General features: G+C 63.6%; 53 protein-coding genes and 4 pseudogenes (1 of these 57 only partly in view). 29 read left to right on the top strand and 28 right to left on the bottom strand.

Annotated elements, in window-relative coordinates:
- From PSOLE_RS04095 to PSOLE_RS04075, 5 genes are all read left to right on the top strand, one after another.
- Positions 1–838, top strand: the 3' portion of a protein-coding gene (locus tag PSOLE_RS04095) for a Gfo/Idh/MocA family protein (RefSeq protein ID WP_074856951.1). Its footprint begins 218 nt before the window's first position; 838 of the gene's 1,056 nt are visible here — the last part of the coding sequence; its start codon lies beyond the left edge, outside the window; it ends in the stop codon at positions 836–838.
- 13 nt (positions 839–851) lie between these two features.
- On the top strand, positions 852–1,667 hold the full coding sequence (locus PSOLE_RS04090) for a sugar phosphate isomerase/epimerase family protein (protein ID WP_074856948.1): 816 nt from the start codon (positions 852–854) through the stop codon (positions 1,665–1,667).
- 127 nt (positions 1,668–1,794) lie between these two features.
- Positions 1,795–2,709, top strand: coding sequence for a DMT family transporter (locus tag PSOLE_RS04085; RefSeq protein WP_074856945.1), 915 nt, complete (start codon positions 1,795–1,797; stop codon positions 2,707–2,709).
- 161 nt (positions 2,710–2,870) lie between these two features.
- Positions 2,871–4,778 carry a 3-dehydroshikimate dehydratase QuiC gene (gene quiC / locus PSOLE_RS04080; RefSeq protein WP_074856942.1) on the top strand — a complete coding sequence of 636 codons (1,908 nt, stop codon included), beginning with the start codon at positions 2,871–2,873 and terminating at the stop codon, positions 4,776–4,778.
- Between the two features lie 86 nt (positions 4,779–4,864).
- Positions 4,865–5,536 carry a TetR/AcrR family transcriptional regulator gene (locus tag PSOLE_RS04075; RefSeq protein WP_045736196.1) on the top strand — a complete coding sequence of 224 codons (672 nt, stop codon included), beginning with the start codon at positions 4,865–4,867 and terminating at the stop codon, positions 5,534–5,536.
- 71 nt (positions 5,537–5,607) lie between these two features.
- Here PSOLE_RS04075 and PSOLE_RS04070 read toward each other — a convergent pair whose 3' ends face one another.
- From PSOLE_RS04070 to PSOLE_RS04055, 5 genes and pseudogenes are all read right to left on the bottom strand, one after another.
- Positions 5,608–6,459, bottom strand: a complete 852-nt coding sequence (locus PSOLE_RS04070; RefSeq protein ID WP_074856939.1) for a shikimate dehydrogenase — start codon at positions 6,457–6,459, stop codon at positions 5,608–5,610.
- A gap of 4 nt (positions 6,460–6,463) precedes the next feature.
- Positions 6,464–6,904: a type II 3-dehydroquinate dehydratase gene (gene aroQ / locus PSOLE_RS04065; protein ID WP_074856937.1), complete on the bottom strand. Its 441-nt coding sequence runs from the start codon at positions 6,902–6,904 to the stop codon at positions 6,464–6,466.
- 209 nt (positions 6,905–7,113) lie between these two features.
- Positions 7,114–7,332: pseudogene (locus PSOLE_RS25015) on the bottom strand (hypothetical protein).
- A 163-nt stretch (positions 7,333–7,495) separates the two neighbouring features.
- Positions 7,496–7,747: a helix-turn-helix domain-containing protein gene (locus PSOLE_RS24525; RefSeq protein WP_244597217.1), complete on the bottom strand. Its 252-nt coding sequence runs from the start codon at positions 7,745–7,747 to the stop codon at positions 7,496–7,498.
- A gap of 2 nt (positions 7,748–7,749) precedes the next feature.
- Positions 7,750–8,472 carry a DJ-1/PfpI family protein gene (locus PSOLE_RS04055; RefSeq protein WP_244597216.1) on the bottom strand — a complete coding sequence of 241 codons (723 nt, stop codon included), beginning with the start codon at positions 8,470–8,472 and terminating at the stop codon, positions 7,750–7,752.
- 114 nt (positions 8,473–8,586) lie between these two features.
- On the opposite strand from PSOLE_RS04055, the gene PSOLE_RS04050 reads away from it, so the two are divergent.
- Both PSOLE_RS04050 and PSOLE_RS04045 read left to right on the top strand, forming a co-directional pair.
- A complete protein-coding gene (locus PSOLE_RS04050) occupies positions 8,587–8,973 on the top strand; it encodes a PaaI family thioesterase (RefSeq protein WP_249044920.1) in 387 nt (128 codons plus the stop codon).
- A gap of 14 nt (positions 8,974–8,987) precedes the next feature.
- A pseudogene (locus tag PSOLE_RS04045) lies at positions 8,988–9,813 on the top strand (alpha/beta fold hydrolase).
- Positions 9,814–9,931: 118 nt separating this feature from the next.
- Here the strand turns inward: PSOLE_RS04045 and PSOLE_RS04040 are convergent.
- From PSOLE_RS04040 to PSOLE_RS04025, 4 genes and pseudogenes are all read right to left on the bottom strand, one after another.
- Positions 9,932–10,966 carry a sensor domain-containing diguanylate cyclase gene (locus tag PSOLE_RS04040; protein WP_074856934.1) on the bottom strand — a complete coding sequence of 345 codons (1,035 nt, stop codon included), beginning with the start codon at positions 10,964–10,966 and terminating at the stop codon, positions 9,932–9,934.
- A 219-nt stretch (positions 10,967–11,185) separates the two neighbouring features.
- Positions 11,186–12,005: pseudogene (locus PSOLE_RS04035) on the bottom strand (tyrosine-type recombinase/integrase); the annotation flags it as partial.
- 253 nt (positions 12,006–12,258) lie between these two features.
- Complete coding sequence (gene ppa / locus PSOLE_RS04030) at positions 12,259–12,786, bottom strand: inorganic diphosphatase (protein WP_017675534.1); 528 nt, start codon at positions 12,784–12,786, stop codon at positions 12,259–12,261.
- Between the two features lie 78 nt (positions 12,787–12,864).
- A complete protein-coding gene (locus tag PSOLE_RS04025) occupies positions 12,865–13,692 on the bottom strand; it encodes a M90 family metallopeptidase (RefSeq protein WP_074856931.1) in 828 nt (275 codons plus the stop codon).
- Between the two features lie 114 nt (positions 13,693–13,806).
- Here PSOLE_RS04025 and PSOLE_RS04020 point away from each other — a divergent pair, with 114 nt between their 5' ends.
- Positions 13,807–15,390 carry a serine/threonine-protein kinase gene (locus tag PSOLE_RS04020; protein WP_074856928.1) on the top strand — a complete coding sequence of 528 codons (1,584 nt, stop codon included), beginning with the start codon at positions 13,807–13,809 and terminating at the stop codon, positions 15,388–15,390.
- 27 nt (positions 15,391–15,417) lie between these two features.
- Here the strand turns inward: PSOLE_RS04020 and PSOLE_RS04015 are convergent, their stop codons facing one another.
- Positions 15,418–15,873 (bottom strand): GNAT family N-acetyltransferase, encoded by a 456-nt coding sequence (locus PSOLE_RS04015; protein WP_074856925.1) that lies wholly within the window; start codon positions 15,871–15,873, stop codon positions 15,418–15,420.
- Positions 15,874–16,122: 249 nt separating this feature from the next.
- On the opposite strand from PSOLE_RS04015, the gene mpl reads away from it, so the two are divergent.
- From mpl to PSOLE_RS04000, 3 genes are all read left to right on the top strand, one after another.
- Positions 16,123–17,475 carry a UDP-N-acetylmuramate:L-alanyl-gamma-D-glutamyl-meso-diaminopimelate ligase gene (gene mpl / locus PSOLE_RS04010; RefSeq protein ID WP_074856922.1) on the top strand — a complete coding sequence of 451 codons (1,353 nt, stop codon included), beginning with the start codon at positions 16,123–16,125 and terminating at the stop codon, positions 17,473–17,475.
- Between the two features lie 81 nt (positions 17,476–17,556).
- On the top strand, positions 17,557–18,186 hold the full coding sequence (gene ubiX, locus PSOLE_RS04005) for a flavin prenyltransferase UbiX (protein ID WP_021489517.1): 630 nt from the start codon (positions 17,557–17,559) through the stop codon (positions 18,184–18,186).
- On the top strand, positions 18,179–18,475 hold the full coding sequence (locus tag PSOLE_RS04000) for a YceK/YidQ family lipoprotein (protein ID WP_003463065.1): 297 nt from the start codon (positions 18,179–18,181) through the stop codon (positions 18,473–18,475). Before ubiX ends, PSOLE_RS04000 begins: the two co-directional genes overlap by 8 nt.
- 69 nt (positions 18,476–18,544) lie before the next feature.
- On the opposite strand, the gene PSOLE_RS03995 is transcribed toward PSOLE_RS04000, so the two are convergent.
- The 5 genes from PSOLE_RS03995 to PSOLE_RS03975 all read right to left on the bottom strand — a co-directional run bounded on the left by PSOLE_RS03995 (position 18,545) and on the right by PSOLE_RS03975 (position 25,169).
- Positions 18,545–19,024, bottom strand: a complete 480-nt coding sequence (locus tag PSOLE_RS03995; protein WP_074856919.1) for a YbaK/EbsC family protein — start codon at positions 19,022–19,024, stop codon at positions 18,545–18,547.
- A 164-nt stretch (positions 19,025–19,188) separates the two neighbouring features.
- Positions 19,189–20,055: an MBL fold metallo-hydrolase gene (locus PSOLE_RS03990; protein WP_074856915.1), complete on the bottom strand. Its 867-nt coding sequence runs from the start codon at positions 20,053–20,055 to the stop codon at positions 19,189–19,191.
- 187 nt (positions 20,056–20,242) lie between these two features.
- Positions 20,243–22,015: an acyl-CoA dehydrogenase C-terminal domain-containing protein gene (locus PSOLE_RS03985; protein WP_074856913.1), complete on the bottom strand. Its 1,773-nt coding sequence runs from the start codon at positions 22,013–22,015 to the stop codon at positions 20,243–20,245.
- A gap of 60 nt (positions 22,016–22,075) precedes the next feature.
- On the bottom strand, positions 22,076–23,449 hold the full coding sequence (locus PSOLE_RS03980; RefSeq protein WP_074856911.1) for a solute carrier family 23 protein: 1,374 nt from the start codon (positions 23,447–23,449) through the stop codon (positions 22,076–22,078).
- Positions 23,450–23,549: 100 nt separating this feature from the next.
- Positions 23,550–25,169: an acyl-CoA synthetase gene (locus PSOLE_RS03975; protein ID WP_074856908.1), complete on the bottom strand. Its 1,620-nt coding sequence runs from the start codon at positions 25,167–25,169 to the stop codon at positions 23,550–23,552.
- Between the two features lie 141 nt (positions 25,170–25,310).
- On the opposite strand from PSOLE_RS03975, the gene PSOLE_RS03970 reads away from it, so the two are divergent.
- Both PSOLE_RS03970 and PSOLE_RS03965 read left to right on the top strand, forming a co-directional pair.
- On the top strand, positions 25,311–27,221 hold the full coding sequence (locus PSOLE_RS03970) for a sensor histidine kinase (RefSeq protein WP_083393718.1): 1,911 nt from the start codon (positions 25,311–25,313) through the stop codon (positions 27,219–27,221).
- Positions 27,222–27,357: 136 nt separating this feature from the next.
- A complete protein-coding gene (locus tag PSOLE_RS03965; protein ID WP_074856905.1) occupies positions 27,358–27,999 on the top strand; it encodes a response regulator transcription factor in 642 nt (213 codons plus the stop codon).
- Position 28,000: 1 nt separating this feature from the next.
- Here PSOLE_RS03965 and PSOLE_RS03960 read toward each other — a convergent pair whose 3' ends face one another.
- The 5 genes from PSOLE_RS03960 to PSOLE_RS03940 all read right to left on the bottom strand — a co-directional run bounded on the left by PSOLE_RS03960 (position 28,001) and on the right by PSOLE_RS03940 (position 31,965).
- Positions 28,001–28,612 carry a class I SAM-dependent methyltransferase gene (locus PSOLE_RS03960; RefSeq protein ID WP_074856902.1) on the bottom strand — a complete coding sequence of 204 codons (612 nt, stop codon included), beginning with the start codon at positions 28,610–28,612 and terminating at the stop codon, positions 28,001–28,003.
- 3 nt (positions 28,613–28,615) lie between these two features.
- Positions 28,616–28,960: a DUF5629 family protein gene (locus tag PSOLE_RS03955; RefSeq protein ID WP_074856899.1), complete on the bottom strand. Its 345-nt coding sequence runs from the start codon at positions 28,958–28,960 to the stop codon at positions 28,616–28,618.
- A gap of 16 nt (positions 28,961–28,976) precedes the next feature.
- On the bottom strand, positions 28,977–29,618 hold the full coding sequence (locus tag PSOLE_RS03950) for an oxidoreductase (RefSeq protein WP_074856896.1): 642 nt from the start codon (positions 29,616–29,618) through the stop codon (positions 28,977–28,979).
- Between the two features lie 30 nt (positions 29,619–29,648).
- The gene (locus PSOLE_RS03945; protein WP_074856893.1) at positions 29,649–31,373 is read right to left on the bottom strand and encodes a C13 family peptidase; all 1,725 of its coding nucleotides are present in this window, start codon (positions 31,371–31,373) and stop codon (positions 29,649–29,651) included.
- Between the two features lie 136 nt (positions 31,374–31,509).
- Positions 31,510–31,965, bottom strand: coding sequence for a MaoC family dehydratase (locus tag PSOLE_RS03940; RefSeq protein ID WP_003463040.1), 456 nt, complete (start codon positions 31,963–31,965; stop codon positions 31,510–31,512).
- Between the two features lie 241 nt (positions 31,966–32,206).
- Between PSOLE_RS03940 and PSOLE_RS03935 the strand changes: the two genes are divergently transcribed.
- The 3 genes from PSOLE_RS03935 (at position 32,207) to PSOLE_RS03925 (ending at position 33,930) form a co-directional block, all read left to right on the top strand.
- Positions 32,207–32,566 carry a CidA/LrgA family protein gene (locus PSOLE_RS03935; protein WP_003463039.1) on the top strand — a complete coding sequence of 120 codons (360 nt, stop codon included), beginning with the start codon at positions 32,207–32,209 and terminating at the stop codon, positions 32,564–32,566.
- Positions 32,563–33,279, top strand: coding sequence for an LrgB family protein (locus PSOLE_RS03930; protein ID WP_003463038.1), 717 nt, complete (start codon positions 32,563–32,565; stop codon positions 33,277–33,279). The genes PSOLE_RS03935 and PSOLE_RS03930 overlap by 4 nt, the downstream gene beginning before the upstream one ends.
- A gap of 63 nt (positions 33,280–33,342) precedes the next feature.
- A complete protein-coding gene (locus PSOLE_RS03925; protein ID WP_003463035.1) occupies positions 33,343–33,930 on the top strand; it encodes an LON peptidase substrate-binding domain-containing protein in 588 nt (195 codons plus the stop codon).
- Positions 33,931–33,982: 52 nt separating this feature from the next.
- On the opposite strand, the gene PSOLE_RS03920 is transcribed toward PSOLE_RS03925, so the two are convergent.
- Positions 33,983–35,299, bottom strand: a complete 1,317-nt coding sequence (locus tag PSOLE_RS03920) for a bifunctional DedA family/phosphatase PAP2 family protein (RefSeq protein ID WP_074856890.1) — start codon at positions 35,297–35,299, stop codon at positions 33,983–33,985.
- A complete protein-coding gene (locus PSOLE_RS03915; RefSeq protein WP_074856887.1) occupies positions 35,296–36,012 on the bottom strand; it encodes a DNA-3-methyladenine glycosylase in 717 nt (238 codons plus the stop codon). The genes PSOLE_RS03920 and PSOLE_RS03915 overlap by 4 nt, the downstream gene beginning before the upstream one ends.
- 233 nt (positions 36,013–36,245) lie before the next feature.
- Between PSOLE_RS03915 and PSOLE_RS03910 the strand changes: the two genes are divergently transcribed.
- From PSOLE_RS03910 to lipB, 11 genes are all read left to right on the top strand, one after another.
- Positions 36,246–37,511: a glutamate-5-semialdehyde dehydrogenase gene (locus tag PSOLE_RS03910; RefSeq protein WP_074856884.1), complete on the top strand. Its 1,266-nt coding sequence runs from the start codon at positions 36,246–36,248 to the stop codon at positions 37,509–37,511.
- A complete protein-coding gene (gene nadD, locus PSOLE_RS03905; protein WP_074856881.1) occupies positions 37,512–38,171 on the top strand; it encodes a nicotinate-nucleotide adenylyltransferase in 660 nt (219 codons plus the stop codon).
- Positions 38,172–38,237: 66 nt separating this feature from the next.
- Complete coding sequence (gene rsfS / locus PSOLE_RS03900; RefSeq protein ID WP_026042034.1) at positions 38,238–38,591, top strand: ribosome silencing factor; 354 nt, start codon at positions 38,238–38,240, stop codon at positions 38,589–38,591.
- 9 nt (positions 38,592–38,600) lie between these two features.
- On the top strand, positions 38,601–39,068 hold the full coding sequence (rlmH, locus tag PSOLE_RS03895; protein ID WP_003240195.1) for a 23S rRNA (pseudouridine(1915)-N(3))-methyltransferase RlmH: 468 nt from the start codon (positions 38,601–38,603) through the stop codon (positions 39,066–39,068).
- A gap of 10 nt (positions 39,069–39,078) precedes the next feature.
- Complete coding sequence (mrdA, locus tag PSOLE_RS03890; RefSeq protein ID WP_074856878.1) at positions 39,079–40,971, top strand: penicillin-binding protein 2; 1,893 nt, start codon at positions 39,079–39,081, stop codon at positions 40,969–40,971.
- The gene (gene rodA / locus PSOLE_RS03885; RefSeq protein ID WP_074856873.1) at positions 40,968–42,113 is read left to right on the top strand and encodes a rod shape-determining protein RodA; all 1,146 of its coding nucleotides are present in this window, start codon (positions 40,968–40,970) and stop codon (positions 42,111–42,113) included. The genes mrdA and rodA overlap by 4 nt, the downstream gene beginning before the upstream one ends.
- Before the next feature lie 19 nt (positions 42,114–42,132).
- On the top strand, positions 42,133–43,134 hold the full coding sequence (gene mltB / locus PSOLE_RS03880) for a lytic murein transglycosylase B (RefSeq protein WP_074856870.1): 1,002 nt from the start codon (positions 42,133–42,135) through the stop codon (positions 43,132–43,134).
- Positions 43,131–44,132 carry a septal ring lytic transglycosylase RlpA family protein gene (locus PSOLE_RS03875; RefSeq protein WP_045107763.1) on the top strand — a complete coding sequence of 334 codons (1,002 nt, stop codon included), beginning with the start codon at positions 43,131–43,133 and terminating at the stop codon, positions 44,130–44,132. The genes mltB and PSOLE_RS03875 overlap by 4 nt, the downstream gene beginning before the upstream one ends.
- Before the next feature lie 108 nt (positions 44,133–44,240).
- Positions 44,241–45,416, top strand: a complete 1,176-nt coding sequence (locus tag PSOLE_RS03870; RefSeq protein ID WP_074856868.1) for a D-alanyl-D-alanine carboxypeptidase family protein — start codon at positions 44,241–44,243, stop codon at positions 45,414–45,416.
- 62 nt (positions 45,417–45,478) lie between these two features.
- The gene (locus PSOLE_RS03865; RefSeq protein WP_003463006.1) at positions 45,479–45,757 is read left to right on the top strand and encodes a DUF493 domain-containing protein; all 279 of its coding nucleotides are present in this window, start codon (positions 45,479–45,481) and stop codon (positions 45,755–45,757) included.
- Between the two features lie 5 nt (positions 45,758–45,762).
- Entirely contained in the window at positions 45,763–46,380 is a 618-nt protein-coding gene (lipB, locus tag PSOLE_RS03860; RefSeq protein ID WP_074856865.1) for a lipoyl(octanoyl) transferase LipB, read from the top strand.
- Between the two features lie 314 nt (positions 46,381–46,694).
- Here the strand turns inward: lipB and lipA are convergent, their stop codons facing one another.
- From lipA to leuS, 6 genes and pseudogenes are all read right to left on the bottom strand, one after another.
- Positions 46,695–47,747, bottom strand: a complete 1,053-nt coding sequence (gene lipA, locus PSOLE_RS03855) for a lipoyl synthase (protein ID WP_074856863.1) — start codon at positions 47,745–47,747, stop codon at positions 46,695–46,697.
- 138 nt (positions 47,748–47,885) lie between these two features.
- Positions 47,886–49,142 (bottom strand): lytic murein transglycosylase, encoded by a 1,257-nt coding sequence (locus tag PSOLE_RS03850; RefSeq protein WP_074856858.1) that lies wholly within the window; start codon positions 49,140–49,142, stop codon positions 47,886–47,888.
- Between the two features lie 81 nt (positions 49,143–49,223).
- Positions 49,224–49,370: pseudogene (gene arfA, locus PSOLE_RS03845) on the bottom strand (alternative ribosome rescue factor ArfA); the annotation flags it as partial.
- Positions 49,371–49,501: 131 nt separating this feature from the next.
- Entirely contained in the window at positions 49,502–50,530 is a 1,029-nt protein-coding gene (holA, locus tag PSOLE_RS03840) for a DNA polymerase III subunit delta (RefSeq protein WP_074856853.1), read from the bottom strand.
- A gap of 54 nt (positions 50,531–50,584) precedes the next feature.
- Positions 50,585–51,196, bottom strand: a complete 612-nt coding sequence (locus tag PSOLE_RS03835) for an LPS-assembly lipoprotein LptE (RefSeq protein WP_074856851.1) — start codon at positions 51,194–51,196, stop codon at positions 50,585–50,587.
- Between the two features lie 54 nt (positions 51,197–51,250).
- Entirely contained in the window at positions 51,251–53,863 is a 2,613-nt protein-coding gene (gene leuS, locus PSOLE_RS03830) for a leucine--tRNA ligase (RefSeq protein WP_074856848.1), read from the bottom strand.
- A 178-nt stretch (positions 53,864–54,041) separates the two neighbouring features.
- Here leuS and PSOLE_RS03825 point away from each other — a divergent pair, with 178 nt between their 5' ends.
- The gene (locus PSOLE_RS03825) at positions 54,042–54,470 is read left to right on the top strand and encodes a hypothetical protein (RefSeq protein WP_003462876.1); all 429 of its coding nucleotides are present in this window, start codon (positions 54,042–54,044) and stop codon (positions 54,468–54,470) included.
- Positions 54,471–54,520: 50 nt separating this feature from the next.
- Positions 54,521–55,291 carry a YdcF family protein gene (locus PSOLE_RS03820; protein ID WP_003462873.1) on the top strand — a complete coding sequence of 257 codons (771 nt, stop codon included), beginning with the start codon at positions 54,521–54,523 and terminating at the stop codon, positions 55,289–55,291.
- Positions 55,292–55,509: the final 218 nt, after the last annotated feature.

The following is a 55,509-nucleotide window of genomic DNA, read 5'->3' as shown; positions in this document are numbered from 1 at the left end:
CAACGCACTGCACGTCAGCACGTCGCTCGATTGCATCGCCGCTTGCGTACCGGTCCTCCTGGAGAAACCGGTGGGCGTGCATCTGGACGAGGTGCGTGAGTTGGTCGCTGCCAGCGAGCGTTCAGGTGTGCCGGTACTGGTTGGCCACCATCGTCGACATAATCCATTGATCGCCCGCGCCCGCGCCCGCGAGCTGATCGAGCAGGGCAGTCTCGGTCGACTGACCACGGTGACCGCGTTGTGGCAGGTGCAAAAGCCCGACAGCTACTACGACATTGCCTGGCGCCGCGAAGCCGGGGCCGGCATGTTGCTGACCAACCTGATTCATGACCTCGACCTGCTGCGCCATCTGTGCGGTGAAGTGCGCCAGGTGCAAGCCATCACCAGCAATGGCGTGCGCGGCTTCGCCAACGAGGACAGCGCGGTGGTGCTGCTGCAATTCGAAGGTGGCGCACTGGGCAGCCTGACTGGCTCCGACGCCGTTGCCGCGCCCTGGAGCTGGGAGCTGGATTCCGGCGAGAACCCTGTCTACCCGCGCCAGGCCGACCAGCCCTGCTACCTGCTCGCCGGTACGCGCGGTGCCCTGAGCATTCCGCAGCTCAAGCGCTGGCATTACGCCGAGGACGGCGCCGGCTGGCACCAGCCGTTGTTGCAGGTGCAGGAAGGTTTCGATGCCGGCGAAGCCTTGCGCCGTCAGTTGCTGCATTTCATCGCAGTTGCCCGAGGCCAGGCTCAGCCGCTGATCAGCGCCGCCGATGCCGGTCGTACCCTAGCACTGGTCGAGGCCATCCGCCTGGCGGCGGAGAGTGGACAGACCAGCACCCCCGAAATCATCTGATAAGCGAGTCATCATGAGCGAACGTATTCTGTCCCTGGCTGCCCTCACTGTCCTCGAAGTTTCACCGCCGGAAATGGTCGATATCGCCGCGCGCACTGGCTACAGCCATGTAGGCCTGCGCCTGGTGCCGGCCACGGCCGAGGAGCACCACTTTCCATTGATGGCTGACGCCGGATTACGCGCGCAGACGCTCAAGTGCCTGCGTGATACCGGGATCAAGGTGGCGGATATCGAGATTCTGCGTCTGAAGCCCGATACCCGGGTCAGCGACCTCGAGGCCATCTTCGACGTGGGCGCCGAGTTTGGCGCTACAGACGTATTGATCGCTGGAAACGACCCGGACGAAGCGCGCCTGACCGACAATTTCGCAGCCGTGTGTGACCTGGCCGCGCCATTTGGCTTGTTCCCGCACCTGGAGTTCATGCCCTGGACCAACGCGCGCGACCTGACCCAGGCCAAGCGCATCGTCGATGCGGCCAACCGGCCCAACGGCTGCATCCTGGTCGATGCCTTCCACTTCGATCGCTCGGGTTCGAGCCTGGCGGACCTGGCGCAGGTGCCGGCCGAACGTATGCGTTACGCGCAACTGTGTGATGTCAACGGCCCGCGTCCGGATGACATGGACGAGATCTTGCGCCAGGCGCGTAACGAACGGCGTTTCCCCGGTGATGGCGACAGCGACTTGCTCGGTCTGCTGCGTGCGCTGCCGCCGAGTATTGCCCTGAGCCTGGAAATACCTACACGGCAACTGCTCGAACAGGGCGTTAGCGCGCTGGAGCGAGCGCAGATGGCCATGGACAAGACCCTGCGGCTGCTGGAGCGCTTGTAGCGCCTCGATGCCGCCTGTCACCCGCGGGTCGAATACTGTCACGCGGGTCATAGGCGGCAGGATAGGGCGGTCTGTATAGTTAGCTACCTATCTATGGTTGCGCGGCTTGCCGCATCCCGAGTACCCCATGAGCTCCAAACCGCTATCCGGCGTCAATCATCCACTCAAGGGCATTGCGCTGATGGTGCTGGCGACCTTTCTGTTCGCCAGTCACGATGCGATTTCCAAGTACCTGTCAGGCTTCTATCCGATCATCCTGATCGTCTGGGCACGCTACGTCGTGCATACACTGTTGATGGCCGGCATCTTCCTGCCACAGTCGGGCTTGCGCGTGCTTCGCACCAAGCGTCCCTGTTTACAGGTGTTGCGGGCACTCAGCCTGCTTGGCGTCAGCCTGCTGTTCACCACGGGCCTGATGTTCATGCCGTTGGCTGAAGCAACGTCGGTGATCTTCCTCGCCCCCTTGCTGGTGACTGCCCTGTCGGTGCCGCTGCTGGGCGAGAAGGTCAGCCGCGGGCAGTGGGTAGCGGTGATCGTTGGCTTTGTCGGCGTGATGATCATCGTCCATCCCGGTGGCGATCTGTTCACCCCGGCGGTGCTGTTACCGCTGAGCGCTGCACTGTGCTTCAGTCTCTATCAGATACTGACTCGGCGCCTTAGTACCGTGGACAGCGCCACCACCAGCAACTTCTTCGCCGGGCTGGTCAACACCTTGGTGATGAGCCTGCTGGTGCCGTTCTTCTGGCAGATACCCAGCGTCACGCATGGGCTGATGATGCTGGCGTTGGGGGGCTGTGGCATGGCCGCACACTTGCTGCTGACGCATTCCTTCCGTTACGCGGCGCCGGCGATGCTGGCTCCGTTCGGCTATGGGCAGATCATCTTCGCCGGGCTGCTGGGTTTGTTGGTGTTCCAGCATCAGCCGGACAGCACCGCGCTGGTCGGTATTTTCATCATCTGCCTCAGTGGTTTGGCGGCGGCCTGGCAGAATGGGCGAGGGCGTCAGAAATCATGGGTGTTCGATAATCGAACAGAAAACTAACCAGTTCGTCCATTTTGAATTGCCGATATTCCCGCCTCTGCCAATAATCCAGGCTACGAACAATCCATGAGCGCCGACCAACCGGCCGAGTGAGGGCTCATGAGCGCGTCTTGCCTCCCTCACTTTGCCCGCCACGGCGCCGCCTTAGCCCGGAGCCGTCTATGCAGCGTTCAATTGCCACCGTTTCCCTCAGCGGTACCCTGCCAGAGAAACTCGAAGCCATCGCCGCGGCCGGTTTCGACGGTGTGGAAATCTTCGAGAACGACCTCCTCTATTACGACGGCAGCCCTACCGAGATTCGCAAGCGCTGCGCCGACCTTGGCATCGCCATTACCCTGTTCCAGCCATTTCGCGACTTTGAAGGCTGCCGCCGTGATCGTCTGCAGCGCAACATCGACCGCGCCGAGCGCAAGTTCGACCTGATGCAGGAACTGGGCACCGACCTGGTGCTGGTGTGCAGTAACGTCGCCGCCGATTCGCTGGGCGACGAAGAAATCCTTGTCGACGACCTGCGTTTGCTGGGTGAGCGCGCCGGTGCACGCGGCCTGCGTATCGGCTATGAGGCGCTGGCCTGGGGGCGTCACGTAAACACCTATCAGCAAGTGTGGAACCTGGTGCGCCAGGCCGATCACTCGGCCGTCGGGATGATCCTCGACAGCTTCCATACCCTGTCGCTCAGGGGCGACCCGAGCGCCATCGCCGAGATTCCCGGGGACAAGATTTTCTTCGTGCAAATGGCTGACGCGCCGATCCTGGCGATGGACGTGTTGGAGTGGAGCCGCCATTTTCGCTGCTTCCCGGGGCAGGGCGAGTTCGACCTGGCCGGTTTCCTCGCGCCGATCCTGCGTACTGGCTATCGCGGCCCGCTGTCGCTGGAGATCTTCAACGATGGCTTCCGCGCCGCACCACCGCGGCAGAACGCGGCCGATGGCTTGCGCTCATTGCTCTACCTCGAGGAAAAGACCCACAAGCGTCTCGAGAAAGAGGGGCATCAGATCGAGCCGGGCGTGCTGTTCACTCCGCCGGCGGCCCATCCCTACGCTGGCATCGAGTTCCTTGAGTTCGCCGTCGATGAGGCGGTGGGTGCACGCCTAGCCGGTTGGCTGGAGCGTCTGGGTTTCGCTCACGCCGGTCAGCACCGTTCCAAGGATGTCAGCCTGCTGCGTCAGGGCGATATCAATATCGTGCTCAACGCCGAGCCTTACTCTTTCGCGCACAACTTCTTCGCATCCCACGGCCCTTCATTGTGCGCCACGGCATTGCGGGTCAAAGATGGTGCCGATGCGCTGCAGCGTGCCTGCGATTATCGCGGCCAGCCCTATCGTGGCCTGGTCGGCCCGAACGAGCGCGAGGTGCCTGCCGTACGCGCTCCGGATGGCAGCCTGATTTATCTGGTGGAGCAGGCTGGTGAAGGCCAGACCATCTACGACACCGACTTCAGCCTGAACCCGGCCGCCACGGCTACGGGCAGCCTGCAACGTATCGACCACATGGCCCTGGCATTGCCGGCCGATTCGCTGGACAGCTGGGTGCTGTTCTACAAGAGCCTGCTGGACTTCGAGGCTGACGACGAAGTGGTCCTGCCCGACCCCTACGGCCTGGTGAAAAGCCGCGCGATTCGCAGTCGCTGCAGCTCGATTCGCCTGCCGCTGAACATCTCGGAGAACCGTAACACTGCCATTGCCCATGCCCTGTCCAGCTATCAGGGCTCCGGCGTGCACCACATCGCCTTCTCCTGCGAAGACATCTTCGCCGAGGTGGCGCGGGCCAAGGAAGCGGGTGTGCCGTTACTGGAAATTCCGCTGAACTACTATGACGATCTGGCCGCGCGCTTCGATTTCGACGATGAGTTCTTGAGCGAGTTGGCCTACTACAACGTGCTTTACGACCGCGACGCTCAGGGCGGCGAGTTGTTCCACGTCTACACCGAGCCGTTCGAGGAGCGCTTCTTCTTCGAAATCATTCAGCGCAAGGGCGGCTATGTCGGCTATGGCGCGGCCAACGTCGCGGTGCGTCTGGCCGCCATGGCCAAGGCGCGCAGCGGTGGCTTGAAGCGTCCGCGGTTATAAGTGGGTGCAGGTGGCAGCCTGTCCGGTTGCCGCTGCGGCCTGCCATAATCCGCTCCACCAATACCTATAAAAAAGACCATTGCCGTATGACCGAAGCCGTTGCCAACCTGGCCACTCAACCTCTCGAGGTGGTGCGCAAGGTACGTAAGAACAATCCGGAGAAAACTCGCGAGAGCATTCTCCAGGCCGCCATCACGGAGTTCGTTCAGCAGGGCCTTTCCGGCGCCCGTGTGGACGCCATCGCCGAGCGCACCGCGACCTCGAAGCGGATGATCTACTACTACTTCGGCAGCAAGGAACAGCTCTATCTCGAGGTACTGGTCAAGCTCTACGGCGATATCCGCGGCACCGAGAGTCGCCTCGATCTGGCCTCCTTGCCACCGGTGCTGGCGATCCGTCGGCTGGTGGAGTTCACCTTCGATCATCATGACCGCAACGTCGACTTCGTACGCATCGTCAGCATCGAGAACATCCACTACGGCGAATACGTCAAGCAGTCGCCGGTCATTCGCCAGATGAGCAACGTGGTGCTCGATACCCTCGGTAAGACCCTGCGCCGCGGCGAGGAAGAGGGCGTGTTCCGCCCCGGTATCGATGTGCTCGATGTGCACCTGCTGATCAGTTCGTTCTGTTTTTATCGGGTGTCCAACCGCCACACCTTTGGCGAGATCTTCCAGATCGATCTGCCCGACGAGCAGGTCAAGCAGCGGCACAAGGCGATGATCTGCGAGGCGGTGCTGCGTTATATCCAGGGCTGAAGATCGGTGCGGATATGAAAAGGGCCCTGGCGGCGTTGTCGCTGCCAGGGCCCTTTTTTGCATGAGTGCGCTCAGAAACTGGCGAAGTGTGCCTGCATGCGTTCGGCATCGGCCGGGCGGCCGCTGAACAGTTCGAACGCCTTGACCGCCTGGAACACCGCCATGGTGCCGCCATCCAGGGTGCGGCAGCCCAGGGTGCGGGCGTGGCGCAGCAGTTCGGTTTCCAGCGGAAAATAGATGATCTCGGCGACCCACAACCCGGCATGCAGCAGCTCCACCGGCAGCGGTGTGCCCGGCAGCTTGGCCATGCCCACCGGTGTGGTGTTGACCAGGCCGTCGGCAGCGGCGACTTCACCTGCCAGGTCTTCACCGGCGATGGCACGTTCGGCGCCAAAGTGAGCGTTGAGATTGTCCGCCAGGGCCTGGGCGCGGCCGGGTTCCACTTCGAAAATGCACAGGCGTTCGACGCCTTCGGCGAGCAGGGCATGGGCCACGGCTGCACCTGCGCCGCCTGCCCCCATCTGCACCACGCGACGGCGAGCCACGTTGGGCAGGCCGCGACGCAAACCCTCGGCGAAGCCCAGGCAGTCGGTGTTGTGGCCGACACGCTTGCCGTCCTTGAGTACCACGGTGTTCACCGCGCCAATGCCGCGCGCCTCGCTCGACAGCTCGTCGAGCAGCGGGATGATCGCCTGCTTGGCCGGGAAGGTGATGTTGAGACCGGTAAAGCCCATGTGCTGTGCCGCATCGAGCAGGCTCGGCAGCGCATCGAGGTCGAGGCCCAACTGATCGAGGTCGATCAGACGGTAGAGGTAGCGCAGCCCCTGCGCATCGCCTTCGCGTTCGTGCATGGCGGGCGTGCGAGAAGCCTGAATGCCTTTGCCGATTAGGCCGGCGAGAATGCCGCTGGTAACGGAGGACATGGTCTTAACCCTTGAGCGATTGAGCGAAGTACTGCAGGCCAAGGCGATAGCCCTGGCTGCCGAGGCCGCAGATGACGCCGACGGCGATCGGCGAGACGAAGGAGTGATGACGGAACGGTTCGCGCTTGTGCACGTTGGACAGATGCACCTCGATGACCGGTAGTTCGCTGGCTACCAGGGCATCGCGGATGGCCACCGAGGTATGGGTCCAGGCTGCCGGATTGATCAGGATGCCGGCGCAGCGCCCACGCGCGGCATGAATCCAGTCGAGCAGTTCGCCCTCATGGTTGGTCTGGCGAAACTCGATCTTCAAGCCGTGTTCGGCGGCGGTATCGGCGCAAAGCCGGGAAATGTCGGCGAGGGTTTCATGGCCATAAGTGGCCGGTTCGCGGGTTCCGAGCAGGTTCAGGTTGGGGCCGTTGAGTACCAGGATGCAGGGGGACATAGGGGCGATCTCTTGTTGTTGTGGCAACGGGCGACAAGTCGTTCCGGGAAAATGTACTAACTAGTTAATACGGTCAATCGAGCGGATTGCTTGCGCTGGCCAACGGCAGCCGGGGAAAGGTCGATGCAAGCGCTGCAGGCCAGTAATGACGTGGCTTTCAGCCAGATGGGGGGGGGCAAGGGCGGGCGGCAAAACTGGGCGATTACCGGCTAGGCGCTGGGGCGAGGGTCCAGGACGTGACGGTCGAGCGACTCACCCAGCGCACAGCCACCCACGCCGGCCAGGTCGCCGGCCAGGTCGCCGGCCAGGTCGCCGAAATGGCGTCTGCTTTAGACAGGGCCGGCGACGCCAGCCTGACCACCTGCCAGGGCCGCGCTGACGCCGCGCGCAACACTGCCCACGGTGCCGATGGCCGCGCCGACTTTCATGGCGTGATGGAAGGGCGCGACTTTGGGGGAGTGACAGCGGGGACACTGCAATGACATGGGGCGAACCTCCTTGGTGCTGATGTCATGGCAGTAATGTGTGGCTGAGATTTTTTCGAATCGAATGGACGCTTTACAGTTGCTTAACCAAGGACGAAGCAGCCCTTCAACGCGATGACGAGGCCACTATGGCTTCGCACTTTCGCCATTCTGCAGGGGTCTGTCCTACTTGAGTTCGGAATAGACGCACAAAAAAACTGACGTTCTCGTAGCCCACCTCATACGCAATCGTTTTGACCGGCTGGCTGGTGGCCAGAAGCAGTTTCTTGGCCTTGTCGATCCGAACTTTCTGCACGTAGAGGTTTGGCGACAGTGTGGTTGCAAGCTGGAAGCGGCGCTTCAGGGTGTGCTCCGCCATCCCTACTTTCGGCTCATGCGTTCGATGGTCAGCGGCTCTGAATGGTGAGATTCAATCCAGTCCTGCAACTTGAGGATGACCTCGTCACCATGATTGCGGAGGCCGGGTAAGATTGGGTTGAGTCTTTCGGGGGCTGATACCAGCAGATGGGTGGCACACAGCTGCGAGAATTGATCGCCTCGATCCTGGGCCAGGATCTCCAAAAGCGCGTCGAAACCACCGTTCAATGTCCCTGTGCTCCAGATGCCCCCGGCCTGCAAGCAAGACTGCTGAGCGATAAACCGGTAGGCGGGATATTGCTTTTTCAGCTGCCGCACATAAGCCCAATGTGTGGCCAGCAGCTGATGCTCGGCCAGGCCTGAGGCTGCCACAAAACAAACCCCAGTGGTCATCGCCAAAAGGCGAGCGCCCCTTTGTTGCTGAGCAGCCAGCCAGGTGAGCAGGCGTGGCTCGGGAACGAAGCCTGAAGCAAGGCGCACGCCTTCAATCGGGGGGATGACCAGCAGATCGCAGTCGTTCACGTCGGTGATTGCTGCCACTGGCCGGATTAAGTGGCCGCCGGCCGCATAGACCTCATTGCCGTCGCAGGAAAGCACCTCAACCGCATAGCTTTGCTCCAGGCCAAGGTGCTGTTCGAGCAGGGCGACTATTCGGAAAAAGTCCGTTACGGAGAAAACGCCCATGGCCCAGCAGCCGTCGTAGGACAGGATTGCCACCTTTTTCATAAATTCTTTGGCCCGATCAGGCTATCGATAGTCCCAGTAGAACACCGACCTCACAACACCTAAAGAGTACGCTAGCAAATATTCGGGTAGTACTTGCTGGAAGGTTGGAGGCAGATGATGCAAGCAGTCAGTACCGGTGCGCCGGATCACTTCGCTAAGCTGCTCGGGGTCGAGCCGCTGCTCAGCAGCTTCGAGCGGTCTGTGTGCCGGCTATCTATCAGCGAGCAACATCGCAATGCGCTGGGCGGTATTCATGGTGGGCTGATCTTTTCGCTGGCCGACATAGCCTTTGCTGCAGCCTGTAATGCTGGGGCAGCAGTTTACATAGGTCTCCAGGCCGAGGTGCGCTACATGAGCAAAGCCGAGGGTGATGTGCTGACAGCTACCGCGACCCTAATGGGGGCCTCCAGAAAAATTGCCCATTACCAGGTGCTGGTGACAGATAGCCGGGACACACGCATCGCGCTGTTCAGTGGCTCGGCATATCGCCTCAGCGAGTAGTGGAGTGCGGCTACATGCAGAAGATATCTACCTGCCAACACTGGATCGAAACTGCCCACGGACAACTCTTTGCCCAGAGCTGGAGCCCATCTGAGGAGCTTGGCGCTCCTATCGTGCTGCTGCACGACTCGCTGGGCTGCGTGGCCTTGTGGCGAGATTTTCCGCTGCACTTGGCGCAGGCCAGTGGACGCCGTGTGATCGCTTACGACAGGTTAGGCTTTGGGCGCTCTTCGGCTCATTCGGGGCAACTGCCACCGAGCTTTGTCGGGGATGAGGCTCATGGTAGTTTTCGCGCACTTTACCTACAGCTCGGCCTGAGCCAGTTCGTGCTGCTGGGCCATAGCGTCGGTGGTGGCATGGCGGTCGCCTGTGCGGCAGCTTATGCGGAGGCCTGCCGGGGGGCTGATCACCGTATCCGCGCAAGCCTTCGTAGACAGCATGACGTTGGATGGAATTCGTGTCGCGGAGCGGCAATTTGCGATGCCTGAGCAGTTAGAGAGGCTGCAGCGCTATCACGCCGAAAAAGCCGAATGGGTATTACGAGCCTGGGTCGACACCTGGTTATCGGATGCCTTTAGCCAGTGGAACCTGGATAAGCAGCTGGCCAAGGTCGGCTGCCCGCTGCTTGCTCTGCATGGTGATCATGATGAGTATGGTTCACGACAGCATGCCGAGCGCATCTGTGCTTTGGCATCCTGCCCCACTGAGCTGCGGATTCTGCGGGATTGTGGGCATGTACCATACCGCGAGCACCCAGAAACAGTGCTGGCAGTGATTACTGAATTTCTCGCATCAATCGGACGATGCGGCATTAGCTTGTTAGCGTCTGCACGCTTCTAGCCTGGTTGGCAGCACCACAAGCCTAGGCGGCACACCATCACTTCAACCCTGCTGTTTCTGCGCTAGATCAGGTCCACTTCGTGGTGCTGGCTGTTCAGGGCAGCGGCCGGTAATTGCGCTATGACCTTTGTTGTTTGCGTTGTTGCTTGACCTGATACATCTCGTTGTCCGCCAGCCTGATGGCCTCTTCAGCGGTGGTGCCATCAGGCATCACCGCCACTACCCCAACGCTCGCACCCTGATACTCATAGGGAGGCAGGCCGTTACCCAGGTCATACTGGCCAACAGTGGCCTTGCTCAGACGGGCCTGCATTAGCGCTGCTGCATCCCGGAGCTCTTGCGCAGGGGCAGGGCGCTGGAGGGCATTACCCAGGGCGATGACGATGAACTCGTCTCCTCCGATCCGGCCGACCATGTCGCTGGCTCTAAGGTTGCGCTTCAGCTCAGTGGCGATACCAAGCAGAAACTGATCACCCGCCTGGTGGCCGTAGCAGTCGTTGATCAGTTTGAATCCATCCAAGTCGATGACGGCAACGAGCACATACTTGCTGTCGCGCTGAGCCAAGGCGAACAGCTGTACAAGGTCACGCATGATGCCGCGCCGATTGGCGAGTCCAGTCAGCGGGTCGGTCAGCGCTAGCCGGCCAAGTTCGCTGTTGGCGGCCTGAAGTTGTGCGACCAATAGCTCGCGTTCCAGGGCGTAACCTAGCAAGCCCGACAGCAGAGCAAGCAACGGCTCCACATCGGCTGGACGGGCTACCTGAGCCGAGCTTGCCGCGCAGACGGTGCCCAGGACGCGGCCATCCTGCGATCTGATTGGTGCGCTCAGATAGGTCTTGATGCCCAGAGCCTTGGCTGCGTCGGAGTCGCCCCAGCACTCGGCAACGTTGTCTGAGTAAAGACGGTTCTCTTCAAGGGCTCGCTTGCACAGGGTATCGGCCCAGGGTACGACCAGCCCCTCCGGGATGATCATTGCGCCCGCATTGCGTGCAAACTCGACGCGTTGCACGCCCTGTTCGGTGTCGATAGTGGTCAGGTAGGTCGACTCCATGCCGGTGAACTGGTTAAGCAGCGACAACAAAGGGCGCGCCAGTTGCTCCAGCGTTTGCGCCTTGGGGATGGTTTCCGACAGCAAAGAGAGAATCTGATCCATTGGAGCGTACCGATAGTGACGTTGCGTGGTGAGTGTCATATAGCTGATTGGCATGACATAGAGCAGATACTCCCGCGCTGCGTCAAATCACCCCGTCACCCCAGCGCCATAGTCACAATGAAAACGGCCATTGAGTGTCGTGTTGGAGGTTGGTTTCAGTGTAGTTGTAGATGCTGCGGATATCCTCTTGCGGCGTCATGGCTGGCTTGTGCAGAACTTTGCCCAGCCTGCTTCGAGGTCAAACTCGGGCCATTGAGTGTTGGATCATGTGGTAACGAGCGCCGGTCAGAATCAGCAGTCTGGTTGCGATGGCGTCACGTGTATCGATGTTGAGCAGATCGGCTATCAGCTTCGGAGTGTCTTTCCATTGCAGTGCTGGAAAGTGCTGGCGCTGCCTGGCCTTCTTCTTCTCTGCCTTACTCAGCAAGTTGTCCAAATGTCCGCGCCAGCGGGCAGGATTGTCCCCCTCGCGTAAGCGCCGAGCCTTGGCTGCATCCAGTATTTGCTCGATCTGGCCCCTGACTTCATCAGCAGTGCGGGTTTTGGTTACCCAGATGGGTTGCAACGCAGCAAGCACATGCTCGGTGCTGATGATGTCAGCCGACAGCTTGCCCATAGTCGGGAAGGCGTAGAGCTCCAACTTGCGTAGCCAGCCTTTCCGCCACTTCTCAGACCAACTGCCGCCATGTGCCTGTTGGTATTCGCGAGCGAGATCCTCGAAAGTCGTGCGACGTGCTGCGGCCTGGCGTTCGGCCTCGCGCTTGGCTTCCTTTGCCGCGTCGCGGGTTGCCAGTGGGTCGCTTCCGGAGGCGAGGAGCTTGCGTTGGTCGGCGGCCAACTGCCGGGCTTGGCCGAGTGTGACGGCAGGGAAGGGGCCTAGCCCCATTTCGCGGCTGCGGCCATCCAGCTTGTAACGGAAGATCCAGCTGGTGTCGCCGCTCTTGGATACCTGGAAGTACAGGCCATCGCCATCATTGGTTTTTCCTGGCGTTGCAGCCTTGGCTATCGACTCCACGGTCTTGCTGGTCAGCTTGCCTATTACTCGCTCCTACTCCAACACACCCCCTCAACCCACACTCTGACCCACACCTTGGTTGCTGATTTTATGGATGGCTACGGGATGTCTTGGGACGGATGCTAGGGTCTGTTGCCGTTTCGACGCGGCCGTGCGCGAAACGGCAACAGACCCTAAGCTGTAAGGCGCGTATTTTCTAGGGCTGTAGGATCTTGCTGGATTTCTTCGGGCAATAAAAAAGCCGGCTTGTGACCGGCTTTTCGGAGGTGGTCAGGACTTATTTTTGGTAAGCCGCGACTGCCTTGTTGATCAGGCCGCGGGCTTCTTCAGCGCCGCCCCAGCCTTCTACCTTGACCCACTTGCCCTTCTCCAGATCCTTGTAGTTCTCGAAGAAGTGCTTGATCTGCTCGATCAACAGCGCGGGCAGATCGGTGTATTCCTGAACGTCTTTGTATAGAACGGTCAGTTTGTCGTGTGGAACGGCAACCAGCTTGGCATCGCCGCCGGCTTCGTCGCTCATGTGCAGTACGCCGACCGGACGGGCGCGGATCACCGAACCCGGCGCGACCGGATAAGGGGTCACGACCAGCACGTCGAGGGGGTCGCCGTCGTCAGCCAGGGTGTGCGGGATGAAGCCGTAGTTGGCCGGGTAGAACATCGGGGTGGCCATGAAACGATCGACCATCAGGCAATCGCTGTCGTGGTCGATTTCGTATTTGATCGGCGCGTGGTTGGCCGGGATTTCGATGGCAACGTAGATGTCGTTCGGCAGGTCTTTACCAGCCGGGATCTTGCTGTAGCTCATGGGGGAAACTCCCAGGGATGGCCAAAAAAGTGGGGCGCATTATAGGCGTATTCGCAATGCGTTACTACGGCAGCCTACTCAGCCATTGGTCGCGTTTTCGACCGCCTTGTAGTCGGGGTGTTCCGCCTGCAGCCGTCGCAATCGCGCCAGGCTGTCCTGGCGGTAGAACAAGGACAGCTGCTGGTAGACGTCCGGAAAGGCATCCGCCAGCAGATCCGGTGCGCTGAAGAAGTATTCGCTGGTCACGGCGAAGAATTCCGCCGGATCTTCGGCCGCGTACGGGTCAATGGCGGTTTCCGCCTCGGGATTGGCGTCCAGCTCGGCGTTCAGTGCGTCATAGGCGCTCTGCATGGCCTTGGCCCAGTCCTGCACACGCATGTCGCGGTGCAGCGGCGGCAGGCCATTGGCGCCGCCTTCGAGCATGTCCAGCTTGTGCGCCAGTTCGTGGATCACCAGGTTGTAGCCCTCCCAGCCACCGCTGGCCTCGACACCGGGCCAGGCGAGGATCACCGGGCCTTGCTGCCAGGCTTCGCCGCTGCGTGCGTCGTCCCATTCGTGTTCGATACCGCTGGCGTCGCGGTGGCGCTGTGGGCTCACGAAGTCATCCGGGTAGAGGACGATTTCGTGAAAACCCCGGTACCAGTCCAGATCGCCCAGGTGCAGCAGTGGCAACTGCGCCTGGGCGGCCAGCAGCAGGTGCTCGACCGGGCCGAGCGCCAGCCCTGGTAGGGCAGTCAGGTGCTTGTCATGCAGAAACAGCACGGCGCGCTCGCGCAACTGCTGCTCTTCGCGCTCGTCGAGGCCATCGAGAATCGGCAGGCGTCTGCGTACTTCGGCCCAGTGGGCCGGATCGACAGGGTTGTTTGCGAGGGTGCGACGACGGCGCCAGGCCTTGAAGGACCACATGCATGCGGGCTCATTGAGAAGACCCGGCCACCATAAGGGTGCCAGGCGCTCGCCACAAGTCGGCATAAAGGCTGCAAAGCCTCTTGCAGCTTCGCTGCAGCAGGAGGGCTGAGCATGGCGCTGCAACTGCTGGAACACCCGGGCATCACGCTGGCGTCCGGCACCGGACTGGACTTGCCGCACCAGGCCGCGCGGGCTCGGGCGATGTGGCTGGCCGGTCGCCAGCAGCGTCCGCCGTTGCTGCTGGTCGTGTTGCTTTGGGCGCGCCACTGCCCCGATGTGGTGCAAAGCCTGGAGCGTCATCTGGACGCCCTGTTCGCCGATTTTCGCTGTACGCCTGAGGGCTGGAGTGAAACCCAGGCGGCGCGCCAGGTACTGGCCGCACTGAATCTCCAGTTGTTTCGCCGGCTGCAGGCCGGGCAGGGCGTCGCCGACTTACATGCCGGTGTGCTGCTGATGCAGGGCGATGAGTTGCAGTTTCTGCAGGCGGGCAGTGTCGGCCTGGCGCGTGCGCACAAAGGTGTCTTGCAGATTCTGGCAGGTCGTGAGGGGCAGGCTCTCGGCGTCCAGGCAGAGCTGGCGCTGGTTCAGCACAATCTGTTGCCCAGCCGTGGCGAGCATCTGCTACTGGCGCCGCAACCGCTGCTCGATGTGAGTGATCTGCAAGGGCTATGTATCCAGGCGCAGGATGGCTTGTGCGAGCGGTTGCAGCCGTTGTTGCAGGCCCCCGGCGCTGCAGTGCTGCTCGGCGTGGGGGAAACCCAGTGCCTGACGCCGGCGCGGTCCGCTGCGCCGCGCCTGGCGCTGGCGCAGATGGCCTGCGGCCAGCAGCTCGATGGTTGGACGCTGTTGCGTCAATGTCCTTATGGGCCGCCTGGGCGTTTGTATGTCGGGCGTGACGAGTCCGGACGGGAAGCCGTGCTCTGGTTCGCCGAGGAAGATGCAGGCGAAGCCTTCTGGCAGCGTGAGTGGGCGTTGCGGCGCAGTCCGCAGCAGGCGTTGCCGCAGGTGTTGTCGCCGCATCAGGCGCGCAGTCACGCGTATCTGGTCCTGGCCAAGCCGCCCCGCGGCATGCGCAATCTGTTCGATTGGGTGGCCGCCCATGGTGCGCCGGATACACAGACGCTGATGGGGGTGGTGACGCAACTGATCGCAGCCGTGCGTTCGTTGCAGCGCCGTGGCATGCAGGGGCTTTGGCTAAACCCCAGGCAGATTCTGCTCGGTGATGACGGGAGGGTGCTGTTTCTGCCTGGCGCAGCTGCGATCCTGCCCGGTGTAGCGCGTCAGCCTGTGCCTGAGCAGGCTGTGCCGCTGGCGCCGGAACTGCGCAGCGGCCGTGCACTGGATGGTCGTGCCGATCAGTTCGCCCTGGCGGCGCTGATGTACTGGCTGATGTCGGGGCAATGGCCGGAAGCGGCGCGCAGCGACGTCAAGCCTGGACACTGCTACGTGCCTCTGGCGACCTTTACCGTGCATGTGCCGCAAGGCTGGGATGGCGTGCTGGCCCGCGCCCTGGCGCCGCAGCCACAGGCACGTTTCGAGGCGCTATCGGAATTTCAGCTGGCATTGCAGCAGCCCTTGCAGGCGCGTCGCAGTCAGGCGCTAAGGCGGGCACCCTTGCAGATGGCACGCCTGGCTGTGTTGGGTCTGGGCACGCTGTCGTTGCTGTTGGGGCTGCTGCTCAGTCTTGGTGGCTGACGGGCAGCCGCTGCGCCTGCGAGGCGATCAATCGGAGTTGATCGGCAGTACGTAGTTCTTGAACTGTTCGTCCTCGACGAAGCCGATGGACTCGTAGACCTTCTGCGCCACCTCGTTGTCGCGGCTGGTGGCCACGCGCATGCGCACGGCGTTGGTTTCCTTGGCCATGTGCTTGGCGGTGTGCAGCAGGCGGTCGGCAACCAGTTGGCGGCGAGCATCCTCGGCGACGTAGATGTCGTTGAGAATCCACACGCGCTTGAGCGAAAGCGAGGAGAAGCTGGGGTAGAGCTGGCAGAAGCCGAGCAGCTTGTCTTCATCGTCGGCCAGGGCCAGGTAGATCACCGACTCCTTGCGGCGCAGGCGCTTCTCGAGGAACTTGCGTGACGACTCGGGGTAGGGCAGCTCGTTATAGAACTCGCGGTATTTGACGAACAGCGGGGTCAACAGGTCCAGGTGCTCCAGGGTGGCTTGGACGATGCGCATGGTGGGCCTCGGCTTCTCTCTGTAGTGGGGCAGGAGTGGCGATGCAGCTGTTGTGCCAGCGGGTCAGTCGATGCTGCCTCAAAGCCAGTTGAATGCGCAATCCAAGCAAGCGTTTGATTTTCTGGCTGTGGAGCAACTTGGTATTGGTGCATCTGTCTGAACTGGGCGCAGCAGTCGCCTGGCGGGTGCTGTGCTAACCTGCCGCCATCGCTTTAAGCCCTATGCGTAGGGCGTGTTCAGAGGTCATCAATGCACATCCATATTCTCGGCATCTGCGGCACTTTCATGGGGTCGCTGGCTGTTCTGGCCAAAGAGCTCGGCCATCGCGTCACTGGCTCCGATGCCAACGTTTACCCGCCCATGAGCACTCAGTTGGAAGCCCAGGGCATCGAGCTGATGCAGGGCTTTGATCCGGCGCACCTGCAGCCGGCGCCGGATCTGGTGGTGGTGGGCAATGCCATGAGCCGTGGCAACCCGGCGGTGGAATATGTGCTGAATAAGGGGTTGCCCTACGTTTCCGGCCCGCAGTGGCTGGCCGATCACGTGCTGCAGGGGCGCTGGGTGTTGGCGGTCGCTGGTACCCACGGCAAGACCAGCAGTTCCAGCATGCTGGCCTGGGTGCTGGAACATGCCGGCATGAGCCCGGGCTTTCTGATCGGCGGCGTGCCGCAGAATTTCGGTATTTCCGCGCGCCTGGGCGGCACGCCGTTCTTCGTGGTCGAGGCCGACGAGTACGACAGCGCCTTCTTCGACAAGCGCAGCAAGTTCGTCCACTACCGCCCGCGTACAGCGATTCTGAATAACCTGGAGTTCGATCACGCGGACATCTTCCCGGATCTTGCGGCCATCGAGCGGCAGTTTCATCACCTGGTACGCATCATCCCCAGCGAAGGTCTGGTCATTCATCCGGCTAGCGAAACCGCGCTGGCGCGAGTGATCGAGATGGGGTGCTGGACTCCGGTGCAGACCACCGGTGAAGGTGGCCAGTGGCAGGCGCGCCTGCTCAGCGCCGATGGCTCGCGCTTCGAGGTGAGTTTCGACGGCAAGGTCGAGGGCACGGTGCAATGGAACCTGACCGGCCAGCACAACGTCGCCAATGCCCTGGCCGTGCTCGCTGCGGCGCGCCATGTCGGCGTGGTGCCAGCGCTGGGCATCGAGGCGCTGGGCCAGTTCATCAACGCCAAGCGGCGCATGGAGAAGGTCGCCGAGGTGGCGGGTGTGACCGTCTTCGACGACTTCGCCCACCACCCGACTGCCATTGCCACCACCCTGGATGGCTTGCGCAAGCGTGTCGGCGACGATACCCAGGTGATCGCGGTGATCGAGCCACGCTCCAACTCGATGAAGCTCGGCGCCCATCGCGACGGTCTGGCCGAGTCCGCTGCACAGGCCGATGCGGTGTTCTGGTACGCACCGCCCAATCTTGGCTGGGACCTGGCCGCCACCGTGGCGCAGGCGCGCAACCCGACGCGCGTGTGCGACTCGCTGGAGTCGATCATCGATGGCGTGAAGGCCCTGGCGCGCCCCGGCACCCAGGTGGTGATCATGAGCAACGGCGGCTTCGGCGGCCTGCATGGCAAGCTGGCCAAGGCTCTGGACTGAAACGCATACCCCAGCGGTAGGGCGGGTGAAACCCGCCACATATCAAGAACCGGCGGGTTGCACCCGCCCTACGGAGCATCCATGAGCGGCCCTGAGAGAATAACCCTGGCGATGACTGGCGCCTCAGGCGCGCAATACGGCCTGCGCCTGCTCGATTGTCTGGTGCAGGAGGATCGCGAGGTGCACTTCCTGATCTCCAAGGCTGCGCAGTTGGTGATGGCTACCGAGACCGACGTGGCGTTGCCGGCCAAGCCGCAATCCATGGCCCAGTTCCTCACCGAGTACACCGGCGCGGCGCCGGGGCAGATCCGCGTTTACGGCAAGGAAGACTGGATGGCCCCGGCTGCCTCCGGCTCCGGCGCGCCGACGGCCATGGTGGTGGTGCCGTGCAGCACCGGCACCCTGTCGGCCATTGCCAGCGGCGCCTGCAACAATCTGATCGAACGCGCCGCCGATGTGGCATTAAAGGAACGCCGCCAATTGATCCTGGTGCCGCGCGAGGCGCCGTATTCGAGCATCCACCTGGAAAACATGCTCAAGCTGTCGAATCTGGGCGTGACCATCCTGCCGGCATCGCCCGGCTTCTATCATCAGCCACAGACGCTGGATGATCTGGTGGACTTCGTGGTCGCGCGCATCCTCAATTGCCTGAATATCCCCCAGGACATGTTGCCGCGCTGGGGCGAGCATCATTTGGTGTCGGATGACTAGCAGCGTGCGCCTGCTCTTATGCGCCGTGGCGCTGCTGAGCCTGAGCGGTTGCGCCACCGTGCGTACGCTGGATGCGGCCAAGCCCGGTGCCCCTGTGGTTTATGCAGGGACGCGGCTGGACTGGTATGCGATCAATGGCGGCTGCTGCCCGCTGGATCGTTTCGGCGCCGAGGCACCGCGTTACGCGGGGCTGGATCTGCCGGCCAGTGCGCTGCTCGACACCCTGCTGTTGCCGTTTTCGCTGGCTACGGCGCTGGGTGTGAGCCTGGGTGTCAGCGGCGGGTTGTAGCCCGATGCAATCCGGGAAAGGCGTTGGTGCGCGCGGCCCGGGCTACCGGATTGACGTTGGTGGCGTCGTTCAGCAGGTTTCCGTTTCCACTTCCTGGCACACGTCGATCCACTCGGCACCGACCAGTTCGGCCATGCGCTGCGGGGCGATGCGCACCGCGCTGTGGGTGGCGCCGGCCGCTGGCAGCACTTCATCGAAAGCCAGCAACGAGCGGTCGCAGTAGACGCTCAGGGGCGTGGCCAGGCCGAATGGGCAAACGCCGCCGACCGGATGGCTGGTCAGTTCGACCACTGTTTGCGCATCGAGCATGCGTGCCTTGGTGCCAAAGCATTCCTTCATCTTGCGATTGTCGATGCGCGCATCGCCACGGGCGACGATCAACACGTCACGCTCGGCGATGCGGAAGACCAAGGTTTTGGCGATCTGCCCTGGCGCCACGCCATGCGCTTCGGCAGCCAGCGCCACGGTGGCGGTGCTGGTCTGCAGCTCGATGATCGTGATGTCGGGCGCCTTGGCGGCAAAGAAGGCGCGGACAGAGGCCAGGCTCATGAAACGGTCCCCCAGGGCTGTCGAGGTGGGCACGGCACGACGGCCAGTCTCTCGCTGGCCAAGCGCAGCCCCCTTCCTGGGGTGCTGGTGTGGTCGTGACTACGGCGAAAAAACAAGCGACCATGCTCGCGCTGCATGGCCGACACGTCAATGCTGAGATAGCCTCAGTTTGCCAGCCGATGGGCTGCTTTTGCTATCTCATCGAGCCCGTAGCGACCTTTTTCGTCTCGCGTCACCCGGCCCATGGCCACGTCGGGGTCGTGGGTGAATACCAAACGGCCGCCGCGGGCGACCAGGTCGGCCAGCAGCGCCTCCTTCTCCTCGATCAGGCCTTCAGGGAAACGGTCGTAACCCATGGTGATCGGCAGGTGCACCCAGGGCGCGCCAGGGATCAGGTCGCCGGGAAACACCACCGGCCCGCCCGGCATGGCCACTTCCGGCAACAACTGGCCCGGTGTGTGGCCATCGCTCCAGTGCAGGCGCCAATCGGGGCCGAGCAGTGCGCAACTGTCGGTTTCATCGATCAGATGCAGGCGTCCGCTGGCCTCCAGCAGAGCCAGCAACTCCGGGATATAGGAGGCCTTGTCGCGGGCGTGTGGCGTGCAGGCGCGCTGCCATTGGCGTCGACCGGTGACGAAGCGCGCGTTGGGAAACAGCAGGCGTGCCGGCTCGCCATCCTGCCAGGCGGCGAGCAGGCCGCCGGCGTGGTCGAAATGCAGGTGGGTGAGCACGACGATATCGATATCGGCATCGCTCAGGCCGAGTTTCGCCAGTTCATCGAGCAGGACGTGATGTGCTTCCTGCACGCCGAAGCGCTGTTTCAGCTCGGGGCTGAAGAAGGCGCCGATGCCGGTTTCCACCAGGATATTGCGCGCGTCTTCCTGCACCAGCAGGGCGCGGCAGCCGAGGTCGATGCGGTTCAGTTCGTCGGCCGGCATCCAGCGTTGCCAAAGGGCTTTGGGTGCGTTGCCGAACATGGCGCCGCCATCGAGTTTCTGGCTGTTGCCGGTCAGGGTGGTCAGGGTTCGCATGACGGTATCTCTTGTTCTTGAAGGCGGCTGTGCTCGATCTTGTATTGTCGCCGAGCCTTGCCGGGGGAAAAGCGCCGGCGCCGGTGAATAAAAAGCGCGGCGCCGAAGCAGCCGCGCAACACGCTCAAACCTGTAGGGCGGGTGCAACCCGCCGGCTCGACGGTGGCGGGTTGCACCCGCCCTACGTTTAGAACTGCTCGGCAGCCAGACTATAAAGCGGCTGGCTACCCCCCCGAATGCTCGCTTCCAGGCTCAGGGTACGCGGTAGCAGGCGGGCGAAGAAGAACTCGGCGGTGGCGAGCTTGCCGCCGTAGAAGGCTTCATTCTCTGTCTGCTTGTTCTGCGCCACCGCGGCCATGCGCGCCCACATGTAGGCGTAGGCGACGTAGCCGAACAGGTGCAGGTACTCCACCGAGGCGGCGCCGACCGAGTTGGGATCAACCTTGGCCTGCTCCAGCAGCCAGCCGCTGACCGCTTCCAGGCGTTCCAGCGCTTCTATCAGGCGATCACCGAAGGGCGATTCATGGGCATGGGCGAAGTCGCGCACCTCGCCGGCGAACAGGCGCAGCGCGGCGCCGCCGTTGGCCACCACCTTGCGCCCGAGCAGGTCGAGTGCCTGGATGCCGTTGGTGCCCTCGTAGATCTGCGCGATGCGCACGTCGCGCACCAGTTGCTCCTGGCCCCATTCGCGGATGTAGCCGTGGCCGCCGAATACCTGCTGGCCGTGCACGCAGCTTTCCAGCCCGGTGTCGGTGAAGAAGGCCTTGGCCACCGGGGTGAGCAGGGCGACCAGTGCTTCGGCGTTCTGCCGTTCCTCGGCATCCTCGGCGTACTTGGCCAGATCGAGCTGCTGGCCAACGTAGCAGGCGAAGGCACGACCGCCCTCGTTCAGCGCCTTCATGGTCAGCAGCATGCGGCGTACGTCGGCATGGACGATGATCGGGTCGGCGATCTTGTCCTTCGCCACCGGACCGGTGGCGGCGCGGCTCTGGATACGTTCGCGGGCATAGGCCACCGCCGACTGGTAGGAGGCCTCGGCGCAGCCGATGCCCTGGATGCCGATGGACAGGCGCTCGTAGTTCATCATGGTGAACATCGCCGCCAGGCCCTTGTTGACCTCACCGATCAGGTAGCCGGTGGCACCGTCGAAATTCATCACGCAGGTGGCCGAGGCCTTGATGCCCATCTTGTGCTCGATGGAGCCGCAGCTTACGGCGTTGCGCGCGCCCAGGCTGCCGTCGGCATTGACCATCACCTTGGGCACCAGGAACAGCGAGATGCCCTTCGGCCCAGCCGGTGCGTCCGGCAGCTTGGCCAGCACCAGGTGGATGATGTTCTCGGTCAGATCCTGCTCGCCGCCGGTGATGAAGATCTTGCTGCCGGTAACCTTGTAGCTGCCGTCGGCCTGCGGCTCGGCGCGGGTGCGGATAATGCCCAGGTCGGTGCCGGCATGGGCCTCGGTCAGGCACATGGAGCCGGCCCAGCGGCCTTCGTACATCGGCGGTAGATAGGTGCTCTTCAACTCCTCGCTGGCGTGGGCGTCGATGGCCAGGCAAGCGCCGGAGCTCAGCGCCGAATACAGGGCGAAGCTGGAGCCGGCGGCGTAGAGCATTTCCTCGAAGGCCACGGCGAGCATCTTGGGCATACCCATGCCGCCATAATTTGGATTGCCGGACAGACCGACCCAACCGCCCTCGGTGTAGGTGGCGTAGGCCTCGCGGAAACCGGTCGGGGTGCGCACGTCGCCATCGACCCACTGCGCGCCTTCCTCGTCGCCGCTGCGGTTTAGCGGGGCGATCAGCGTACCGGTGACCTTGGCCGCCTCTTCGAGAATGGCGTCGGCGGTGTCGGCATCGACGGTTTCGGCCAGGGCCGGCAGGCGTGCCCACAGGCTGGGCGCCTGGAAGACTTCATGGAGGACGAAGCGCATATCGCGCAGCGGGGCGTTGAATTCGGGCATGGTGCAACCTCGACAGCAGAGGCGCCGCGAGCAGGCGCGGCGCACGTGGAGCGAAAAGCGTCAGTCGGTCTCGGCCGGCTCGCGCGGTTTGTCCTTGACGCTGGTGAATTTAAGCAGATGGGTACGTTCGATCAGAATGTACAGCGCCGCGCCTGCGGCCAGGCCCCAGCCCGCGCCGTAGACCGCGAGCACCACACCCATAGTGCCGGCGATGCCGCGCTCGGTGTTGTTGTTCAGTTGCTCGAAGCCGACCATCAGGCAGATATAGCCGGTGAGGATCAGCGTCAGCGACAGGGCGATCGGCAGCACCGGCTGGAAGAAGCTGACCAGCGGCAGCATGAACAGCGCGGCGAAGCCGGTGATCCAGAAGGTGCCGGCGCCGCTGTAAATTGAGTCCATCGCCTTGCGCCCGTACTTGTAACGCTCGGCCATGGTCGCCGCCACCGCCGTCCACAGCGGGCCAGCCAGGCCCGGGTAGGGCGCGAAGAAGGCGTGCAGGGCGTTGCGGATGGCGGTCACCAAATGAATGCGGTCGACGTTGTTTTCGATCACCTCGTCGGTGCGCAGCTCATCGGCGCGCTGCATCAGCGACTGGCCGACGATGATGTCGCCGAAGGCGATCACGTAAGCGATCACCGCGGTTGGTACGGCCAGCATGAATACGTCCAGGCTGGGGAAGCCGACGTTGAACGGCAGGTAGTTCCACATCTCGCCGAAGGCCGGCGCGGTGATGCCCCACTTCACGTCCGGCATCTTGTACTCGCCCACGGCGATGCCGATGAAGATGGCGATCAGCATGCCCGGCACCATGCCGTAGTTGACGATCTTGCGGGCGAAGGGCACGCGCTCGGTCAGGCCTTTGAACGACACCGAGAACATCAGATACAGGCAGATCAGACTGCCCAGCACCAGGGAGATCGGCGTGTTGGCCAGACGGCCGCCCGCGCTGATTTCGCCCATCAGCGCGGCGATGCCGGCACCGATGATGATGCCGCCCTTCATCGAGTTGGGGATCAGTCGCACCAGGACACTGCCCAGGCGGGTGACGCCGAGGAAGAGGAAGATCACGAACACCAGAAACTGCAGGGCGAACAGCGCCTGAATGGCCGCAGGGCCCGGTTCGTAGTTGCCGAGAAACAGCAGCACCACGGGAATGCCGGGGGTGATCCAGCCCGGCACCAGCGGCACGCCGAGCAGCGCCGGCAGCATGAAGCCGATGCCGCACACCACTACATAGGCCAGGGCCACGTCATAGGGCAGGCCGAGGTATTTCTCCAGCAACGGGATCATCGCCAGGCTGACCACGAACATGATCAGCGCCTGCAGCATCTCGGCGGTTTCCCAGCGGTAATGCACGAAGGGCAGGCGCACCTTGAACGGGCCGAATGGCCAGTAAGGTTGTTCGTCGCCGTCACGGCGCTTGTAAATTTGCATGAAGGTTCTCCGTCGGCCGCCAGGGCCGGTTCTTGTTGTTGTGCAAACGGTTCATTCACCCCTCTCCCACCGGGAGAGGGGGTGGGGGTGAGGGCCGCTTCTACAGCGCCTTGGCCATATCGCGCAGGACGAACTTCTGGATCTTGCCGGTGCTGGTCTTGGGCAGCTGGGTGAAGACCACGGTCTTGGGTACCTTGAAGCCCGCCAGGTGCTCGCGGCAGAAGCTCATGATCTCGCTGTCGCTGGCCTGCTGGCCGGTCTTCAGGGTGATGAAGGCGCAGGGCGTCTCGCCCCATTTCTCGTCCGGGCGGGCGACCACGGCCGCCTCCAGCACCGCCGGGTGGCGATAAAGCACGCCTTCGATCTCGATGGTGGAGATGTTCTCGCCGCCGGAGATGATGATGTCCTTGAGGCGGTCGCGGATTTCCACGTAGCCATCGGCGTGGCACACGCCCAGGTCGCCGGTGTGGAACCAGCCGCCCTCGAAGGCCTCGGCGGTGGCGCTGGGGTTCTTCAGGTAGCCCTTCATCACCGTGTTGCCGCGCATGAAGATCTCGCCGATGGTCTGGCCGTCACGCGGCACCGGCTCGAGGGTTTTCGGGTCGGCGACCATCACCCCTTCCAGGGTCGGGTAGCGCACGCCCTGGCGCGCCTTGATGGTGGCGCGTTCTTCCAGCGGCAGTTCGTCCCATTCGGCGTGCCAGGCGCACAGGGTCACCGGGCCGTAGACCTCGGTAAGGCCGTAGACGTGGGTCACGGCGATGCCCATTTCCTCCACTGCGCCGATCACCTTGGCCGGTGGCGCAGCGCCGGCGACCATGGCCTTGACCGGGTGATCGATGGCCGCCTTGGCCTCGGCCGGCATGTTTACCAGCGCATTGAGCACGATGGGCGCGCCGCACAGGTGAGTGACCTGCTCGTCGCGGATCAGAGTGAGGATCTTCGCCGGGTCGACGCGGCGCAGGAATACGTGTACGCCAGCCAGGGCGGTGATCGTCCAGGGGTAGCACCAGCCGTTGCAGTGGAACATCGGCAGGGTCCATAGGTAGACCGGGTGGTTGCCCATGGCCCAGGTCATCTGGTTGCCCAGGGCGTTGAGGAAGGCGCCGCGGTGGTGATAGACCACGCCCTTGGGGTTGCCGGTGGTGCCGGAGGTGTAGTTGAGGCTGATGGCCTGCCACTCGTCCGTCGGCCACTGCCAGGCGAATTCGGGATCGCCTTCGGCGAGGAAGGCCTCGTAGTCCAGATCGCTGACCGCCTGGCCTTCGCCGTACTCGGGGTCGTCGACGTCGATCACCAGCGGCGGATGGTCGAGCATGCCGATGGCGGCGTGAATCACGTCGAAGAACTCGCGGTCGGCGATCACCACCTTGGCTTCGCCGTGCTGCAGCATGAAAGAGATGGCTTCGGCATCCAGGCGCACGTTGAGGGTGTTGAGCACCGCGCCGATCATCGGCACGCCGAAATGCACTTCGAGCATCGCCGGAATGTTCGGCAGCATCACCGCCACCGTGTCGCCCTGGCCGATGCCACGACCGGCCAACGCCGAGGCCAGGCGCCGACAGCGCGCGTAGGTCTCGGCCCAGTTGCGACGAATCGAGCCATGCACCACGGCCGGGTAGTGCGGGTAGACCGCCGCGGTACGCTCGATGAAGCTCAGGGGGCTGAGGGCAACGTGGTTGACGGCGGCGCGGCCGAGGCCCTGCTCGTAGATCGACATGGCGGATACACCTTTGGCTGATTGTTAGCTCTGGTTATTCCGGTAATGATGCAGGCATTACCGAAGCTTACTGGCGGTAATTTATAGGTCATTTCTATTTAGTATGGAAGTTGTACCAAGGTTTTATAGAATAATTACTATATGAATCTTTCGAGTGATCAGGCGGCCGTGCCGCTGCAGGCCTGGCTGCGTATCCAGCGCGAAGCGCCATCCCTCAACGAGCGGGCGGCGGCTTTGCGCCGTGCCATGCTGGGCTGCCCACAGGTGCGCCAGGCCTGGTACCTGACCTGGCAGCCGGCCAGCCGCACCTATGCCCAGGACGACGGTGGCCCGCGCCTGCCGCCGGGCCAGGGCGATCCGCTGGCCGCCAGCGATCAGGCCCTGTTCGAGGCGCTGACGACGCAGCCCTGCCTTAGCCTGGAAGTAGTGCGTCAACTGCCCTGCTGGTTGGCCGGGCGACTGCGCCGCGCTGCGATTCATCACGGTCAGGCGCTGGCGCTGAGTCTGGAGGAGGGCGGTGCCGGTCTGTTGTTGCTGCAGGTGGACGAAGATGCCGGCCTGGAGTGGTTGCCCTGGCTGCGCGAGTTGCTGGCGCAACTTGTCGGTTTGGCTGGTGGTATGAGTCGCAGTGCGCCGTTGCTATCGGCCGACCCACAGCCGGCGTTGCTGCTCGATGCGCGCGCACGGCCGCTGGAGTTCAACCAGGCTTTGCAAGAACTGCTCGGCGAGCGTCCGCTGGCCCGGGTCGGTGAACTGCTGCCGGTCAATCATCTGCCGCTGGTGCGCGCCTGCTTGCAGCAGTCGCGCGCCATCGAGGCGGTGGAGGCTCAGGACGGCGAGCGCATCCTGATCTGGAGCTTCATTCCTGATGTGGCAGAGCAGCGGGTGTTGGCACGCTGTCGCGAAGCGACCCAGGAGATTCGCGAGCAGCGCGAAGCGGCGCGGGCACGGCGGCTGTACCGGCTGATCACCGAGAACACCACCGATCTGATTTCCCGGCATACCCCGGACGGCGTGTTCCTCGACGCCACGCCTGCAAGCTGGACGTTGCTCGGCTACTGGCCGGAAGAGTTGCGCGGCATGGCGGTGGACGGCTTGCTGCATCCGCAGGACCAACTGCAGCAGGCCAAGCAAGCGCGCGAGGCGCTGGAGCAGGACGGTTATCACACTATGACCTACCGCATCCGCCACCGCGACGGGCACTACCTGTGGTTCGAGACCGCCAGTCGCGCCATTCGCGAAACCTACACCGGCGCGGTGGTCGAGGTGGTCAGCGTCTCGCGCGACATCACCGCGCGCATCCAGGCCGAGGACAACAAGCGCCGCCTGGAGGACGAGCTGGCGCACACCACGCGGCTGATCACCCTGGGCGAGCTGGCCTCGGGCATCGCCCACGAGATCAACCAGCCGCTGGCGGCGGTGGTCAACTACGCCAGCGCCAGCCAGCGCTACCTGCAGGGCGTCGGCGGCGATCCTGCCGTTGTGGACAAGGTGGCTCAAGGCCTGGCGCGCATCACCGAACACGCCAACCACGCCTCGGCAGTGATCAGGCGCCTGCGCGCATTCCTGCGCAAGGGCCAGCGGCGTATGCAGGCGCTCAATCTGGCCGAGGTGGCGCGCGAGGCCGTGCGCCTGTGCAACTGGGAGGCGGGCGCGGCACAGGTAGCGGTCAGCGACGCCTTGCCGGACAATCTGCCGCCGGTATTCGCCGACCGCGTACTGCTCGAACAGGTGCTGCTGAATCTGCTGCGCAACGCCATCGAGGCCAACCGCGACCGGCATCCGGGCAGCGCATCGCAGATTCGTCTGGAGGCCGGCGAGCGCGACGGCAGCCTGGCGATCCGGGTGATCGACCAGGGGCCGGGTGTCAGCGAGGAGCAACTGGGCAAACTGTTCACGCCCTTTTACACCAGCAAGGCGGACGGCCTGGGGCTTGGCCTGTCCATGAGCCGCAGCATCGTCGAAGGTTTTGGTGGGTCGCTGGAGGCATTGCCGGCCGAGGGCGGCGGGCTGTGCCTGGAGTGCCGCTTGCCGCTGGGCAGAGAGGATTAGGTTGATCTGTAGGAGCCGGCTTGCCGGCGATCAGGACTCGTGGCGCGACGCGAATCGGCGGACTGTTCGCTGGCGCTCCTGAGTCCGCCCTACGAGCGGCCAAGTCACTGATAACAACAAGAGGAGCAGCACAGGGATGCAACAACTGGTTTACGTGGTCGATGACGACCAGGGCATGCTCGACTCGACCCTCTGGCTGCTGGAGTCGGTAGGCCTCAAGGGCGTGCCGTTCACCAGCGGTCGTGCCTTTCTCGACGCCTGCGACCCCAGCGCCAATGCCTGCGTGCTGCTCGATGTGCGTATGCCGGGCATGGGCGGGCTCAATGTGCAGGAGGAGATGCGCGCACGGAGTATCGACCTACCGATAATTTTCGTCAGCGGTCACGCCGACGTGCCCATCGTCGTGCGCGCGTTCAAGGCTGGCGCGGTGGATTTCATCGAGAAGCCCTACAACGAGCAACTGCTGCTCGACAGTGTGCAGCAGGCGCTGGAGCGCCGTCCGGCCCGCCCGCGGCGCGATGCGCGTCTGGCTGAGGTGCAGGCACGGCTCGATCAGCTCACCCCGCGTGAGCGCGACGTGCTGCTGCCGTTGGTGCGCGGCTACACCAATCGCGAAGTGGCCGAGCAGCTCGATATCAGCGTTAAGACCGTTGACCTGTATCGCTCGCGGGTGATGAAGCGCATGCAGGCCGAGACACTGCCGGAACTGGTAGGCATGGCCATCGCCGCCGGGCTGGTCGATCCGCTGGCGCTGCGTTCCGGCGCGGTAAGCTGCTAAGTCAGTCGGCCCAACCTCGATAGACGTGGGTCATCGGCCGTGGCCCTTTGAGGTAGCCGGTTTCCAGTTGGCGGATATGAAAACCGCCGGCCTCGATCAGTGCGGGTATGTCGCGATCCAGATGGCAGCCGCCGGCCAGCGGTTTCCACAGCGGCGTCAGGCGTTTCTGCCAGCGCACCACAGGCAGATCCGGCGCCAGGCCGTGTTCGCAGAACAACAGACGACCACCGGCTTTCAGCACCCGGCGCATTTCCCTGAGTGCGGCCAGCGCATCGGGGATGGTGCAGAGGGTGAAGGTGCAGACGATATCGTCGAAGCTGGCGTCCTCAGCCTGAATCTGCCCCAGCTCCAGGGCAATCATTTCCACCGGCACCTGGCAGCGCGCGGCGCGTTCACGGGCCAGGCGCTGCATGTCGGCGGACGGGTCGACGCCAACGACCACCGCGACCCGTTGCGGGTCGTAGAAACTCAGGTTAAGGCCACTGCCGATGCCGACCTCCAGTACTCGGCCCTGCGCCAGCGGCACGATCTGCGAGCGGGCTTTCATGACCGCACCCATACCGCAGGCGAAATCGATCAGATACGGCAGCACGTGGCGGTCATAGAGGCCCATGGTTCAGGCTTCGTCTTGCTCGTCGTCGCGGTCATCGTTGTCGCCGCGATAGGCAGCGAAGCACTTGAGGCTGTGGCTGACTTCACTGCCCTCGATCAGCCAGCTGTCGTCCGCTTCGCTGTAACGCGCGGCCTGCACCGAAGCCAGGGAAAACTTCCACAGGCGGCGTTCACGGCCGTCGATGCAATGTACTTGCAGCAGGGGTTTGGCGGCGCTGTCGCTGCCAGCCGTGCCGGCGCTGATCTGCGCCAGCAATTCGGTGTCGAGGTCGAACTGCCAGGCGTACAGACCGTCGATCTCCAGCATGTCGGCGTCTTGCAGGGCCTCGATCAGGCTTGTGGGTTTCATCGTTTCATCCACGGTATCAGCGCCCCAGCCGGCGCAGGTCGGAAGACTCTATCACGCGCACGCCGTCTCCCTCTTCCAGGGCCAGGCGCCACAGGGCGCGGGCCAGGACGCAGGCGTCGATGCCGCGGTACTTGCCCGGCAGCCAGCGCAGCAACGGGGCGGCGAGGCGCTCGCCGAGACGAAACTCATGGCGCGCGCCGAGCAGCAGCGACGGGCGGGCGATGGTCAGTTGCGGCCAGTCCATGGCTTTCAGCGCCTCTTCGGTCTCGCCTTTGATGCGGTTGTAGAACACCTTTGAGCCGGGGTCGGCACCGAGGGCGCTGATCACCACCAGATGCCGTGCGCCCAGCTCGCGAGCGCGACGAGCGAAGGCCAGTACCAGGTCATGATCGACGGCACGGAAGGCTTCCTGCGAGCCGGCCTGCTTAATGGTGCTGCCCAGGCAGCAGAAAGCGGTATCGACCTGGCCGGACAATTGCGGCAGCAGCGCTTGCAAGTCGCCCACCGGGTTTTCCAAGTGCGGGTGGGCGGCCAGGGGGCGGCGGGTAGGCGCCAGCACGCGGGCGACCGTCGGCTCGCTGAGCAGGCGGTCGAGCAGGTGTTCACCGGTAAGCCCGGTGGCGCCAGCGAGAAGGATGTGCTGTGGGGTCAGGTACATGCGGTTGTCTCTTGTCCGTTACAGTTCAGCTTAGTCCTTTGCCGGACCGCTGGCCACGGCACCGAGCGCGCGCTCGGCCTGGCTTTGGCGTAGTTCGCGCCAGTGCTGGAGTACGCCGCGGGGCGCCCAGATCTGCGGTTCGGAAGGTTCGAAGCCGTCGCTCTGCTCACGCTCGGCGACGCGTTCCTTGGTCAGCTCGAAGGCCCGCTCGAGGTTGTCGGTTTCGCCCAGCGCCTCGGCGAACAGGGCGCGACCGAAGTAGGTGAAGTCGTTCTCTTCACTGCAACCGAAGGACACCCGGTCGGCACGTGCGGCGGTCATCACCAGGGTCTTTTCGTCTTTCAGCGGCGGGATGAAACCGCCGGAATAGCAGGCGGAGATCACCACCACCTTGTTGCGTTGCTTGAGTGGAGCGAGCAGGGCAGCCAGCTCGCTGGCGGGCAGGTCGGCCAGTTGCAGGCGCGGCTGGTCGAGATTGAGCTCGTGACGGCGCGAGCCGTGGCTGGTCAGATAGATGAAGATCAGGTCTTCTTCGCCACTGCGTGCGGCCAGTGCCTGCACCACGCGGGTGAGATTCACGCGGGTGGCCAGTGGGCGGTCGGCGAGGTGGTCGCGATGGTTGATCAGGCTGATGCTGCCATGGGCGCCGAAGCGCTCGCGCATCAGCCGGCTGACGTAGTCGGCTTCGCGCATGAATACGCTCTGCTTGCCGTCGCCGGCCAGGGTCAGTACATACAGCTCGCGCGCCGGTGTCGATTCTGGAATCGCGGCGATGGCTTCATCGAGCAGGTGCCCTTGTTGCAGCAGGCCCAGCTCGAGGCTGTCGGGCAGCACCTGACCCTGTGCGTCACGGACCAGGCGGCCGCTTTGCCAGGTGCCGGACTGACGGCTGCCGTCGGCCAGAGTCAGGGTGCCCTCGCCACTGTATTCTCCGCCGGAGAAATGGCCGCGGTAGGCGCTGCCGTCGGGCAAGGTGAGCAGGCCTTCGCCCTCGTACTGCCAGTCGGCGAATTCGCCGAGGTAGCGGGTGCCGGCGCCATCGGTATATTCGCCGGGGCCCTGCATCACGCCTTCTACGAATTCGCCGGCCCAGGTCTCGCCGCCAGCGCTCTGGTAGCGACCTTTGCCATGAAACTCGTCGTTCTTGAAACCGCCGCTGTAGTTGTCGCCATCGGCATTCTGGTAGCTGCCCTGGCCGCTGAGCAGACCCTGGGCGAACACGCCGCTGAACTGGTTGCCGTAGGCGTCGATGCGCACGCCCTGGCCCTCTGGCTGTCCCTTGACGAACTGGCCCTGGAAGCTGCTGCCGTCGGCCATCTCCAGTTTGCCCAGACCGTGGAAGCGGTCGTTGAGAAATTCGCCCTGGTAACGCTGGCCGCCCTGTTCGAGCAGGCCGACGCCGCTGAAGCGATTGCGTTCGAAGCCGCCTTCGTAGCGGCTACCGTCGCTGTAGGTGAGGGTGCCCTGGCCGTGGAACATGCCTTCGTGGAACTCGCCCAGATAGTGCTCGCCACCGGGGCCTTGCCATTCACCGCTACCTTCCAGCATGCCGTCCTTGAACTGGCCGACGAACCAGCTGCCATTTCGGTAGTCCAGACGCCCGGGGCCTTGCAGTAGGCCATCGACGATCTCGCCACGATACTGGCCGCCGTCGGGCAGGGTGGCATTGGCCGGCAGTAGCGGACGCGCTTCGTCGCAACCGGCGATCAGCAGGGACAAGCAAACAGGCAGCAGGCGCAGGGCAAGGGAATTCATGGCGGACGTCCAGGTCGGTGCTTTGCTCGGCAGTATGCCGCAAGCCCGCAGGCTTGCGCTGTCGCATCGCACGCTTTGCTGACGCGAGAAGATTCCCGTTCCGGCCGCGAGGGCCGGAAACGGGAGCAGGCGGGGATCAAACGAAGCAGAGGGTCAGCGGCTCGGCGATGTAGGCCGGTTTTTCCTGGCCTTCGATTTCCAGCACGGCGCGCGCCTTGAGCAGCCACTGGCCGGGGTTCTTCTCGGTGGCATCGGTCAGGGTGACCACCAGGCGCACCTTGGAGTTGACCTTGACCGGCTGGATGAAGCGCACACTGTCGAGGCCGTAGTTCACTGCCATCTTCAGGCCCTGCGGCATGATCATGATGTTTTCCATCAGCATCGGCACCAGCGACAGCGAGAGGAAACCGTGGGCGATGGTGGTGCCGAAGGGGGTGAGCTTGGCCTTTTCCGGGTCGACGTGGATGAACTGGTGGTCGCCGGTGCACTCGGCGAACTGGTTGATGCGCTGCTGGTCGATGGTCAGCCACTCGGACTTGCCGAGTTCCTTGCCAACATAGTCCTTGAGCTCTGCTACGGGTACGAACGGCATAGTTCCTCCTTGAGGACGCGTGTGTTGTTTTTGTTTGCGTGAAACCGTTGCGGCCTAGATCATCATGGGGGCGGCATCGGGTCAAGCCTGCCTTGGCGTGATGAATGAAGCGGCATAGGCCAGCCTGGCGAAGCAATACAGAGGCCTGCGCGCCTATAATGGCCAACATGCCTCAATAGATGCCCGGAATCCCCTCTCGCGAGCGGAAACGGCCATCGCTCGTTTTCTGGAGACCTCAAACATGCTGCTTCGCGGTCTTTCCTGGCTGGTGCTGTGCCAGTTGCTGGGTACTGTTCTCAACGTCCTGCTGTTACCGATGTTGCCAGGGCCGATCATCGGCATGCTGCTGTTGTTCGTCTTTCTCATGCTGCGCGGCGAGGTGGGCGAGCCGCTGAGCGTTGCGTCCAGCAGCCTGCTCAAATACCTGCCGCTGATTCTGGTGCCGCCTGCCGTGGGTGTGATGGCCTATGCCAGCGATATCGCCGCCGATTTCTGGGCCGTGGTCGGCGCGCTGGTGCTGTCGCTGCTGGTATCGCTGGCCTTCGCCGGCTGGTTGATGCAGAAACTGATCGAGCGCCAGCAGCGCCGGGAGGACGTATGAGTCCCGATTGGCAGGGCGCCTGGCAGGCGCTGACCCATCACCCGCTGTTCGGCATCGGCATCACCCTGGGCGCCTATCAGTTGGCCATGGCCGCCTACGAGCGCACCCGCTGGGTGTTCCTGCAGCCGGTGTTGGTATCGATGCTCACGGTGATCGGCATCCTGCTGCTGTGCGGCCTGAGTTTCGCCGAATACCGCAACAGCGTCGCGGCGCTGACTCTGCTACTCGGCCCGGCCACCGTGGCTCTGGCCGTGCCGCTGTACCTCAACCTGCGGCGGATTCGCCAGCTGTTCTGGCCGATCATCCTGACCTTGCTGATTGCCGGCACCTTCGCCACCGTGCTCGGCGCGGGGCTGGCCTGGCTGTTCGGCGCCGAGCGCATCATGCTGATGAGCATGGCGCCGAAGTCGGTGACCTCGCCGATCGCCATGCTGGTGGCTGATCAGATCGGCGGTATCGCGGCGCTGGCGGCGGTGTTCGTGATGATCACCGGGGTTATCGGCGCTATCGCCGGGCCGTCCATTCTGCGTCTGTGCAGGGTTCATCATCCGGCGGCGCAGGGCATGGCGCTGGGCATCACCGCGCATGCCGTGGGTACGGCGCGAGCGCTGCAGGAGAGCGATGAGTGCGGTGCCTTCGCGGCATTGGCGATGAGTCTGATGGGGGTGATTACCGCGGTGCTGTTGCCTCTGGCGATTGTCCTGTTGCTGTGAGAGCCTGCCCCGATGATCACTGATGCCCTGGTACCCCCTGCATTGATAACAGGCTGTTAAACCATGACTCTGCCGCTGTTCCCGCTCAATACCGTACTGTTTCCCGGTTGCGTACTCGACCTGCAGATATTCGAGGCGCGCTACCTGGACATGATCAGCCGCTGCATGAAACAGGGCAGTGGTTTCGGTGTGGTGTGCATCGTCGAGGGCGCTGAAGTGGGCGAAGCTGCCAGTAGTTTTGCCGCGATTGGCTGCGAGGCCTTGGTGCGCGACTTTCAGCAGCGTACCAACGGCTTGCTGGGGATTCGCGTCGAAGGTGGGCGGCGTTTTCGTGTCGAGCGTGCCCAGGTTCTGCCGGATCAGCTGACCGTCGCCGAGGTGCAGTGGCTTGAGGAACAGCCAGACAGCCCACTGCAGGCCGAACATGCCGATCTGGCCGCGCTGCTCTCGGCACTGGCCCAGCATCCGTTGGTGGAAGGGCTGGGCATGGCCGGCTTGCCCAGCGGCCAACTCCAGCTGGCCAACCAGCTGGCCTATCTGTTGCCGCTGGAGCCGGGGCAGAAGCTGCAACTGCTGCAACTGGAAGACCCGGAACTGCGCCTGAGCCAGTTGCAGGCCATGGTGGAGCACCTGCAGGGCGATGACTCATAGGGGGGGCGCCGTGCGCCTCTCGATGCGTGAGTGCCCGGCGACGCTCCAGGCTTCAATAGCTGTAGCGTAACTGAGTCGCCGACAGCTCCCAGGCGACCATGGCGCCAAACAGCGCTGCGCAGGCCGGAATCACCAGCCACCATACCTTCGCCGGCAACGGCTGCATCGGCGCTGCGCGCTGAATCAGGGCCAGGCTGAGCGCACAACTGGTCGCCGCCACCAGGGCACCAGCGATGATGTCGCTGGGCCAGTGCACCCCCAGGTACACCCGCGACAGGGCGATGGTCAGGGCTGGCAGGCTCGCCACCAGCAGCCAGGTCAGGCGTGTGCGCGCCGCGCTGCCACGACCGGCCAGCACACCTAGGGCCAGGAAGAAGGCGAATGCCGCAGAGCTGTGTCCGCTCGGCAGGCTGTAGCTTTCCAGCGGCTGCAGCAGGACATCCGGGCGTGAACGGGCCAGTAGGTTCTTCAGCACCGTGGTTGCGGTGGAGGCGAGCAGCAGGGCGCCAGCGACGAACAGTCCGGCCTGCCACCGACGTGCGGCGAACAGCAGCGCCACCAGCAGGACGCCGGCGGCGAACTGGATATGGAGGTCTCCGAAGCGCGTGATGAACACCGCGATGGGATCGAAGGCGGCGCTGCGCTCGTCCTGCGCCAGCGTCATCAGGCCCTGGTCGAGGCTGTCCAGCCACGGGAAGCCGATTAGCATGGCGGCCAGGGCGATGGCGCCGAGCAGTGCGGCCAGGCTGGCGGCCCAGCGCCGTTCACGCAGGCTGGCCTGCATGATCAGCAGCAACATCACCGCCAGGGCTGCGCTGACGATGCCGGCCGCACCCCAGAAACCTTCTGGTAGCGGCAGGCGCAAGGCGGCGCCGGTGGCCCAGCCGGGCAGCATGTAGGCCACTGCCCAGCCGGCGGCAGCCAGCAGGCTGACCAGGGCGAAGCGCACGGCCGGCATGTCCAGCATACCGGCGACCAATGGCAGCATCGGCCGCAGCGGGCCGATGTAGCGGCCGACCAGCAGGCTGATCACGCCATAGCGCTGGAAGTAGTTCTCTGCGCCGGTCAACCATTCGGGATGGTCACGCAGCACCGGCAGGCGCCGGATGCCCTGGTGGAAACGGCGACCCAAGGTGTAGGAAATCGCATCACCGAGCAGGCCGCCGGTATAGGCGAGCAGCAGTGTCTGCCACAGCTCCAGGGCGCCATTGCCGGCCAACACGGCGAGGGTGAACAGCACCACGGTGCCAGGGATGACGATGCCGGCCACTGCCAGGCACTCCAGACAGGCGACTAGGAAAATGGCCAATGCCAGCCAGTGCGGGCTGCCTTGCAGCCAGGTGGTCATGCTGTCGAACCATTGCATCATGGTCGGGCAGGCTCCAGCGTGTGTAGTTGATAGTCGTGTCCTTCGACCTGTCCACGGCGCAAAGGGTTGCGCGTGCAGTGGCGGGCATAGCGGGCGTCGACGAAGCGGTAAGGCAGGTCCTCGTCACGGCCCTTGGGAATGCCCAGTCGCGCACACTGGATGATCGAGTGCGGTCGTTCGCCGACATCCTCGACGAATAGTCGTTGCAGGTCGAAGCGGCGTGCGTCCCAATCCGGCACTTTCAGACCAAGCGCTTTGCACAGCAGGGTCTGTCCGGCGCACAAGCGCTCGGGGGTGCGCGGCTGGCTCTGGCTGCCTGGGTTGTTGCGTTGCATCGCGGCCAGAGCATCGGCGCCGCTGATGGCATCGAGCCACGGATGCGCCGACTTGATCAGCACCGCGTTGCCCGGCCCCTGGGCGCTGAAGTTCAGCGAGTCGCCACCGCGCGCATAGTACATATAGATGTGCCCGCCGTCGGCGAACAGCGCCTTGCGTTTGTCGGTGTAGCCGAGCGACGCATGGCTGCCCTTGTCGACCAGGTAATAGGCCTCGGTCTCGATGATCCGGGCGCTCAGCCATAGCCCGGCGACGCGATGGCGAACCACCTTGCCGAGCAGCTCACGGGCGAGCAACTGAGCGTCGCGGTCGAAGAAGCTATCCGGCAATGGCCTGGCGCCGGGCCAGGGCAGGTTTGAGGACGGTGTGGCGGGCATGATCTATGTGCAGGGCTCGAAGTGGGCTGATCCGGGCGGCGAGCATAGCAACAAGCACCTTAAAATTGCCTGAATGGGTCTGTATCGGGTTTGGCTGGCCGGGGTGGCGTATTCGGCCTGTCGTTGCCGCGCTTCAGGTCGGCATCCTGTACCGCTTGCCAGACGCCGCTGGGCGCAGCCTCGCGAGCCGGCTATAATCAGCCCCTTTTTCCAACTGCCAGACCTCCGCCGCCATGACCGAGTCCATGCACGACTACATGACCCGCCTGGGCCGGGCCGCCCGCCAGGCATCAAAGGTGCTCGCCCGTGCCAGCACCACGCAGAAAAATCGCGCGCTGCAGGCTGCTGCCAATGCCCTCGACGCCGCGCGCGCCGAGCTGACTGCCGCCAATGAGCTGGACCTGGCCGCTGCTCGCGCCAGCGGCCTGGAGCCGGCCATGGTCGACCGCCTGGCGCTGACGCCGAAGGTGATCGACAGCATGATCGAAGGCCTGCGCCAGGTGGCGACCCTGCCTGATCCGATTGGCGAGATTCAGGGCATGCGCTACCTGCCGTCCGGTATTCAGGTGGGCAAGATGCGCGTGCCGCTGGGCGTGATCGGCATCATCTACGAGTCGCGACCGAACGTGACCATCGATGCCGCCAGCCTGTGCCTGAAGTCTGGTAACGCCACCATCCTGCGTGGTGGTTCCGAAGCGATTCATTCCAACCAGGCGATTGCCCGCTGCATTCAGCAGGGGCTGGCCGAGGCCGATTTGCCGGCGGCTGCCGTGCAGGTGGTGGAAACCACTGATCGCGCTGCGGTGGGCGAGCTGATCGCCATGCCGAAGTTCGTCGATGTGATCGTGCCGCGCGGTGGCAAGGGGCTGATCGAGCGTATCAGCCGCGACGCCAAGGTGCCGGTGATCAAGCACCTGGACGGCGTTTGCCACGTTTATATCGATATCGCTGCCGACCTCGACAAGGCCATTCGCGTTGCCGACAACGCCAAGACCCAGCGCTATTCGCCGTGCAACGCCATGGAAACCCTGCTGGTGCACCAGGCCATCGCCGCGCGTGTGCTGCCGCCGTTGGCCGCCATCTACCGTGACAAGGGCGTAGAGCTGCGTGGCGATGCCGCGACCCGCGAACTGCTCGGCAGCGATGTGCTGGAAGCGAGCGAAGACGACTGGTTTGCCGAATACAACGCGCCGATTCTGGCGATTCGCATTGTCGACTCGCTGGATGCGGCCATCGAGCACATCAATCATTACGGCTCGCAGCACACCGACTCGATCATCACCGAGAACTTCAGCGATGCGCGGCGTTTCCTCACCGAGGTGGATTCTTCCTCGGTGATGGTCAACGCCTCGACCCGCTTCGCCGATGGTTTCGAGTACGGCCTGGGCGCGGAGATCGGCATTTCCACCGACAAGCTGCACGCCCGTGGCCCGGTCGGCCTAGAAGGGCTGACCAGCGAGAAGTACGTGGTCTTCGGTGACGGACACATTCGCACATAAATGAAACGAATCGGCGCCCGACGCATCGGCCTGCTCGGCGGTACCTTCAACCCGGTGCACATCGGGCATCTGCGTGCCGCACTGGAAGTGGCCGAGTTCATGGCGCTGGACCAGCTGCGGCTGATTCCCAGCGCCAGGCCGCCGCATCGCGACACGCCGCAGGCAACAGCCGAGCAGCGCTTGGCCATGGTTCAGCTGGCGGTGGTCGGCGAGCCGCTGCTGACGGTCGATGACCGCGAGCTGCGCCGCGACAAACCGTCTTATACGGTGGACACGCTGGAGTCGCTGCGTGCCGAGCTGGCAGCGGACGATCAGTTGTTTCTGCTGCTCGGCTGGGACGCTTTCTGCGGCTTGCCGAGTTGGCATCGCTGGCAGGAACTGCTCGAGCATTGCCACCTGTTGGTGCTGCAACGGCCGGATGCCGACAGCGAAGCGCCGGAGGCGCTGCGCGATCTGCTGGCCGCGCGCAGTGTCAGCGACCCGCTGAGCCTGCAGGGTGCAGGCGGGCAAATCAGTTTCATCTGGCAGACTCCGCTGGCGATTTCCGCCACGCAGATTCGCCACTTACTGGCAACCGACCGCTCGGCGCGATATCTGCTGCCGGATGCGGTACTGGCCTATATCCAGGCGCACGATCTGTACCGTGCGCCCAATGCTTGAAACGCCGCGCATGTGCGCCGGCGTCCATTACACGAGGCAAATGAGTCATTTATGAGCAAGCAGAACATGCCCAGCGACGAGCTGGTCAAGATCGCCGTGGCGGCGCTGGAAGAGATCAAGGCGACCGACATCACGGTGATCGACGTCAAGGACAAGACCAGCATCACCGATTTCATGGTGATCGCCAGCGGTAGCTCCAGTCGTCAGGTCAAGTCGCTGGTGGAAAACGTGCTGGAAAAGGTCAAGGAGCAGGGTGTGCGCCCGATTGGTAGCGAAGGTCTGGACAGCGGCGAATGGGCCCTGCTCGACCTGGGCGACATCGTCGTGCACGTGATGCTGCCGACCGCGCGTCAGTTCTACGACCTCGAGCGCTTGTGGCAGGGCGCCGAGCAGAGCCGCGCGCAACATTCGGCCGAGTAAGCGTAAACCGTGCGGATCAAACTGATCGCCGTCGGTTCGCGCATGCCGCGCTGGGTCGAAGAGGGCTGGCAGGAGTACGTCAAGCGTCTGCCTGCCGAATTGCCGCTGGAGCTGGTGGAAATTCCCCTCAACACCCGCGGCAAGAATGCCGACGTTGCCCGCCTGATCCGTCAGGAGGGTGAGGCCATGCTGAGCAAGGTGCAGCCCGGCGAACGTATCGTCACGCTGGAGGTCCATGGCAAGCCATGGAGCACCGAGCAACTGGCAGCGGAGCTGGAGCGCTGGCGTCTCGATGCACGCAACGTCAACCTCATGGTCGGTGGCCCGGAAGGGCTGGCACCGGAGGTCTGCGCGCGTAGCGAGCAGCGCTGGTCGCTGTCGCCTCTGACGTTGCCGCACCCGCTGGTGCGCATCCTTCTTGGCGAGCAGATCTACCGCGCCTGGACCGTATTGTCCGGCCATCCGTACCACAAGTGATCACCTAGTCATGCCGCAGCCGATTCGCCTCAAGGATCATGAAAAGGACGCTCGCCTGGTCAAGCGCCGGGTGCTCGTTGGCGGCGTCGTGATCATCCTGCTGACCTGCGTGCTGATCATGCGCATGTACTACCTGCAGGTGATTCAGTACGAGCATCACAGCACCCTGGCGGAAAACAACCGCATCCACGTGCAGCCGATCCCGCCGACCCGCGGGCTGATCTTCGACCGCAACGGTGTGATCATCGCCGACAACCGGCCCAGCTTCAGCCTGACCGTGACCCGCGAACGCGCCGGTGACTGGCCGAGCGTGCTCGATGCGGTGGTCGAAGTGCTGGAACTCAGCGAGGATGATCGTGCCCTGTTCGAGCGCCGCGTGCGCCAGGGGCGGCGTCCGTTCGAGCCGGTACCGATCCTGTTCGAGCTGTCCGAAGAGCAGATCGCTCGCATTGCGGTCAACCAGTTCCGCCTGCCTGGCGTCGAGGTGGCGGCGCAACTGGTGCGGCATTATCCGCAGCAGGAACACTTCGCGCATTCGGTCGGCTACGTCGGGCGCATCAACGAGCAGGAGCTCAAGCGTCTGGATCCGACCGATTACGCCGGCACCCACCATATCGGCAAGACCGGTATCGAGCGTTTCTACGAGGACGAGTTGCACGGCGAAGTCGGCTATGAAGAGGTCGAGACCAATGCCCGTGGTCGCGTGTTGCGTGTGCTCAATCGTGTCGATCCGAAACCGGGCAAGGACATCGTGCTCAGCCTCGATGTCCACTTGCAGGAAGCGGCCGAGAACGCCCTCGGTGGGCGTCGTGGCGCTGTGGTGGCCATCGATCCGAACAATGGCGAAGTGCTGGCGATGGTCAGCCAGCCCAGTTTCGACCCCAACCCGTTCGTCACCGGCATCAGTTTCAAGGCCTATGGCGAACTGCGCGACTCCATTGACCAGCCGCTGTACAACCGCGTGTTGCGTGGCCTTTATCCGCCGGGCTCGACTATCAAGCCGATGGTGGCTGTGGCCGGTCTCGATGCTGGCGTGGTCACCCCGCAGACCCGGGTGTTCGACCCGGGCTTCTATCAGTTGCCCAATCACAGCCATAAGTACCGTAACTGGAACCGCAGCGGTGATGGCTGGGTCGATCTCAACCTGGCCATCGCCCGTTCCAACGACACCTACTTCTACGACCTGGCGCACAAGATGGGCGTCGATCGCATGCATGAATACATGAGCCGCTTCGGCCTCGGCCAGCGCGTGGCGCTGGACATGTTCGAGGAGACCGCCGGCCTGATGCCTTCGCGTGACTGGAAGCGGGCGCGTTATCGCCAGCCCTGGTACCCGGGCGAGACGCTGATTCTCGGCATTGGCCAGGGCTATATGCAGACCACACCGCTGCAGTTGGCGCAGGCCACCGCGCTGATGGCCACGCGTGGCAAGTGGATTCGTCCGCACCTGGCCAAGAGTGTCGACGGACGCTTGCCCGTGGACCCCAACCCGATGCCGGATATCGTCCTGCGTGATCCGAAGTTCTGGGAGTATGGCATTCGTGCTATGGAAGACGTGCTGCACGGTGCCCGTGGTACGGCGCGCAAGGTCGGTGACAGTTCGGTCTACCGCATCGCCGGCAAGAGCGGCACGGCCCAGGTGGTGGCGATCAAACAGGGTGAGAAATACGACCGCAACAAGGTGCAGGAGCGCCACCGCGATCACGCCCTGTTCGTCGGTTTTGCACCCGCCAATAACCCGCAGATAGCCGTCGCGGTGATGGTGGAGAACGGCGAGTCAGGCTCCGGCGTCGCCGCCCCGGTGGTCAAGCAGGTGATGGACGCCTGGCTGCTGGATAAAGAGACCGGTCAGCTCAAAGCCGAATTCGCCTTGCCCCAGACTGCCGAGGTCAGCCAGCGATGATCAGCAATTTCGACCGCACCCTGTCCGATGAGGACGTCCTGCGTCGTCGCGCCAGCCTGCTACAGCGCATGCATATCGACGGCTGGTTGCTGTTGCTGTTGCTGATTCTGGGTGCCGGCAGCCTGTTCATCCTTTATTCGGCCAGTGGCAAGAATGTCGACCTGCTGCTCAAGCAGGCATCATCCTTCGGCATCGGTATGCTCGCTGTGGTCGTGATCGCTCAGTTCGACCCGCGCTTCATGGCGCGCTGGGTACCCCTTGCCTACGTTGCGGGCGTCGCCTTGCTGATGGCGGTGGAGGTGATGGGCCACACCGCAATGGGAGCGACTCGCTGGATCAACATCCCGGGCGTGATCCGCTTCCAGCCGTCAGAGTTGATGAAGATCATCATGCCGATGACCATCGCCTGGTACCTGTCGCGACATAACCTGCCGCCGCGCTTCAAGCACATCGTTATCAGCCTGGCGATGATTGGCGTGCCTTTCGTGCTGATCCTCAAGCAGCCGGATCTCGGCACTTCGCTGCTGGTACTGGCGTCGGGCGCTTTCGTCGTATTCATGGCCGGTCTGCAGTGGCGCTGGATTGTCGGTGCAGCGGCGGCGGTGGTGCCGATTGCGATAGGCATGTGGTACTTCGTCATGCATGACTACCAGAAGCGCCGTGTGTTGACCTTCCTCAACCCGGAGAGCGATCCGCTGGGGGCGGGTTGGAACATCATCCAGTCCAAGGCGGCCATCGGTTCTGGTGGTGTGCTGGGCAAGGGCTGGCTGCTGGGCACCCAGTCGCACCTGGATTTTTTGCCGGAAAGCCATACGGACTTTATCATTGCCGTGCTTGCGGAGGAGTTCGGCCTGGTTGGCGTCTGTCTGTTGCTGCTGCTCTATCTGCTCTTGCTGGCGCGCGGTCTGGTGATCACAGCTCAGGCGCAGACGCTTTTCGGCAAGTTGCTGGCCGGCGCGCTGACCATGACCTTCTTCGTCTACGTATTCGTCAACATCGGCATGGTCAGCGGGCTGCTGCCAGTGGTGGGGGTGCCGCTGCCGTTCATTAGTTACGGTGGAACCCATCTGGTCACATTGTTGTCAGGCTTCGGGATATTGATGGCGATTCACACCCACAGAAAGTGGATCGCTCAGGTTTGATTTTGGGAGTTTCGAGTTGATGCATTCTTTGCGCAGTTGGGCTGTCCGTACGCTGCTTGGCGCTGCTATTGCCGGCACACTGGGTACCGCTCTGGCAGCTGATTATGACGGCTCGCCGCAGGTGGCCGAGTTCGTCGAGGAAATGACCCGCGACTATGGTTTTGCCAGCGAGCAACTGGTCAGCCTGTTCGCCGAGGTCGAGCGCAAGCAGGCGATTCTCGATGCCATCTCGCGCCCGGCAGAGAAGGTCAAGCCCTGGAAGGACTACCGGCCGATCTTCATCACCGACAAGCGTATCGCCCAGGGCGTGGAGTTCTGGAACAAGCACCAGGCTGCGCTGGAAAAGGCTGAGGCCGAGTACGGTGTGCCGCCGCAATTCATCGTCGCCATCATCGGCGTGGAAACCTTCTATGGCGGCAACACCGGCAGTTGGCGGGTGATGGACGCCCTGTCGACCCTGGCCTTCGATTATCCGCCGCGTGCGCCGTTCTTCCGCAAGGAGCTGCGCGAATTTCTGCTGCTGACCCGTGAGGAGCAGGTCGATCCGATCACCCTCAAGGGGTCTTATGCTGGCGCCATGGGCTTGCCACAGTTCATGCCGAGCAGTTTCCGTGCTTACGCCGTGGACTTCGATGGCGACGGCCATATCAACATCTGGAGCAACCCGACCGATGCCATCGGCAGTGTTGCCAGCTATTTCAAGCGCCACGGCTGGCAGGCCGGCGGTCAGGTCGCCAGTCGCGTCGAGGCCAGTGGTACTCGCGTCGACGAAGGCCTGACGCAGGGGCTGGATCCGGTAAAGAGCGTCGCCGAGCTGCGCGCGCTGGGCTGGCAGAGCCAGGACAAGCTGGCCGAAGATCTGCCGGTAACCGCGTTTCGTCTGGAAGGTGCGCAAGGCGATGAATACTGGTTCGGTTTGCCCAACTTCTACACCATCACCCGCTACAATCGCAGCGTGATGTATGCCATGGCGGTCAACCAACTGGCCGAACTGCTGGTCGAAGCGCGGGGTAATCGATGAGTGCGTCCAAACTGCTGCCGCTGGCAGCCTGCGTAACTGCAGCGCTGTTGCTGGCGAGCTGTTCTTCCAAGCGAGCACCGCAGCCTGCGGTGGTGCCCGGTCCGTCGGCTGGTATTTCCGGCCCGGATGATTTCAATCGACCGCACAAGGATGGCGCGCCCTGGTGGGATGTCGACGTGTCGAAGATTCAGGACGCCATCCCCATGCCCCATTACGGGCCGGTCAAGGCCAGCCCCTATGTGGTGTTCGGCAAACAGTACTACCCTATTCAGGATGCCCGTCGCTACCAGGCGGTCGGTCCGGCTTCCTGGTATGGCACCAAGTTTCATGGCCAGGCCACTGCCAACGGCGAGACCTACGACCTGTACGGCATGACCGCAGCACACAAGACGCTGCCGCTGCCCAGCTACGTACGGGTGACCAACCTGGAAAACGACAAGGTGGTGATCCTGCGGGTCAACGACCGTGGGCCGTTCTACTCCGACCGTATCATCGATCTGTCCTTTGCCGCGGCCAAAAAGCTCGGTTTCGCTGAAAAAGGCACTGCGCGGGTCAAGGTCGAAGGCATCGACCCGCATGAGTGGTGGGCGCAGCAGGGCCGTCCGGTGCCGCTGGTACTGGCTAACAATCAACCGGCCAAGGCTGCCGTTGCCCAGCCTGTCGCGCAGCCTGTCGAGCACTATTCGCCGCCGCCGACGCAGCACGCCGCTGCGGTGGTGCCGGTGCAGATCGACGCAAAAAAAAACGATTTACTCGCAGTCTCTGGCCTGTTTCTCCAGGTGGGAGCCTTCGCCAATCCGGACGCTGCGGAGCTGCTCAAGTCCAAGCTGAGCCAGACCAGCAGTGTGCCGGTGTTCATCAGCTCAGTGGTGCGCGACCAGCAGATACTGCACCGCGTCCGCATGGGGCCGATCAGCAATCAGGGAGAAGCTGAGCAGCTGCAGAGCAGCGTGCGCCTGGCCAACCTCGGCCAGGCCACGCTGGTGCGCGCCGACTGATGGCAACTTAACCGGCCTTTGCCGGACTAAATCCGAGGCTTGCCTGGTGCGAGTCGAAAGATGGCCCTGTGGGGTCGTACAACCCAAGCATTGATTTTCGAGAGACGGATGAACATCACCAGCTTCGTGCAACGTGCTTCACTGGTTCTTACCCTTCTGGCCGCCCCCCTGGCCATGGCCAACCCGCAGGTGGTGCCGGCGCCGCCGCAACTGGCCGCGAAATCCTACGTGCTGATGGACGCCGCCAGCGGCAATGTCCTGGTCGAGAACAACGCTGACGAGCGCCTGCCGCCTGCCAGCCTGACCAAGCTGATGACGGCCTACATCGCGACCCTGGAAATCCGTAATGGCAAGATCGGCGAGAAGGATCTGGTGACCATCAGCGAGCACGCCTGGCGTACGGGTGGCGCTGCGTCCGGTGGTTCCACCATGTTCCTGCCGGTGAACAGCCAGGCCACGGTCGACGACTTGCTGCACGGCATCATCATTCAGTCCGGTAACGATGCCAGCATCGCCATCGCCGAATACATCGCCGGCAGCGAAGATGCCTTCGCGGACATGATGAACGCCACTGCCGAACGTCTGGGCATGAAGAACAGCCACTTCATGAACTCTACCGGCCTGCCGCATCCTGAGCATTACTCCAGCGCCCGTGACATGGCGATTCTGGCCCGCGCGATCATCAATGAAGATGCCGAGCACTATGCGATCTATTCGCAGAAAGAGTTTCTCTGGAACAACATCAAGCAGCCCAACCGTAACCTGCTGCTGTGGCGTGACCGCACCGTCGACGGCCTGAAGACCGGCCACACCTCCGAGGCCGGCTATTGCCTGGTGGCCTCGGCGGTGCGTGATGGCGCGCGCATGATCACCTCGGTATTCGGTACCGACAGTGAGCAGGCCCGTGCAGCGGAAACCCAGAAGCTGCTGACCTACGGTTTCCGCTTCTTCGAAAGCCGCACCTTCTATCAGAAAGGTGCCGAGCTGGCTCAGGCCACCGTGTGGAAAGGTGCGGCGAGTCAGGTCAAGGCCGGTCTGGCCGAAGACCTGACCATGACCATGGCCAAGGGGCAGCTGGAAAAGCTGCAGGCCAGCATGACCCTCAATCCGCAACTGATCGCCCCGATCCAGCAGGGCGATGTGATCGGCAAGGTCGAAGTCAAACTGGGTGACGAGGTGGTGCGCAGCACCGACCTGGTGGCTCTGGAGTCGGTAGAAGAGGGCGGGCTGCTGCGCCGTCTGTGGGACAGCATTCGCCTGTTCTTCTTCGGCCTTTTCAACTGACAAGCCTGGCCGCTCCTGATGGAGCGGCCCTTTTCTGGACGGGCCGCGAGCCCGCTGACGCCATGACCGATAACGACGTTCAAGCCCCTAAAATCGAATTTCCCTGCGAGCGTTACCCGATCAAGGTAATCGGCATTGCGGGTGAGGGTTTCTCCGATCTGGTGATCGAGGTGATCCAGCGCCATGCGCCGGATCTGGATGCCTCCACGCTGGTGCTGCGTGACAGCCGTAACGGCAACTTCCTCTCCGTGCAGGTGCTGATCACCGCCACCAGCGTCGAGCAGTTGCAGGCGATTCATGTCGATCTGCGTGCCACTGGCCGCGTGCACATGGTGCTGTGATCCTCATGCCCGAACTCGTCGTTCGTCACCTCGGGCTGGTCGACTATCAGCCGACGCTGGAGGCCATGCGCCAGTTGACCCGTGAGCGCGATGAGCGGACACCGGATGAAATCTGGCTGCTGCAGCATCCCAAGGTGTTCACTCAGGGTCAGGCCGGCAAGGCCGAGCATGTGCTGGCAGCGGGCGATATTCCGGTGGTGCAGGTCGAGCGCGGCGGGCAGGTGACCTACCACGGCCCCGGTCAGCTGGTGGCCTATCTGATGCTCGATCTGCGTCGCCTTGAGCTTGGTGTGCGTGAACTGGTCACCGCCATGGAGCAAAGCCTGGTGGAGCTGTTGGCCAGCTATGGCATCGAGGCTACGCCCAAAGCGGATGCGCCCGGTGTATACGTGGCAGGTGACAAGATCGCCTCGCTGGGGCTGCGCGTCAGCCGTGGCTGCTCGTTCCATGGTCTGGCGCTGAACGTCGATATGGACATGTCGCCTTTCCTGCGCATCAACCCATGCGGCTACGCGGGGCTGAAGATGGTGCAGATGCGTGACCTGCTGCAAGCGCCGCCCGTGTTCGACGAGGTGTCGCAACGTCTGGAACAGGCGCTGTGTGCCCGTCTGGGTTACGTGTAGGCTCATGCGAGCGAATGCGTAGGCGCGGCACCCAAAGCTTCGCCCCGGGGCGGGGCTCCTACGCAGGCGCGTAGCCACGCATGCTTACTGACAGTAACGAAAAAGGGACGCCGAGGCGTAATGCCAGTCAGTTAAGCCGTTGCACTCGATTTTTGTAGGAGCCGGCTTGCCGGCGATCCGCCATAAAAAGCATCGCCAGCAAGCTGGCTCCTACGAAAAGCGCCCCCTCTACTGCAAGTAGGAGGGGATGGTGACGAACTTATCTGATCAGCATTACGCCGAGGCGTCCCTTTTGTTTTCCGAGAGGATCTGTCTCAGTTCAGATTCAGCGCCGGAATCAGGCTGGCGTTGACCTCCTGGCCAGGCACCGGAAGCGGAGCGGCGAGACCCAGGTTGTTCTTCTCGAACACGCGATCAGCGCGGTAGCTGGAACGCACCAGCGGGCCGGCAGCGACTTCCATGAAGCCTTTCTCCAGCCCGATATCGCGCAGGCGGTTGAATTCTTCAGGGCTGACCCAGCGCTGCACCTTGAGGTGGTTGCGCGTCGGTTGCAGGTACTGGCCGAGGGTGAGGATGTCCACGCCGATGGCGCGCAGGTCATCCATGGTTTCCAGGATTTCCTCGTCGGTTTCACCCAGGCCGAGCATCAGGCTGGTCTTGGTCAGTACGTCCGGGCGGTGCTTCTTGGCGTGCTCGAGCACCTTGAGAGTCTTCTCGTAGCCGGCGCGCGGATCGCGAACCACGTGGGTAAGACGTTTGACTGTCTCGACGTTCTGCGCGAAGACTTCCAGGCCGGAGTCGACGACGCGCTCGATGGCCTGGTGATCACCGTCGAAATCCGGGGTCAGGGCCTCGACCACCACCTGCGGGGTATTTGCCTTGATGGCGCGCACGCAGGCGGCGTAGTGGCTGGCGCCGCCATCCTCCAGATCGTCACGGTCCACCGAGGTCAGCACGATATAACGCAGGGCCATCAGCTCCACCGACTTGGCGGTGTTCTGCGGCTCTTCCAGATCCAGCCAGCCATTGGGGTTGCCGGTGTCCACGGCGCAGAAACGGCAGGCGCGGGTACACACCGAGCCCATCAGCATGATGGTGGCCGTGCCGTTGGACCAGCATTCGCCCATGTTCGGGCAGTGCGATTCCTGGCAAACGGTGCTCAGGCGGTGTTCGCCAACGTTGCGTTTGACGGCCTCGAAACGGCTACCGCCAGGTGCCTTGACCCGCAGCCACTTGGGCTTGGGCTCGAACACCTGAGGTTCGGCCGAGGCGCGACGCTTCTGGCCATCCTTGATGGCGGTGATGCCTTGGGCGGTGCGAAATTTTTCGCCGCTGGCGACGGATTTGGGCGGGGAGGTGTCGGACATCGGGAATCAGGGCTCCGCTAGAGGCTCCGTGGGCAGGTGGCTTGTGGCCGCCAGCCAGTCTATCACAGAAGGCTCATGGGCACGCTGAGACCGCCTGTCGGCAAGGGGCGACGAGGCAGCGTTCAGCGAGACCCTGGCTTAGCGTGCGCGCAGCTGTTGCAGCAGCTCGGTATTGGGATAGCCATCGGCAGGCCAGTTCAATTGCAGCTGCAGGGCGCGGATGGCCTTGCGCGTGTTGGCGCCGATGATGCCGTCGGCCGGGCCCGGGTCGAAACCGGCCTGGGCCAACAGCTCCTGCAGCTCGACGCGCTCGCTGCGACCGAGCTGGCGTTCGCCGCGTGGCCACTGGCCCTGCACTTCGCTGGGGCGCACCAGGTTGTCGGCGAGCAGGCCGATGGCCAGCGCGTAGGATGTGGAATTGTTGTACTTGAGGATACTGCGGAAGTTGTCCAGCAGCAGGAAGGCCGGGCCTTTGTGTCCGGCCGGTAGCTGCAGGCTGGCGCGCGCGCTGGCGGCGGCGCCGGTCGGTGCCAGCGGGCGCACGCCGAGTTCGGCCCACTCGGTCAGGCTGCGACGCTGGTCCGGGTCAGCCAGGGCGTAGTCGAAGTCGCTCGGCAGGCGCACCTCGAATCCCCAGGGCTGGCCGCGCTGCCATCCTGACGCTTGCAGGTAATGAGCCGCCGAAGCCAGGGCATCGGCCGAGGAGTTCCACAGATCGCGCTTGCCGTCGCCGTCGAAATCCACCGCATACTGGTTATAGGTGGTGGGCATGAACTGGGTCTGCCCCATGGCGCCGGCCCAGGAGCCGATCATGCGTTCGCTGGGCACATCGCCGTTCTGCAGAATCTGCAGGGCAGCCAGCAATTGCGTACGCCAGAAGCCCTGGCGACGACCGTCGTAGGCCAGGGTGGCGAGGGAGCGGATTACGCTGTGGCTGCCGATATTGTTGCCGAAGTTGCTCTCTAGACCCCAGATGGCCACCAGGATCGGGGCCTCGACGCCGTACTGCTGCTCGATGCGTTGCAGCACCAGGCTGTGCTGCGCCAACAGCACTCGGCCACGACCGATGCGGCTGGAGGACACGGCGCCGTCGAGGTATTCCCACACCGGGCGGGTGAATTCGGGCTGGCTGCTGTCGGCCTTGAGCACCGCCGGGTCAGGGGTGACGCCGGCGAATATGCGATCGAACAGCGCGGCGTCAATGCCGGCGGCAAGCGCTTCGTCACGCAATGCCTGGCGCCAGTCGGCGAAGCTGGTCAGTGCATCTGCAGGTGCAGCCTGCACCGTGGCCGGCGCGTTGGCTGTGGGCAGGTTTTCCGCTGGGGCCTGGGCGCAGGCCGCCAGCAGCAGTAGAGGAAGCAGGGCCAGGGCGCGACGAGGAAACTGGTGTGGCATGTCTATCTCAGGGCGTTTAAGCAGGTGCCTACCTTATCACGCTCGGGCTGGAATCTGGGCGATCAGCGCAGTGAGCAAGCCCATAAAGCAAGAAGCCTCCCAATTGTGGGAGGCTTCGCGGCGGTAGCTGCCTTTGCCTTTCTGTGGTCGTTCCTGGCGGGAGCGAAACAGTGGCTGGGCGACGATGGATTTGGCCTTGTTCGGCCGTTTGCCGGTTTTCTTGCTCATAGGGGTTCCTCGCTAGAGCTTGCTTCCAGCGCAGGCGCGCGGACTATGCGCCGCTCCGCTTTAGCCCACCAACGGTGGTGGACGTGGGCTAAAGCGGAGCCACCCTACGAGAAAGGAAGAGGCAGCAACACTTACAGGCGCAGGCGTTGTCCGGCCAATTGCAGGGTCAGCATGGCCAGCTCGCTCCACGGATCGCCAGCCGCCTGGCCCTTGATCTGTGCATCGATCAACTGCGCCTGCTGCAACAATTGGCCCCAGCGCTTGCTGCTGTGACGCTGCAGCGCCTTGGAAACCAGCGGCCGGCGCTTGTCCCACACTGGCGGACGCGCGCTGGAGAAGGCCTTGTCCAGGGGTATGCCCTGGCTTTGCTGGTAGGCGATGCCGGCCAGCAGGCGAATTTCGCGTGCCAGCGCCCAGAGGATTACCGGGGTTTCCACACCCTCGCCGCGCAGGCCTTCGAGCACGCGCAGGGCATGGCTGGCATCGCCAGTCAGGGCGCAATCGATCAGGCCGAACACATCGAAGCGGGCGCTGTCGGCCACGGCGGCCTGTACGGTTTCGGCGTCCACCTGATTGCCTTCGGCAAGCAGCTTGAGCTTTTCCACTTCCTGGGCGGCGGCCAGCAGGTTGCCTTCTACCCGCGCGGCGATCATGTCCACGGCATCGGCGCTGGCGCTCAGGCCGGCCTGAGCGAGGCGCTGGCGAATCCACTGCGGCAACTGGTTGGCGTCCACCGGCCAGATCTGGATGAACTGGCAAGCCTGACCGTCGATCAGCGCCTTGGCCCATTTGGATTTCTGCGTGCTGCCGTCGAGCTTGGGCAGGCTCAGCAGCAGGACGGTATCTTCAGGCGGCCGTGCCAGGTATTCCAGCAGTGCTGCGGCGCCTTTATCCCCCGGTTTGCCGGAGGGTAGGCGCAGTTCCAGCAGGCGCTTCTCGGCGAACAGCGAGAGGCTGGCGCCTGCCTGCAGCAGGTTGCCCCAGTCGAAGTTGGCTTCGGCATTGAACACCTGACGCTCGCCGAACCCCTGCTGACGGCAGGCGTTGCGGATGGCATCGGCCGTTTCCTGGCAGAGCAGCGGCTCGTCACCGCTGATCGCATAGACAGGCGCCAGTGCGCCCTGCAGGTGTTTGCCGAGTTGCGCGGGGGCGAGCTTCATCGAGGTGATGTCATGAGGCGAGTGGGCAGGGCCGCTGATGCGGCCCCTGCGCCTTTAGCGCGACGGCAGTTCGATCGGCGACTGCTGCGGTGCGACCTGGCTCTCACGAGCGCGGCGAGCCTCTTCCAGCGCTTCGGCTTCTGCCTTGGCGCGGGCTTCGGCGGTCTGCTGCAACTGGTCGAGCTGCGCCGGGGTAATCTGCTGCAGGGTGAGCATCAGTTGCTGGATCATTTCCCGGCGCAGTTCGCTGCGCAGCTGAGCGGCTTCCTGATCGGAGCCGGCCAGGTTGTTGTCGTCCTGCTGGTAGTAGTTCTGCACTTCCACCTTGTTGCCGGTCAGCAACAGGTTCTGCGCGCCACGGATCTCATACTCCAGGGCCATGGTCAGCTCGTACTCGGCGGTACGTGCACCGCTGCTGTAGCTGGCGCTGCGACGATTCTCGCTTTCGCGGGTGATGACCAGCTTGTAGGGCGCGCCGGCATAAACGCGAACGTCGTTTCTTTCCAGCACCTCGCGTACCTGCTGCACGGTATCACCGTAGGCATCGCGCGCACTGACATCGAGCTCCTGGAGGGCGAACTGCACATCGCCGGTGCCGCGCAGCTGGAAACCGCAGGCGCTGAGCAGACCGGCCAGGCCGATGATCAGTAGATTCCGTTTCATCATTCTCATATCCCCTTGGCGGATCGCGGCGCCACGTCGTGGTGGCGCCGAGCTTAATCAGTTGGCGACTATGTTGACCAGCTTGCCTGGCACCACGATGACCTTGCGAATGCTCAGGCCCTCGGTGAAGCGCAGCACGTTCTCGTTGGCACGAGCGGCGGCCTCGACTTCCTCGCGCGAGGCGCTGGCCGGAACTTCGATCTGCCCGCGCAGCTTGCCGTTGACCTGCACCACCAGGGTCAGGCTGTCCTGCACCAGGGCGGATTCGTCGACCTGCGGCCACTGCGCGTCGATCACTGCATCGGCATGCCCCAGGCGCTGCCACAGCTCGTGGCTGATGTGCGGGGTGATCGGCGCCAGCAACAGGGTGACGACTTCCAGGCCTTCGTGCACCAGCGCGCGGTCCTGTTCGGTGGCGGTGACGGCCTTTTCCAGCACGTTCATCAGGGTCATCACCTGGGCGACGGCGGTGTTGAACTTGTGGTGCTGGCCGATATCGTTGCTGGCCTGCTTGATGGCCAGGTGAATGGCGCGGCGCACGGCTTTCTGCTCGTCATTCAGGCTGCTGACATCCAGCTTGCCCGGCAGGCCGGCGCTGACATGGCCATGAGCCAGACGCCAGACGCGGCGCAGGAAACGGTTGGCGCCCTCGACGCCGGCATCCGACCATTCGCAGCTCTGATCGGGCGGCGAGGCGAACATCATGAACAGGCGGCAGGTGTCGGCGCCGTAGGCATCGATCATGTCCTGCGGGTCGACACCGTTGTTCTTCGACTTGGACATCTTCTCGGTGCCGCCGATTTCCACCGGCAGGCCGTCGCTTTTGAGCTTGGCGCCGATGACCTTGGCCTTGGCGTCACGCTCGACCTCGACATCGGCCGGGTTGAACCAGTCCTTGCCGCCGTTTTCCAGGGTGCGGTAATAGGTCTCGGCGACCACCATGCCCTGGGTCAGCAGGTTCTTGAACGGCTCGTTGGAAGTGACCAGGCCTTCGTCACGCATCAGCTTGTGGAAGAAGCGCGCGTACAAGAGGTGCAGGATGGCGTGCTCGATACCGCCGATGTACTGGTCCACCGGCAGCCAGTGGTTGGCCGCCTGCGGGTCGACCATGCCGCCCTCGTAATTCGGGCTGGCGTAGCGGGCGAAGTACCAGGACGACTCGACGAAAGTGTCCATGGTGTCGGTTTCGCGCTTGGCATCGGCACCGCACTTCGGGCACTTGCACTGGTAGAACTCGGGCATGCGCGCCAGCGGGCTACCGGCGCCGTCCGGTACCACGTCTTCGGGCAGCACCACCGGCAACTGATCTTCCGGTACCGGCACGTCGCCGCAGCTTTCGCAGTGGATGATCGGGATCGGGCAGCCCCAGTAGCGCTGGCGGCTGATGCCCCAGTCGCGCAGGCGGAACTGGGTCTTGCGCGCGCCGTGGCCGGTCGCTTCGAGGTCGGCGACGATGGCGTCGAAGGCGGCGCTGAAGTCGAGGTTATCGTACTTGCCGGAGTTGACGGTGGTCAGGCCGTCCTTGTCGGTGTACCAGGCCTGCCATTGCCCGCTGTCGTATTCCTTGCCCTCGCCGGCGTAGACGGGCTGGATCGGCAGGTCGTACTTGTGGGCGAACTCGAAGTCGCGCTCGTCATGCGCCGGCACGGCCATCACCGCGCCTTCGCCGTAGCCCCAGAGCACGTAGTTGGCGACGAATACCGGCAGCTTGTCGCCGGTCAGCGGGTGGATGACGAACTGGCCGGTGGCCACGCCCTTCTTTTCCATGGTGGCCATGTCGGCCTCGGCCACGGAGCCGGCCTTGCACTCGGCAATAAAGGCGGCGATCTGCGGGTTGCCCTCGGCAGCGCGCTGGGCCAGCGGGTGCTCGGCGGCCACGGCGACGTAGGTGGCGCCCATCAGGGTGTCCGGACGGGTCGAGTAAACCTTGAGCTGGCCGTCGATGCCGATGCTGGCGACGTCGTAGTCGAAGACGATATCGGCACCGAAGCTCTTGCCGATCCAGTTGCGCTGCATGGTCTTGACCTGCTCGGGCCAGCCATCCAGCTCATCCAGGCTGCTCAGCAGCTCTTCGGCATAGGCGGTGATCTTGAAGTAGTACATCGGGATTTCGCGCTTCTCGATCAGCGCGCCCGAGCGCCAGCCACGGCCGTCGATGACCTGCTCGTTGGCCAGTACGGTCTGATCCACCGGATCCCAGTTGACGGTACCGTTCTTGCGGTAGATCACGCCCTTTTCGAACAGGCGGGTGAACAGCCACTGTTCCCAGCGGTAGTAGTCCGGTTTGCAGGTGGTGACTTCGCGCGTCCAGTCGATGGCCAGGCCCAGCGATTTGAGCTGGGACTTCATGTAGGCGATGTTCTCGTAGGTCCACTTGGCCGGGGCCACCTGGTTCTTCATCGCGGCGTTTTCTGCCGGCATGCCGAAGGCGTCCCAGCCCATCGGCTGCAGCACGTTCTTGCCCTGCATGCGCTGGTAGCGCGCGATCACGTCACCGATGGTGTAGTTGCGCACGTGCCCCATGTGTAGCTTGCCGCTGGGGTAGGGGAACATCGACAGGCAGTAGAAGGTGTCCTTGCCCGGCTGTTCGCTGACGACGAAGGATTGTTGCGCGTCCCAGTGGGACTGCGCGGCGGCTTCTATTTCACGGGGCGAGTACTGTTCGTGCATGGCTCTGGCGCTGAAGGAATGGGGCTTGCGGAAAACGCCGTAGCATACATGAGCGCCGTCTATCGAGGGAAACCCAGATTGTGCCGCGTCCGCCGTTTGTCGCGGCGCCTGGCTGCGTGCGGGGCCTTCGCTAAGCTTTACTCAAGGCCCGCGGTTGTCGGGGCTCGCGAGGTGGCAGATGGCGGATGCACGGCAGGTGGAACGAGGCGGTGATCTTTACGAGCGACTGCTGCAACGGCTTGCCCTGGCGCTGGAAGAGGCCGATACCGCGAGTCGCCTGCATGCCGAGCCGCTGCGCGAGCTGGAGCTTGATGGGCTGAGCCCGGCGGAGCTGGAGCTGATCCGTGCCTATCTCAATCGTGACCTGCACTGGCTGCGCGGCTGGCACGCGGCGGCAGAAGAGTTGGCGCTGATACAGCGTCAGCCACTGCGCAGTGCCAAGACCGTTGACAGCAAGCCGATGGGCAGGATCAAATCCGTGATGACGCGGCGTCAGGCGCTTTGTTGCGCACTCTGCGGTGCGCCAGTCAGCTGGCATCGAGGGCAGGATGTACGAGCTTGCCAGGCCTGTGGCTCCAGGTTGTTTCGCAGCGGTAATCCGCATTAGCAGCCAGTTGAAAACCAACCTGCTAGGCTTGGGCGCCCCGGAGGTGCCTGATGCCGATTCGTTTCATCCTTAAACAACTGTTGATGCCACCAGGCGTTCTACTCCTGCTGATCGCGCTGGGCTGGTGGCTGCGTCGTCGCTTTCCCCGGCTCGCGTTTGCCTGCTTTACCGTCGGTTTCAGTGGGCTATGGCTGATGAGCCTGCCTGCGGTGACGCAGTGGAGTGCCGCCTGGTTGGAGCGTGAGCCGGTCCTGGAGCAGGCGCAGTGGGCGACCCTGGCGCAGCGCGCCGACGCCATCGTGATTCTCGGCGCCGGGCGTGAGCAGAGCGACCCGGGCTGGGGTGGAGCCGATCAGCCTGGGCTGATGGCCTTGGAGCGCCTGCGCTATGCCGCTCGCCTGGCGCGCGTATCCGGCCTGCCAATGGCGGCTACCGGTGGCCTGCATTATGGCCAGCCGCCCAGTGAGGCGGCACTGATGGCCGATGCCATGCGCCGCGACTACGGGCTGGAGATCCGCTGGCTGGAGGAGCAAAGCCGCACCACCTGGGAGAATGCAGTGCTCAGCGCTGAATTGTTGCAGCCCCAGGGCGTGCGGCGCGTGGTGCTGGTCACCCAGGCTTGGCACATGCAGCGTGCCCTCTGGAGTTTTGAGCAGGCCGGCTTCGAGGTGATCACCGCGCCGATGGGCTATCTCAGTTCGGGTTACGAGCGCCCGCTGGGGGGCTGGCTGCCAGAGTCGAGGGCTATCTGGCAGAGCAGTCAGGTGCTCAACGAAGTCATTGGGTTATTGGCGTATCCCATTGTCTACGGCAAGCAGTAGGGCGTACTCGCCGCAGGCAGTACGCCTGCGGGTTCTGCGTTGTGCGCCAGGCATGGCGCGTAGCGCCGTGACTGGCGCTGTTCGGTTCACAGTGGTGGTGGACTGGACGACTTGGAGGTGAAAGTCCTCTACACACCCGGCAAGGGGAAGTGTTAGCCAGAGGCAAGGGTGTCGCGGGCGACTGCGAATCTGAAGGAAGCCCGAGGCAAAATGCTGGC

Origin of the sequence: Pseudomonas oleovorans subsp. oleovorans (genome assembly GCF_002197815.1) — a bacterium.
GTDB classification, from domain to species: domain Bacteria; phylum Pseudomonadota; class Gammaproteobacteria; order Pseudomonadales; family Pseudomonadaceae; genus Aquipseudomonas; species Aquipseudomonas oleovorans.
This window is presented reverse-complemented; position numbering and strand designations above follow the sequence as displayed.

Coding starts and splice junctions, on each gene's coding strand:
- PSOLE_RS04090 (WP_074856948.1), top strand. CDS start 852: ATGAGCGAACGTATTCTGTCCCTGGCTGCCCTCACTGTCCTCGAAGTT.
- PSOLE_RS04085 (WP_074856945.1), top strand. CDS start 1,795: ATGAGCTCCAAACCGCTATCCGGCGTCAATCATCCACTCAAGGGCATT.
- quiC (WP_074856942.1), top strand. CDS start 2,871: ATGCAGCGTTCAATTGCCACCGTTTCCCTCAGCGGTACCCTGCCAGAG.
- PSOLE_RS04075 (WP_045736196.1), top strand. CDS start 4,865: ATGACCGAAGCCGTTGCCAACCTGGCCACTCAACCTCTCGAGGTGGTG.
- PSOLE_RS04070 (WP_074856939.1), bottom strand. CDS start 6,459: ATGTCCTCCGTTACCAGCGGCATTCTCGCCGGCCTAATCGGCAAAGGC.
- aroQ (WP_074856937.1), bottom strand. CDS start 6,904: ATGTCCCCCTGCATCCTGGTACTCAACGGCCCCAACCTGAACCTGCTC.
- PSOLE_RS24525 (WP_244597217.1), bottom strand. CDS start 7,747: ATGGCGGAGCACACCCTGAAGCGCCGCTTCCAGCTTGCAACCACACTG.
- PSOLE_RS04055 (WP_244597216.1), bottom strand. CDS start 8,472: ATGAAAAAGGTGGCAATCCTGTCCTACGACGGCTGCTGGGCCATGGGC.
- PSOLE_RS04050 (WP_249044920.1), top strand. CDS start 8,587: ATGATGCAAGCAGTCAGTACCGGTGCGCCGGATCACTTCGCTAAGCTG.
- PSOLE_RS04040 (WP_074856934.1), bottom strand. CDS start 10,966: ATGGATCAGATTCTCTCTTTGCTGTCGGAAACCATCCCCAAGGCGCAA.
- ppa (WP_017675534.1), bottom strand. CDS start 12,786: ATGAGCTACAGCAAGATCCCGGCTGGTAAAGACCTGCCGAACGACATC.
- PSOLE_RS04025 (WP_074856931.1), bottom strand. CDS start 13,692: ATGTGGTCCTTCAAGGCCTGGCGCCGTCGTCGCACCCTCGCAAACAAC.
- PSOLE_RS04020 (WP_074856928.1), top strand. CDS start 13,807: ATGGCGCTGCAACTGCTGGAACACCCGGGCATCACGCTGGCGTCCGGC.
- PSOLE_RS04015 (WP_074856925.1), bottom strand. CDS start 15,873: ATGCGCATCGTCCAAGCCACCCTGGAGCACCTGGACCTGTTGACCCCG.
- mpl (WP_074856922.1), top strand. CDS start 16,123: ATGCACATCCATATTCTCGGCATCTGCGGCACTTTCATGGGGTCGCTG.
- ubiX (WP_021489517.1), top strand. CDS start 17,557: ATGAGCGGCCCTGAGAGAATAACCCTGGCGATGACTGGCGCCTCAGGC.
- PSOLE_RS04000 (WP_003463065.1), top strand. CDS start 18,179: ATGACTAGCAGCGTGCGCCTGCTCTTATGCGCCGTGGCGCTGCTGAGC.
- PSOLE_RS03995 (WP_074856919.1), bottom strand. CDS start 19,024: ATGAGCCTGGCCTCTGTCCGCGCCTTCTTTGCCGCCAAGGCGCCCGAC.
- PSOLE_RS03990 (WP_074856915.1), bottom strand. CDS start 20,055: ATGCGAACCCTGACCACCCTGACCGGCAACAGCCAGAAACTCGATGGC.
- PSOLE_RS03985 (WP_074856913.1), bottom strand. CDS start 22,015: ATGCCCGAATTCAACGCCCCGCTGCGCGATATGCGCTTCGTCCTCCAT.
- PSOLE_RS03980 (WP_074856911.1), bottom strand. CDS start 23,449: ATGCAAATTTACAAGCGCCGTGACGGCGACGAACAACCTTACTGGCCA.
- PSOLE_RS03975 (WP_074856908.1), bottom strand. CDS start 25,169: ATGTCGATCTACGAGCAGGGCCTCGGCCGCGCCGCCGTCAACCACGTT.
- PSOLE_RS03970 (WP_083393718.1), top strand. CDS start 25,311: ATGAATCTTTCGAGTGATCAGGCGGCCGTGCCGCTGCAGGCCTGGCTG.
- PSOLE_RS03965 (WP_074856905.1), top strand. CDS start 27,358: ATGCAACAACTGGTTTACGTGGTCGATGACGACCAGGGCATGCTCGAC.
- PSOLE_RS03960 (WP_074856902.1), bottom strand. CDS start 28,612: ATGGGCCTCTATGACCGCCACGTGCTGCCGTATCTGATCGATTTCGCC.
- PSOLE_RS03955 (WP_074856899.1), bottom strand. CDS start 28,960: ATGAAACCCACAAGCCTGATCGAGGCCCTGCAAGACGCCGACATGCTG.
- PSOLE_RS03950 (WP_074856896.1), bottom strand. CDS start 29,618: ATGTACCTGACCCCACAGCACATCCTTCTCGCTGGCGCCACCGGGCTT.
- PSOLE_RS03945 (WP_074856893.1), bottom strand. CDS start 31,373: ATGAATTCCCTTGCCCTGCGCCTGCTGCCTGTTTGCTTGTCCCTGCTG.
- PSOLE_RS03940 (WP_003463040.1), bottom strand. CDS start 31,965: ATGCCGTTCGTACCCGTAGCAGAGCTCAAGGACTATGTTGGCAAGGAA.
- PSOLE_RS03935 (WP_003463039.1), top strand. CDS start 32,207: ATGCTGCTTCGCGGTCTTTCCTGGCTGGTGCTGTGCCAGTTGCTGGGT.
- PSOLE_RS03930 (WP_003463038.1), top strand. CDS start 32,563: ATGAGTCCCGATTGGCAGGGCGCCTGGCAGGCGCTGACCCATCACCCG.
- PSOLE_RS03925 (WP_003463035.1), top strand. CDS start 33,343: ATGACTCTGCCGCTGTTCCCGCTCAATACCGTACTGTTTCCCGGTTGC.
- PSOLE_RS03920 (WP_074856890.1), bottom strand. CDS start 35,299: ATGATGCAATGGTTCGACAGCATGACCACCTGGCTGCAAGGCAGCCCG.
- PSOLE_RS03915 (WP_074856887.1), bottom strand. CDS start 36,012: ATGCCCGCCACACCGTCCTCAAACCTGCCCTGGCCCGGCGCCAGGCCA.
- PSOLE_RS03910 (WP_074856884.1), top strand. CDS start 36,246: ATGACCGAGTCCATGCACGACTACATGACCCGCCTGGGCCGGGCCGCC.
- nadD (WP_074856881.1), top strand. CDS start 37,512: ATGAAACGAATCGGCGCCCGACGCATCGGCCTGCTCGGCGGTACCTTC.
- rsfS (WP_026042034.1), top strand. CDS start 38,238: ATGCCCAGCGACGAGCTGGTCAAGATCGCCGTGGCGGCGCTGGAAGAG.
- mrdA (WP_074856878.1), top strand. CDS start 39,079: ATGCCGCAGCCGATTCGCCTCAAGGATCATGAAAAGGACGCTCGCCTG.
- rodA (WP_074856873.1), top strand. CDS start 40,968: ATGATCAGCAATTTCGACCGCACCCTGTCCGATGAGGACGTCCTGCGT.
- mltB (WP_074856870.1), top strand. CDS start 42,133: ATGCATTCTTTGCGCAGTTGGGCTGTCCGTACGCTGCTTGGCGCTGCT.
- PSOLE_RS03875 (WP_045107763.1), top strand. CDS start 43,131: ATGAGTGCGTCCAAACTGCTGCCGCTGGCAGCCTGCGTAACTGCAGCG.
- PSOLE_RS03870 (WP_074856868.1), top strand. CDS start 44,241: ATGAACATCACCAGCTTCGTGCAACGTGCTTCACTGGTTCTTACCCTT.
- PSOLE_RS03865 (WP_003463006.1), top strand. CDS start 45,479: ATGACCGATAACGACGTTCAAGCCCCTAAAATCGAATTTCCCTGCGAG.
- lipB (WP_074856865.1), top strand. CDS start 45,763: ATGCCCGAACTCGTCGTTCGTCACCTCGGGCTGGTCGACTATCAGCCG.
- lipA (WP_074856863.1), bottom strand. CDS start 47,747: ATGTCCGACACCTCCCCGCCCAAATCCGTCGCCAGCGGCGAAAAATTT.
- PSOLE_RS03850 (WP_074856858.1), bottom strand. CDS start 49,142: ATGCCACACCAGTTTCCTCGTCGCGCCCTGGCCCTGCTTCCTCTACTG.
- holA (WP_074856853.1), bottom strand. CDS start 50,530: ATGAAGCTCGCCCCCGCGCAACTCGGCAAACACCTGCAGGGCGCACTG.
- PSOLE_RS03835 (WP_074856851.1), bottom strand. CDS start 51,196: ATGATGAAACGGAATCTACTGATCATCGGCCTGGCCGGTCTGCTCAGC.
- leuS (WP_074856848.1), bottom strand. CDS start 53,863: ATGCACGAACAGTACTCGCCCCGTGAAATAGAAGCCGCCGCGCAGTCC.
- PSOLE_RS03825 (WP_003462876.1), top strand. CDS start 54,042: ATGGCGGATGCACGGCAGGTGGAACGAGGCGGTGATCTTTACGAGCGA.
- PSOLE_RS03820 (WP_003462873.1), top strand. CDS start 54,521: ATGCCGATTCGTTTCATCCTTAAACAACTGTTGATGCCACCAGGCGTT.